The sequence below is a fragment of the Streptomyces asiaticus genome (genome assembly GCF_018138715.1).
GTDB lineage: Bacteria > Actinomycetota > Actinomycetes > Streptomycetales > Streptomycetaceae > Streptomyces > Streptomyces asiaticus.
In genome coordinates, this window is sequence record NZ_JAGSHX010000006.1 from 4,058,798 (window position 1) to 4,116,468 (window position 57,671).

The following is a 57,671-nucleotide window of genomic DNA, read 5'->3' on the forward strand; positions in this document are numbered from 1 at the left end:
CCCATGACGCGCTGCTCACCCGCTGGACGGACCTCCTCACCAGCGCCCGCGACGCCACGGCCCCGTCCCCCGTTCCCTACGGCGAAGACCTCCTGACCCGCTGGGCCGAGCCCCAGCGCCGCTACCACACCACCGATCACCTGCTCGCGGTCCTGGACCGGGTGGACGAGCTGCTCCCCCACGTCCAGGCCCCCGACCCCGCCGCGATCCGCCTCGCCGCCTGGTTCCACGACGCCGTCTACCTCCCCGACCGCTCCACCAACGAGGAACGCAGCGCCCGCCTCGCCGAACGCGCCCTCCCGGAAGCCGGCGTCCCGGACCCCCGCGTGGCCGAAACCGTCCGCCTGGTCCTCGTCACCGCCGACCACGACCCCGCCGAGGGCGACACCAACGGCGAGGTCCTCTGCGACGCCGACCTCGCCGTCCTGGCGGGCTCCCCCGAGGACTACGGCGCCTATGCGGCGGCGGTCCGCGAGGAGTACGGATTCGTCCCCGACGACACCTTCCGCGAGGGCCGGGCGAACGTCCTCCGCCATCTGCTGGGGCTGTCCCGCCTCTTCCGCACGCCCATCGGCAACGACCGCTGGGAGGCCGCCGCCCGCCACAACATGGCCACTGAGCTGGAGCTGCTCGGTGCGTAACATGTGCCGTTCGCGGCTCTAAAGTTGACGGTCCATCCGCGCTCGCCAGGGGGCAGCATGGACGACAACGCAGTACACCTCGATGACCAGGCACTCCCCTTCTGGGTCGAGGTGACCGAGGACGGCGACGACGACTCGATGGGCATCCTCGGAGGAGGCAACCCCGAACTGCGCATGGTCCCGCTCGGCCCACTGCGCAAGAACCTCGCCGCGACCGTCGACGCCCTCCAGCAGGTCTTCGCCGACGTCGCCGCCCGCGGCGGCACCCTCCCGCTCGCGGAGGCCCAGCTGTCCTTCCAGGTCAAGTCATCCCCAGAGGACAACTGGCTGCGATCGCTCAGCATCTCGACAGATCAGTACCGGATGTCGCAGATCGCCTTGCCGAGCTGGGGTTCGAGATACCTGACCCCCTGCCCGCCTCTGAACTCGTAACTCAAAAAGATGCACAGCTGTTCAAGCGCGGGTACCGAATTCCATCGGACTGGCCTGCCGAAAACAGACCAGTCGATGTTTGAGACTGAGCAGCTACTCGCTGACGTACTCAATCCGAAGACCGCGATGACGATCGAATCCGCCCGCAGCGACCACCGTATCGGCCCTATTTCCCTGCCAGCTCTCGCCTCAGTCGCGATGCGCCACCGGACAACCTTCCGCGAGGCGGCCGAGCTCGCCGCACGGCTCGGCATGTCCCACGAGGCGGAGGACTGGTTCGAGTAAGACGCCTGCGTCAGACCTCAGGGAACTCACCGCGTATGAGAGCGGACACGAACGACGACCAGCCCTCCGCGGGGAAAGTCAGCGTCGGTCCGTGCGGGTTCTTGGAGTCGCGGACCGGGATGGTGTCGTGGGTCTGGGCGAAGGTGCGGGAGAACTCGACGCACTGGCCGCCGCTGCCGTCGCTGTAAGAAGACCTGTCCCATTGGGCAGCCGTGAGATCCAAGTCGGCGCTCATTCGCGGTACTCCTTCGACACGGTCTTGATCAGGCTCAGTGATCGATCCGGGGACAGCGCATGCGCCCTGAGCAGATCATAGTCATCCAGGGCACTGGCGACCGTCCGTGCGGAGTCGTGCATCCTGCCGCCCACCCGGGTCTCGGTGTAAAGCACCGTGGGGGCATCCGTGAAGCGCAACAAGGTGAAGGGCTTCGCGTGTGCGGCGGGAGCTCCTGCCGAGAACGGCATGACCTGAAGCTTGACGTGTGGTGACTCCGCCGCCGTCAACAGGTACTCAAGCTGCCCGGTCATGACGTCGGCGCCGCCAACCACCGTTCGCAGGCACGCTTCGTGCAGGATGACCCAGAGGAGCGGCGGAGCCTCCAGCTCGAATACCGCGCGTCGGCTCAGACGTGCCGCGACCTTGCCCTCGATCACCTCGGCTTCTTCCCGCGGATGGGATGACCGGAAGATGGCCCCTGCGTAGTCCTTCGTCTGAAGGATGCCGATCACGAGGTTCGCCGAATAATCGAGCACCCGTGACGCCTTGCGTTCCAGGTTGAGATACGGGGTGAACCACGAGGGATGGTCGCCCTCATCGATCCGCCGAAGCATGCCCGCGAACAACTCTCCCGTGCCGAACGCGATATCGCAGCCCTTCGCGAACTTGTCGCTGGGTCTGGGCAGAAGCTTCCCGGCCTCCACCCTGCTGACGTACGCCTCCGAGTAGCCGGCCGCCTGGCCCAGGCGCTTCTGCGTGAGCTTGCGGGCGAGACGGACCTGTTTGACGTCACGACCGAAGCGCTGGAGCGGGTTCAAGTGAGCTGGTGGGGTGGTCTCGTCCAATGCTGTGACCTCTCGCTATGTGATCAGGGCCAGCATCGCGGCAGGTCACGGACTTGCGCGCAGCCGTTCAATGCGTCTCATTCTCTCGGCATCCGCGTTACCCGCGTGACCAATTGACTACACGCGGTGCCCATCCTGGCGTCGCCGGAAACAGCTGAGTGGAGCTGATGACATGAACGGTCTACGCCTCTTGCCATGGTCCAGCCCGGAGGGGTCGAGTAGCCGAGGGGAGTCGCACCCCTCGGCTCTCACGGAACCGTGCGTAACAGTCTCCCGTTACACGGCTCTTATCGTTCTGATCGTCAGGTCGATACGGCCACGGTGGTGCAGTGCCAGTGCGCGAACATTCGGGGGTATCGCCGGGCGATCTCCTGCATCTTCGCGATGGCTGTCCGCCGGGCCGAGAGCCGTTTGTATTTCTTGCGGATCCAGCGCACCAGGTAGGCGTTGATGCGCATCAAGAGCGGATACATCTCCCAGGGCCGGAAACGGCCGTAGTAGTTGATCCAGCCCGCGACGACGGGGTTCATCCGACGTGCGAGCTCGGCGAAGGACAGGTCGGAGCGACGATGCAGGCGCCAGGAACGGACCTCGCGGCTCATCTTCTTCAGGGCCTCTTTACTGACCGCCGGTTCGAACGACAGGAACTGACTGCCATGTCGGTCCCGGTTGCGTCTGGCGCGGAAGGTGTACCCCAGGAACGTGAACGCGGTGTCCTCGAAGGCGCGTTTGCGTTTGCCGTCCTTGCAGTACACGATCCGGGTCTTGGCCGGATGCAGTCGCAGTCCAACCTCGGCCATCCTGTCCGTGAGCGCGGCCAGCACGTGGCGGGCCTGGCGCTCGGAGACGCAGTGCAGCACCGCGTCATCCGCATACCGCTCGAACCAGACGGCCGGGAACTCCCGTGCCATCCAGGTGTCGAACGCGTAGTGCAGGAACAGGTTTGCCAGCACGGGAGATACCGGGGCTCCTTGCGGGGTTCCCCTCTCCCGCTCCAGCAGGGATCCGTCGGGCATGACGAGCGGGGCACCGAGCCACCGCCGCACGTACAACTTCACCCAGACGGCGTCGGTGTGCGCTTCCACCGCCTTGACCAGCAGGTCCCAGGGCACGCTGTCGAAGAACCTGGCGATGTCGAGTTCCACCACCCAGTCCCGCTTCCAGCAGCGTTTCCGGCACCTTTCCACTGCATCCAAGGCAGACCGTCCGGGCCGGTATCCGAAACTGTCCGGGTGGAAAACGGGCTCCACCCTACGCATCAGATGCCGGGCCACCACGGTCTGTGCCACCCGGTCGGCGACAGCGGGAATGCCGAGCATCCTCGTGCCACCGCCGTGCGGTTTGGGAATAGCCACCGCCCGCACCGGAGGCGGAAAGTACGAGCCCGACGACATCCGGTTCCAGATCTTGTACAGATTGTTCTTCAGACCCTTTTCGAAGTCATCGATTCCCTGCCCATCCACCCCCGGCGCACCCTTATTCGCTCTGACTTCCTCCCACGCCTCCTTGACTTCCCACTTCGAAATTTCAAATGGCTTGACCTGTGACTTCAACTGGCCCATCGAACTCCTCCCGGAGATCCTCCGGTTGATGCGATCAACACAGTCACGAACGACCCGGCCCCTTCGCTCCACCCCCGCTACAGGGGCTTCACCACTACTACGAGCCGGTCCGCCGGCACGCCCCGCCTCGGTACTCGACCCCTCACAGTTTCTGCTGCTTGGGGCACTCCCTCTCACCCGCCAAGGCACGGCGGGCAGTATCGAGGCGTGCCTTCTCCTGTTCCATGCGGAAGCCGCAGACCGGATTCACGTCGCCTCCATGCCGGACATCGCCTGGCCAATAGACGGGCACCCGCCAGACCCATCCCGGAGTTGGCTTTAAACCCCGGTTTTGATGTCGTCTTGTAGCATTTCGACACGTCAGCAGCGATTCACTTGCGTTCGTCTTCCCGGTCCCTACCTGACGCCTCTCGGGCGCCTTTTCCTCATCGCTCACCACAACGGTCTTCAGCCAATGCAGCATGAGGCGGTTTGAAGCCTCCCCCCGCAGGGCGACTCCGAAGGGCCAAAACCTTCATCTCCCGCACAGCACCACTTCCAGAAGCTGCCCTACAACCAACTCCCTTTCATGTTCAGGACACACAAAGCCCTGCTATCTGGCGACGGACAACGGCAACAGCCGATTGAGCCGGAAGGCAGACGAGGTCGAGGCTCTCCAACTCGCCATGGGCGTCCAACTGCTCGCCCATGCCCGCGCTCTGCTCGACGAGGACAAGGCGACAAGTGGTGGACTCCGCTTTCTGGCCCGGCGGCTGGTTGAGGCGCTGACAGACGCATTGCGCGTCGTCGAGAGCAGGGGTGGACGGCTCCTTGTCCGTGGCGAGCAGGGCGCCGACGAGCGGAACCGAGCCGATCAGCGACGGTAGTCATGGGGTCGGTTGGTGTACCTGTGGCCGGTGGGGGCGGTCCAGGTGGTGGTGCCGGTTCGGGAGTCGCGCTTCACCGCCCAGCCGGGGTGGTGGGTCTTCATCCGGTGGTGGCGTCTGCACAGAGCCCCGAGGTTCTCCGGGACCGTCTGGCCGCCCGCCGCCCGGTCGTGGTGGTTGAACGGCTCGACATGGTCCAGGTCGCAACGGTGGGCGGGCATGCGGCAGGTCGGGAAGGTGCAGTAGGCGTCGCGGGCGATGACATGCCGCTCGGTTTCGGCGGTGGGTTTGTAGGTGGTGGGGTCGGTCTTGATCAGCATCCCGGTCTTCGGCTCGATGATCAGGCGGTGCCAGACCGTGCCCTTGGCGAAGGCGATCCTTCGGGCCTGCCCTGCGGTGATCGGGCCGTAGCCCTTGAGCTGGGCCGGGTCGTCGCTGTCCCCCATCAGGACGTCCAAGGGGACGGTGACCTGGACGACTGCCGCCGAGCGGCCACCTGTGGTCGGCCCACTTGTGATCGGACCACTTGTGATCGGACCGCCCAGGCCCGACCTGCCCGGGGCCGGCCTGCTCGGGGCCGACCCGCTCGGGGTTGGCTCGCCCAGGACCGGTTCACCTGAAGCCCGCACACCTGAAGTCGCCACACCCGGGTCGGTGCGGTTGAGCACCAGGTCGACCAGGGCGTCCACCCGCTTCTGCTCCAGGGTGCGGCCCTCGTCGGGCAGGGTGGCGGCGTGGGCGTCGACGGCGGCGTTCATGGCCGCGGCCTGCTCGGCCGGGAGGGTGGCGCCCCAGAGCGCCATGCCGTCGTCCTTCGGATAGTGGACCATCTGCCGCTCGCGCTTACGGGCCTGGTGGCGCTGCTCGGCGCCGTGCGGATCGGCTCGTAGGATCTCGCGGGCCAGAGCGCGGCGGGTCTGGCCGGTGGCCATGCCTGGCATCTTCTCCACCAAGGCGGCCTCGACCTGTCCCGCCACCTCGGGGTCCAGGACTGCGCATGCCTCGGTGACGGCTACTGCCTGCATGTAGCAGATCTCTCCGCGCTCCAGCATCCCCAGCGTGGTGGGGTAGTGCCGGTCGAGCTCGCGGGCTACCTCCAGACGCTTTGCGGCCGTCGTGCCGGACAGCTTCAGCGCACAGGCCACTTCCTCGCAGGTGAAGTTCCAGGCGGCCTCCGCGTCGCGATCCCGTACGGCCGCCGGTAGCTCCGCCTCGGCGTCCGCTTCCAACGCGGCCAGGATCTGGGCCTGGTGTGCCTGGATCCACCCCGTATGACGCTCCAGGGCTTTTAGTGCGTCGATCCGGCCAGTGCGGGACAGCTTCTCCGCGTCCAGGACCGGCAGTACGGCCGCGGTCTCCGGCCCCGGAGCCGCTGTGGCCAGATACGCGGCCCATTCGTCCGGCGTGCCCGGGCCGTTCAGTTCGCTGGTCGTCTCCTCCGTCACGTCGATCACCCCCCGTGATCTCCTCAACCCGCCTCCCCCAGCGGGTTCACATCTCCATCCTTCCTCACTCAGCGTGACGACACCAGGTCACAACCGCCAGTCCACACCATCGAGTGAACGTTCGAGAAGCGCACACCCCGATGTTCCGCGCAGGAATGCCGACCTCGTTCCACGACGTTGAGCCTGGCATGCCCTCCTCCTCCCCAGCGGATTCCGCTCGCTCCCGCATGCCCCTGGCGGTCTACGTCCTCGGGCTGTCCGTGTTCGCCCTCGGTACCTCCGAGTTCATGCTGTCCGGGCTGCTGCAACCCGTCGCGCGGGACATGGGGGTGTCGATCCCCACCGCCGGGCTGCTGATATCGGCCTTTGCGATCGGGATGGTGGTCGGGGCGCCTGTACTGGCGGCGGCCACGTTGCGGTTGCCGCGGCGGACGACGCTGATGGCGCTGCTTGCGGTGTTCGGGCTCGGGCAGATCGCGGGGGCGGTGGCGCCGTCGTACGGGGTGCTGTTCGCGTCCCGGGTGGTGAGCGCGCTGGCGTGCGCCGGGTTCTGGGCCGTGGGCGCCGCGGTGGCGGTGTCGCTGGTGCCGGTGAACGCGCGGGCCAAGGCGATGGCGGTGATGGTCGGCGGGCTGAGCATCGCGAACATCGCCGGGGTACCGGCCGGGGCGTTCCTCGGGCAGCACGCGGGGTGGCGGGCCGCCTTCTGGGCGGTGGCCGGGCTGTCGGTGGTCGGGCTGGTCGGGGTCGTCGCGCTCGTACCGCGTACGGAGGTGCCGACCGGGGACGACCAGCCGCGGCTGCGGGCCGAGTTGCGCATCTACCGCGACCGGCAGGTGTGGCTGGCGCTGGCCGCCACCGCGCTGAGCGGTGGCGCGGTCTTCTGCCTGTTCTCCTACCTCGGGCCGCTGCTGACGGACGTGGCGGGGCTGGACGAGGGCTGGGTGCCGACCGTGCTGGCGCTGTTCGGGGTCGGCGCGCTGCTGGGTACGGTGATCGGCGGGCGGATCGCGGACGCGCATCTGTTCGGCACGATGTTCTGGGGCATCGTCGCCTCGACGGTCGTGCTGAGCGCGCTGGCGCTGACCGCGCACAGCGCGGTCGCGGCGGTGACCTTGGCGCTGATGCTCGGCTTCACCGCCTTCTTCACCGCGCCCGCGCTCAACGCCCGGATGTTCAACCTCGCCAACGCCGCGCCCACGCTCGCGGGCGCAACGAACACCTCAGCCTTCAACATCGGCAACACCGTGGGCCCGTGGCTCGGCGGCCTCGTCATCGACGCGGGCTGGGGCTACCCGGCCGTGGCCTGGACGGGCGCGGCCCTCGCCGGTACGGGCGCGGCGACGACGGCCGCCGCGATGCGGGTGCACCGGGCGGAGGGCGCGTCCCGCGTCATCGCCACATCGGCCTCCTCGGCGGGCAGGGAAGCGGCCCACGACCTGGCCGCTGACCCGTCGCGCACCACGCGCTGAACAGGCGCCCGCCTCGCTGCGCGGGCTGCGGCAACACCGCCCGCACACGCCCGCACACGCCCGCACACGCCTGCACACGCCCGCACACGCTCGTGGGCACGAGCGGCGGCGCGGCACCGCGCGCGGCGAGGGCGCGGACCCGCGCGCGGACCCGCGCGCGACGAGGGCGCGGCGAGGGCGCCGTGCGGCCGGTCGGAGAGCGGCAGAGCGGCGAGGCGGCAGAGCAGCGAGGCGGCAGAGCGGCAGAGCAGCCGGTCGGCAGAGCGGCAAGGCGGCAGAGCGGCAAGGCGGCAGAGCGGCAAGGCGGCAGAGCGGCAAGGCGGCAGAGCGGCAAGGCGGCCGCGGGCCCGCCCATTCCGGTCAGTCGGCGCCCGCGGCCCGCTTGGGTCGGCGGAGGCCCGCGGCCTTGAGGCGGCGGAGGAGTTCCTTGCTGCCGACCTCCTCCGCACCCGCCCGTACCGCCTTCGCGTACAGCTCGCTCGGCACGTCGTAGTGGTCGCGGTCGAAGCCTCGGCGCGGGGCGCCGATGCGGGCGGCGAAGGCGTGGAGTTCGGCGTAGGAGGCATCGCTGACGAGGTGGGACCACAGGCGGCCGTGGCCCGGCCACGCGGGCGGGTCGATCAGGACGGCCATCAGAGGGTGGTGCCCAGCGATCCCACGGGCGCCACCGCGACCGCCGTCTTGCCGCAGACCCAGTGCGGGTCGGGGCCCAACTCGGGCTCCACGTCGAGGGCGTGGAGGTCGCCGCCCGTGGTGCAGACGGGGCACAGCGGCCAGCGGCCGTACCGTTCCAGCAGGGCGTCCTGGACGTCCTGGGCGACCAGACCGGCCACGTACGCGGCGCCCTCCGGCCATTGCTCGACCCACCACCGCCGGTGCGCGATCGCGTCTTCGACCAGCGAGACGATGTCGGCGCGGGCGACCTCCCCCGCCGCGAGGTCGGCCAGGACGAGAGCGCGGGCCGCGTGCAGTGCCTGTTCGAGCTTCATGGGTCCCATTGTCACCTTTGCTTCCTCCTGTCGCCTGTTCGCTTCGCCCGCGGGCCCGGTCCGTCCCGGGCCGGTCCGTCCCGACTCGGTCCGTCCCGGCTCGGTCCGTCCCGGCTCGGCTCGGCCCGCGACCGTTCGATTCCTCCGCCTCCCGGCTGCCCCGTCCGTCTCGGCTGCCCCGTCCGTCCCGGCTACCCCGTCCGTCCCGGCTACCCCGTTCGTCCTGACTGCCCCGTCCGTCCCGGCTACCCCGCGCCCGCTCGCCGACCCGCCGCGTCGTCGTCCGGAGGGTTGACCGGCACCGTGGCCGGAAATAGTTTTCGCTGGTGAGTAGCGATCTGAAGGAAACTTTCATGCCTCCTCCGCAGCCCGACGCCACACCACCCACACCAGCACCCACACCGCCCACACCCCTCGCCCCACCCGCCCCTGCCGCCCTCGCCGCCAAGGTCCGCACGTTAGCCCCCTCCATGACCCGGTCCATGCACCGCGTCGCCGAAGCCGTGGCCGGCGATCCGGCCGGTTGCGCGGCGCTCACCGTCACCGGGCTCGCCGAGCGGACCGGTACCAGTGAGGCCACGGTCGTCCGCACCTCCCGGCTGCTCGGCTACCCCGGATACCGGGATCTGCGCCTCGCGCTCGCCGCGCTCGCCGCCCAGCAGGCCGCCGGCCGGGCCCCGGCCGTCACCGCGGACATCGCGGTGGACGATCCGATCGCCGACGTGGTCACCAAGCTGGCGCGGGAGGAGCAGCAGTGCCTCGCCGACACCGCCGCCGGGCTGGACACCAGCCAGGTCGAGGCGGCCGTCTCGGCGCTGGCCGCCGCCCGCCGGATCGATGTGTACGGGGTCGGGGCGTCCAGCCTCGTCGGCCAGGACCTGGTCCAGAAGCTGCTGCGCATCGGGCTGATAGCCCACGCCCACGCCGATCCACACCTCGCGGTCACCAACGCGGTCCAGCTGCACTCCGGCGACGTCGCCATCGCGATCACCCACTCCGGGCGTACGACCGACGTCATCGAGCCGCTGCGGGTGGCCTTCGAGCACGGGGCGACCACCGTCGCGATCACCGGACGGCCGAACGGCGAGGTCGCGCAGTACGCGGACCTGGTGCTCACCACCTCCACCGCCCGCGAGAGCGAGTTGCGCCCGGCGGCCATGTCCAGCCGGACCAGCCAGCTGCTGGTGGTGGACTGCCTGTTCATAGGGGTCGCCCAGCGGACGTACGAATCGGCGGCGCCCGCGCTCTCCGCGTCGTACGAGGCGCTCGCGCACCGCCACGATCCGCGTCCCGGGCACCGCTGAGCCCGGCCGGTCCCGCCCGACGGCCCCTCCGCCCGACGGCCCCTCCGCCCGACGGTCCCGCCGGCCGGTCCCGCCCGCGCGCTCCCACCCCCGATACCGGTCGCTGTTTCGCCCGGTGACCGCCCTTCCAAGTCACCGTCACCCCCACCCTCACGCTGACGTACCGGAAAGAGCCGCTTCGCCATGACTACCGCCGACTCCGCACAGCTCCGCGCCCAGCTCGACACCCTGACTACCGAGGCGTTCCGCCCCGAACTCGCCGAGATCGATCGGCTCGAAACCCTCGAGATCGCCCGGATCATGAACGCGGAGGACGCCGCCGTCCCCACCGCCGTCGCCGGCCAGCTCCCCCGTATCGCTGCCGCCATCGACGCCATCGCCACGCGGATGTCCCGTGGCGGCCGCCTCCTCTATACGGGCGCGGGCACCGCAGGACGGCTCGGGGTGCTCGACGCGAGCGAGTGCCCGCCCACCTTCAACACCCGGCCCGAGCAGGTCGTCGGGGTGATCGCGGGCGGCCCGGACGCCATGGTGACCTCGGTCGAGGGCGCGGAGGACAGCGCGGAGCTGGCCGCCCGGGACCTCGACCGGCTCGGGATCGGGCCCGACGACACCGTGGTCGGCGTCTCGGCCTCCGGCCGCACCCCGTACGCCGTGGGCGCGGTCGAACACGCCCGGCGGCGCGGCGCGCTCACCGTGGGGCTGTCCTGCAACGCCGGTTCGGCGCTCGCCGCCGCGGCCGACCACGGCATCGAGATCATCGTGGGGCCGGAGCTGCTCACCGGCTCGACCCGGCTGAAGGCGGGCACGGCCCAGAAGCTGGTGCTCAACATGATCTCGACCATCACCATGATCCGGCTGGGCAAGACCTTCGGGAATCTGATGGTCGATGTGCGCGCCTCCAACGACAAGTTGCGCGCCCGTTCGCGGAGGATCGTCTTCCTGGCGACCGGCGCCTCCGACGAGCGGATCGAGAGCGCGCTGGCGGCCACGGACGGCGAGGTGAAGAACGCGATCCTGACCATCCTGGGCGAGGTGGACGCCCCGACCGCCGAGAAGCTCCTCGCCGAGGCGCACGGCCATCTGCGCGCCGCCCTGGAGGCCGCCACGGGGTAAGCCCCTCATCTGAGCACGGGGCCCGGATACGCCGTCTGGGCACGGGGCCCGGATACGCCGTCGGGGCGGCACCCCTGGGAGAGGGTGCCGCCCCGACGTTCGGACGGTACGACCGACCGGCGAGCGAACGCGCCGAGTCGATCAGAAGTCCATGTCACCGCCCGGCATGCCGCCCGGAGCGCCCGCCGGGGCGGCCTTCTCCGGCTTGTCGGCGATGACGGCCTCGGTGGTGAGGAACAGCGCGGCGATCGACGCGGCGTTCTGGAGCGCGGAGCGCGTGACCTTGGCCGGGTCGATGATGCCCTCGGCGATCAGGTCCACGTACTCACCGGTCGCGGCGTTGAGGCCGTGACCCGGGGTCAGGTTGCGCACCTTCTCGACCACGACGCCGCCCTCGAGACCGGCGTTGACCGCGATCTGCTTCAGCGGGGCCTCCAGGGCCAGGCGCACGGCCTGGGCACCGGTGGCCTCGTCGCCCTCGAGCTCCAGCTTCTCGAAGACCGAGACGGTCTGGAGCAGGGCCACGCCACCACCGGCGACGATGCCCTCCTCGACGGCGGCCTTGGCGTTGCGCACCGCGTCCTCGATGCGGTGCTTGCGCTCCTTGAGCTCGACCTCGGTGGCGGCACCGGCCTTGATGACGGCCACGCCGCCGGCCAGCTTCGCCAGGCGCTCCTGGAGCTTCTCGCGGTCGTAGTCCGAGTCCGAGTTCTCGATCTCGGCGCGGATCTGGTTGACGCGGCCCTGCACCTGCTCGGTGTCGCCGGCGCCGTCCACGATCGTGGTCTCGTCCTTGGTGACCGTGATCTTGCGGGCACGGCCGAGCAGGTCGAGACCGGCGTTCTCCAGCTTGAGGCCGACCTCCTCGGAGATGACGGTGCCACCGGTAAGGATGGCGATGTCACCGAGCATGGCCTTACGGCGGTCACCGAAGCCCGGGGCCTTGACGGCGACGGACTTGAAGGTGCCACGGATCTTGTTGACGACCAGGGTCGCCAGGGCCTCGCCCTCGACGTCCTCGGCGATGATCAGCAGCGGCTTGCCCGACTGCATGACCTTCTCGAGCAGCGGGAGGAGGTCCTTCACGCTGCTGATCTTGGAGTTGACGATCAGGATGTACGGGTCGTCGAGCGACGCCTCCATACGCTCCATGTCCGTCGCGAAGTACGGGGAGATGTAGCCCTTGTCGAAGCGCATGCCCTCGGTGAGCTCGAGCTCGAGCCCGAAGGTCTGCGACTCCTCGACGGTGATGACACCTTCCTTGCCGACCTTGTCCATCGCCTCGGCGATGAGCTCACCGATCTGGGTGTCGGCGGCGGAGATGGAGGCGGTGGAGGCGATCTGCTCCTTGGTCTCCACGTCCTTGGCCTGCTCGAGGAGCTGGGCGGAGACGGCCTCGACGGCCTTCTCGATACCGCGCTTGAGCGCCATCGGGTTGGCACCCGCGGCGACGTTGCGGAGGCCCTCCTTGACCAGCGCCTGGGCGAGGACGGTCGCGGTCGTCGTGCCGTCACCGGCGACGTCGTCCGTCTTCTTCGCGACCTCCTTGACCAGCTCGGCGCCGATCTTCTCGTACGCGTCCTCGAGCTCGATCTCCTTGGCGATGGACACACCATCGTTGGTGATCGTGGGGGCGCCCCACTTCTTCTCGAGGACGACGTTGCGGCCCTTGGGGCCGAGGGTGACCTTGACGGCGTCGGCGAGCTGGTTCATCCCGCGCTCGAGGCCGCGCCGCGCCTCCTCGTCGAACGCGATGATCTTGGCCATGTGAAGTGGTCCTCCCAGAGACGGGGTGGATTGCTCCGGACCGCGCTGGCGCCCGCGACGGACGACCTGCCTGCCGCGCGGTTCCTTACCCCGCATGGCCTGGCGGGCCTCACCGACCCGGTCCTTCTGTCACTCTCAACGTCAGAGTGCTAACGCCAATGATTAGCACTCGGACCCATCGAGTGCAAGCGGCATTGCACTCATGCGCCCTTGCGCCAAGCCGCTGATGATCAGCGCGGACACGCCGAAGGGTCCGTACCCTGTTCGGGGCACGGACCCTTCAGATTTGTTCGTTTCAGCTGCGTCGCGTCGGCGCGTCAGCCTACGGCCACGCGGACCATGTCGGCCTGCGGGCCCTTCTGACCCTGCGAGATCTCGAACTCGACCCGCTGGCCTTCCTCGAGGGTGCGGTACCCGTCCATCTGGATCGCGCTGTAGTGGACGAACACGTCCGCACCACCGTCGACCGCGATGAAGCCGTACCCCTTCTCCGCGTTGAACCACTTGACGGTGCCCTGAGCCATTCCTAACTCCCCTATTGCTGGCCCTTGCGCAGGACCGCACTCCGCGGACCCGGGTCAGACCTCACCCCCCGGATGTGGGGGGTGTGCGCCGGAACGCGTCGACCGCCGCTGAATGTATCCGTCCCAACGCCCTCTGCAACAGGTCAATCGGACGAGAATTCTGGGCACGGCCGAACGGTTAAAAGTGAGAAATTATGTGAAGTTCGGGCAAGCCGGGCCGGACACAAGGAACCAACCCGACAATTCGCGCTCACACTTTACGCACAACTTGACGAGTTCTCATATGTGGCTCCGACCCCGGAGCCGTCGGGGAATCCGGGCAACTGTATCGCGATTCCACACACGGAATCGCCCCGTCCGGTTGTCCCCGGACGGGGCGATGCCAAAGGTGAGGAGGGGGGCGCGAGGTCAGCAGCCGCCCGCGACCGCCGGGATGATCGAGATCCCGGCGCCGTCCGGGGTCGCCGTGGCCAGGCCGTCGGCGAAGCGGACGTCGTCGTCGTTGACGTAGACGTTCACGAAGCGGCGGAGCTTGCCGGTGTCGTCCAGGACGCGCGCCGAGATGCCCGCGTGGTTCTTCTCCAGGTCCGCCAGGACCTCGGCGAGGGTCGCGCCCTCGGCCGGGACCTCGGCCTGACCGCCGGTGTAGGTGCGGAGGATGGTCGGGATTCGGACGTTGACGCTCATGCGAGGCCAGCCTCTCGGAACGAGTCAAGGGTGGGGCGGATGATGGCGGAGGGACCCGTGGTGGGGGCCACCGCGTCGAGGGTCTTGAGGCCGTCGCCGGTGTTGAGCACGACGGTCGTCAGGGACGGGTCGAGCAGACCGTCCTCGATCAGCTTCTTGGTCACGCCGACGGTCACACCGCCCGCGGTCTCCGCGAAGATCCCCTCGGTGCGGGCCAGCAGCTTGATGGCGTCGACGATCTGCTCGTCGTTCACGTCCTCCACCGCGCCGCCCGTACGGCGGGCGATGTCCAGGACGTACGGGCCGTCCGCGGGATTGCCGATGGCCAGCGACTTGGCGATGGTCCGCGGCTTCTGCGGCCGGACGACGTCATGGCCGGCCTTGAAGGCGGCGGAGACCGGGGAGCAGCCCTCGGCCTGGGCGCCGAAGATCTTGTAGGGCCGGTCCTCGACCAGACCGATCGCGATCAGCTCCTTCAGCCCCTTGTCGATCTTGGTGAGCTGGGAGCCGGAGGCGATCGGGACGACGATCTGGTCCGGCAGCCGCCAGCCGAGCTGCTCGCAGATCTCGTACGCCAGGGTCTTGGAGCCCTCGCCGTAGTACGGCCGCAGATTGACGTTGACGAAGCCCCAGCCCTCACCCGCAGGGTCGCCGATCAGCTCGCTGCAGAAACGGTTGACGTCGTCGTAGGTGCCCTCGATGCCGACCAGCTCACCGCCGTAGACCGCGGCCATGACTACCTTGCCCGCCTCCAGGTCGTGCGGGATGAAGACGCAGGAGCGGAAGCCCGCGCGGGCGGCCGCGGCGCCCACCGCGCCGGCGAGGTTGCCCGTGGAGGAGCAGGAGAGGGTGGTGAAGCCGAAGGTGCGGGCGGCCTGGACGGCGATGGCGACGACCCGGTCCTTGAAGGAGTGGGTCGGGTTCCCGGAGTCGTCCTTGATGTGCAGCTCACCGGTGACGCCGAGCTCACGGGCGAGGTTGTCGGCCTTGACCAGCTGGGTGAAGCCGGGGTTCAGGCTCGGCAGATCCGCCACGTCCGCGGGGACGGGCAGCAGCGGGGCATAGCGCCAGATGCTGTTCGGACCGGCCTCGATCTGCCGGCGCAGCCCCTCCGGGTCGCCGGCCGGGAGCTCGTACGCGACCTCGAGGGGCCCGAAACAGGCCTCACACGCGAAGATCGGACCCAGCTCGAAGCGCTCACCGCACTCCCGGCAGGACAATGCGACGGCGGGGCCGAAGGCACCGGAGGTGGAGGAGGTCGTTGAGCTTTCTACTGACTGCACAGCCATGGATGGCGAGGCCCTTTCTCCTCATCTTCCTCGCGACGCATTTCGCCACGAGACGGAATTGGCACCTTCCCGAGCTGGGAGCCTCGCTGCGGAATGCGAGATCAGCTGGAGGGTTGCCGGGGCTTCAACGGGCCGTTCCCTCTGCCCCTCTGGATGAGCGGTATGGCACCGGGCGGACCCGGGGCGTTTGTCAGCACCAGCGTCGTCAGTACGTCGGTAAACGTCGAGGTCGACCCCGACATACGACGGCCATGTGCGTTGTTCAAGACTGTAACCGAAGGCCCGGATGGTTGAGGTAGCCGTCCGATGCGCGAGATGGGTCACAGCGACCACAACAGGGAGACACACAGGTGCTGGATGAGGTGGAGCGCTGGCTGAAGCGCCGCTCCTGGTCTGCCGACGACCGTCCGCTGGATCGCCTGCTGGCCGCGAAGCGGTCCGCGGCGACGACGGTGAGCGTGGTCCTGCCCGCCCTGAACGAGGAGGCCACGGTCGGCGAGATCGCCGACACGATCCGGCGTGAGCTGATGGGCGAGGCGATGCCGCTGGTGGATGAGCTGGTGGTGCTGGACTCCGGTTCCACGGACCGCACCGCCGAGGTCGCCGCGGCGGCGGGCGCCACCGTCGTCCCCCGCGACTCGCTGCTGCCCCGGCTGCCCGCGCTGCCCGGCAAGGGCGAGGTGCTGTGGCGGTCCCTGCTGGCCACCAGCGGCGACATCGTCTGCTTCATCGACGCCGACCTGCGGGAATTCGAACCGCGCTTTGTCTCGGGGATCATCGGTCCGCTGCTGACCGACCCCACGCTGCACCTGGTGAAGGGCATGTACGACCGCCCGCTCGGCGAGATGGCGGGCCAGGGCGGCCGGGTCACCGAACTGGTCGCCCGCCCGCTGCTGAATCTGCACTGGCCCCAGCTGGCCGGATTCGTCCAGCCGCTGGGCGGCGAGTACGCGGCGCGCCGCTCGCTGCTGGAGCGGCTGCCCTTCCCAGTCGGCTACGGCGTCGAGCTCGGGCTATTGGTGGACGCGCTGCACACGGTGGGGCTCGACGCGCTCGGCCAGGTGGACATCGGGGTGCGCAAACACCGCCACCAGGACGGGCAGGCGCTCGGCCGGATGGCGGCCGCGATCTACCGCACCGCGCAGCTACGGCTGGCCCGGGGCCACTTGGTGCGGCCGCGGCTGACCCAGTTCGACCGGGGCGAGAACGGCTTCGAGCCGCGCACCACGGCGGTGGACACCGAGGAGCGGCCGCCGATGATCGAGGTCCCGGAGTACACGGCGCGGCGCGCGGCGTGACGCCGGGCCGCGGCTGGGCGCCCACGGAGTGACGGCGGCTGGTCGCCCACGGCTCGGCGCCCGCGGCTCGGCGTCCGCGGAGGGTGGCGCCTCGGCGTCCACGGCTCGGCGTCCGCGCGGGATGGCGCCTCGGCGCTTACGTGGCCGGAACCGGAATAGCACCTACGGGGCAAGAAACCGTACGTACGTTTGCGCGGGGCCGCGTCTGGCTAGGCTCGCGACATGGCAGTTCCGCGCACCGCCCCGATCCTGGTCGCGTCCAACCGCGGCCCGGTCTCGTACACCCTGGCCGAGGACGGCTCGCTCACCGCCCGGCGCGGCGGTGGCGGGCTGGTCTCCGGGCTCAGCGCGATCGGCCCCGAGTCGGGCGGGGTGTGGGTGTGCGCGGCGCTCGGCAAGGGCGACCGCGAGGCGGCCCGGCGGGCCGGGGACAGCCATCTGAACCCCGGTGACACCGGCGGCCAGCAGGTGCGGATGCTCGACATCGCGCCGGACGTCTTCGCCGCCGCGTACAACGGCGTCGCCAATTCGGTGCTGTGGTTCGTCCACCATCTGCTCTACCAGACCCCGGTCGAGCCGGTCTTCGACGCGGAGTTCGCCGAGCAGTGGGCGGCCTACGAGAGCTATAACGCGGCCTTCGCGGACGCGCTCGCCCAGGAGGCGGTGGACGAGGCCGTCGTCCTGGTGCAGGACTACCACCTGGCGCTGGTGCCCGCGATGCTCCGCGAGCGCCGCCCCGATCTGCGGATCGGTCACTTCTCCCACACCCCGTGGGCCCCGCCGGACTACTACCGGCTGCTGCCGGACGACGTCGCGGCGGGTGTGCTGCGCGGCATCCTCGGCGGCGACCGCGCCGCCTTCCTCACCGAGCGCTGGGCCACCGCCTTCGCCGACTGCTGCGCGGCGGTGCTGGGCGCGGAGATCGTCCGCGACGGCGACGGTAGCGGTGGCGCTAGCGGTGGCGGTGGCGGTGGCGGCAGGGTGACGGCCGTGCGCTTCGAGGGCCGGGAGACCCGGCTGGGCGTCCACGGCCTGGGCGCCGACGCGGACTTCCTGCGGGAGCGGTCGCGCCAGCCCGATGTGGACGAACGGCTGAGCACTCTGCGGGCGCAGATCGGGCCGGGCCGGAAGTCGATCGTCCGGGTGGACCGCACCGAGCTGTCCAAGAACATCGTGCGCGGGCTGCTGGCTTACCGGCGGCTGCTGGAGACCCGCCCCGAGTGGCGCGAGCGCGTGGTGCACGTCGCGTTCGCCTACCCCTCGCGCCAGGACCTCGCGGTCTACCGCGACTACACCGAGCGGGTGCGGCGGATCGCGGACGAGATCAACGAGGAGTACGGCACGGAGGGCTGGACCCCGGTCGCCCTGCATGTGAAGGACGACTTCGCCCGGTCCCTCGCGGCCTACCGGCTGGCGGACGTGGCCCTGGTCAACCCCATCCGGGACGGGATGAACCTGGTGGCCAAGGAGGTCCCGGTGGTCTCCGGGCGGGGCTGCGCGCTGGTGCTGTCCCGGGAGGCGGGCGCTTACGCCGAGCTGGGCGAGGACGCGCTGGTGGTGAACCCGTACGACGTGGAGGGCACGGCCCGCGCGCTGCATGAGGCGCTGCGCATGAGCGACGACGAGCGCGCGGACCGCACGAAGCGGCTCGCCGCCGCGGCGACCGCGCTACCGCCACAGGCATGGTTCCTGGCGCAGCTGCGGGCGCTGTGACGGCTCGGTCCGGGTGAGTAGCGTGACCCGGGCGCCAGGCGCGGCCCGGCTTACGGGCGCGGCCCGGCTTACGGGCGCGGCCCGGCTTACGGGCGCGATCCGGCTTACAGGCGCGATCCGGGCGCCTGACACGATCCGGGTGCCTGACACGATCCGGGTGCCTGACACGATCCGGATGCCGGGCGGGCGCTGTCCCGCCCAGCCCTACGCGGCTTCGTCGCTGACGGCGGCCGCCAGAGCCGACAGCAGGTCCACCACGCCCGCCGGACCGTCGACCACCAGGTCGGCCCGTTTCGCGAGCTCGGTCACCTCCGTGCTGCCGCTGCACACCAGCAGCCCCGGCACACCCTCCTCGCGCAGCCGCTCCACCGCCGCGAACGCGGCCAGGTCGCCCAGGTCGTCGCCCGCGTAGAGCACGGCTTCCGCGCCCGTCCGTCGTACGTAGTCGATGAGCGCGACGCCCTTGTCCATGCCCGGCGGCCGCAGCTCCAGCACCAGTCGGCCGGGCTCGACGATCAGCCCATGGCGCTCGGCGAGCGCGTGCAGCGGCGCGCGCAGCCGCTCGAACGTGGCCTGGGGGTCCTCGGCACGGCGGGTGTGGACGGCGACGGCGCGGCCCTTGTCCTCGATCCACGTACCGCGCGAGGCGCCGTGCTCCTCGAGGACGGCGGGGAGTTCGGCCTGGACGGCGGCGACGCCGGGGTGCGGGTCGGGCGCCTGGACCTCGCCGCTGCCCGCGTCCCAGCGCTCGGCGCCGTAGAGGCCGAGGACGACGAGCCCGTCCAGCCCCTCGGCCCCGGCGAAGCCGCCGTACCGTACGGCGATCTCGGCCGGGCGCCCGGTGATCACCGCGACCGAGCGGATCCGCGGGGCCAGCCGGGAGAGCGCGGGGACGGCGCCGGGGTGGGCGCGGGCCTGGTCGGGGTCGGGGACGATCTCGGCGAGGGTGCCGTCGAAGTCGAGTCCGACGACGGCGCGTCCGGGCCGTGCGAGGAGGGCGACGAGGCCCTCACGACCGGCGGAGGTGGTGGGTACGGGGACGGGGTGACTTCCCATAGCGCTGCCCATGGCAGCGACCCTACCGGGCCCGGCAACACGTCGGGCTCCGCCCGGCCGTCCCCCCGGTGAACGCGCCACGGACGCCCAGCCGGTGAACGACCCCCGGGCGCCCGGCCGGTGAAGGGCTTGCGCGTGCCCGGCCGGCGAACGCGCCACGGACGCCGACCGGTGAACGGCCCCACGGCCGCCCCACCGGTGACCAGCCCCCACGATCGCCCCGCCGGTGAAGGGCCCCGCCCCCGCCGGTGCAGGGCCCCGCCCCCGCCGACGCACGGTTCCGGCCGTCCCGTCAGCGACCGGTTCCCGCCGTCCCGTCAGTGCACGGGTCCGGCCGTCCCGCCCCGAGGCGCGTCAACGCCTTCCGCGGCGCTCGTCCCTGATCCGGCGCAGCCGGTTGACGGTCACCGGGTCGTGCTCCAGGGCCCTGGGGTCGTCAAGCAGCGCGTTCAGCAGCTGGTAGTAGCGGGTCGGGGAGAGGCCCAACCCCTCCCGTATCGCCCGCTCCTTGGCGCCGGGGCCCGGCCAGCCGCGCCGTTCCACGGCGAGGACGGCCAGGTCGCGCTCCGACAGCCCGGCATCCGCGCCCGGCTCCTCTTCCCCGACCTGGTCGGCGGGGTCTTCGGAAGGGCCGGGGTCGGGCGTGTCCACTGTCATGCCCCCGCATTCTCCATGGCGTCTGTCATGCCCCGGCATTCTCCATGGCGTCTTCATGCCCCCGCATTCTCCATGGCGTCGGCCTCGCGCTGGATCTGGCCCAGCACGCTCGCCGGGTCGCCGCCCTTGGCCACGGTCGAGCCGATCTTCTGCTTGATCAGCTTGCTGACCTCCGCCCAGGAGGTCTTGTCGGCCGGGTAGAACTCCGCGGTCTCCAGCTCGTCCAGGAACCGCCACAGCCGCTTGTACTCACGGTCGCCGAGCATCGTCTGCTCGACGGCGGTGGTCACCGGCAGCAGGTCGTACTCGGTGACGAAGTCCAGCACGTTGTTCTCGGTGTAGACGAAGTCGAGGAACTTCCCGATCTCCTTACGGTGGCCGTTCTGCTTGAAGGCCATCAGCCAGTCGGCGACGCCCATCGTCGACGGGGACTTGCCCCTGCGGCCGGGCAGCGGCGCGGTGCCGTAGGCGATGCCGTGGCCGGACGCCTGCTGCATCAGGGTGGGGTGGCCGTTGAGCATGCCGACCTCGCCGCGGGCGAAGGCGTCGAAGGTGTCCTGCCGGTTGGTGCGGGCGGGGGAGCCGGGGCCGGTGAGGTCCGCGCCGACGAGTTCGTCGCGCAGCCATTCGAAGGCCTCGATGTTCTGGGTGGAGTCGATGGTGTAGCTGCCGTTGGGGTCGGTGTAGCCGCCACCGCCGCTGAGCATCCACATCATGGTCTCGGCCTGGCACTCCTCGGGGCCGAGCGGCAGCCCGTACGGGATCTTCACCCCGTTGGCCTTGAGCCGGACGGCCGCCTCCTTGAGCTCGTCCCAGCTGGTGGGGGCGGAGGATATCCCGGCCCGGTCGAAGAGCTTCTTGTTGTAGAAGAGCAGCCGGGCGCTGGCCACGAACGGCACTCCGTACTGCACCCGCCGCACCTCACCCGCATGGGCGATCGAGGTGATGAAACCGGCCTGGGTGGGGATGGAGAGCATCTCGTCGGCGCGGTAGAGCTTGCCCTGCGCGGCGTAGTCGGCGTACGCGCCGATCTGTGCGATGTCCGGGGCCTGACCGTTCTTGACCATCTCGGCCACCCGCCGGTCCACCTCGGTCCAGCTGTAGACCTTGACGTCGACCTTGAGGCCGCTGTTCTTGGCCTCGAAGGCCCGGACCACCTTGTTCCAGTACTTCTGAGAGCTGTTGGCGATGCTGTCGCCGTAGTCGGCCGCGACCACCTTCAAGGTGACATCACCGCCGGAGCCGGAGCCTTCGCTGCCGCAGGCCGTGAGTCCTGGTGCCGTCGCCACCGCCGCGACACCCGCCGTTGTCAGACCCAAGAACCGTCGCCGCTGCACCGCTGTTTTCCCACCCTATGGCTTGTTTCATCCTCAAGGGTCCTCCCCCGAGGTCGAGCGAGTCTGCCTTGCAAACCTCCACAAGGTCTACACCATGGGCATATCGCTTCGGTATCGGAGCCCAAATGCCCAGGTGAGCGAGGTGCTACACGCGTAAGTGGGATGTGTCACCCAGCCACAAACGGAGGGATTGGTTCACACCAACTCCACCACGGGCGACGGCGTGAACTCCCGACGAGAAGCGGCGAGTGGACTAGACCTCTCATGGTGGATCGCGCGAGACTGTTCCATGTGAAACACGTCATCGCCCTGGATGTGGGCGGCACCGGTATGAAGGCCGCCCTGGTCGGGGCGGACACCACACTCCTCCACGAGGCCAGGAGGCCCACCGAGCGGGAGCGCGGGCCCGAGGCGGTCGTGGCCGCGATCCTCGACTTCGCCGCCGAGCTGCGCGAGATCGGCGAGCGGCGGTTCGGCGGGCCCCCGCTGGCCGCGGGGGTCGGCGTGCCCGGGGTCCTGGACGAGGACCGCGGGGTGGCCGTCTTCGCCGCCAACCTCGGCTGGAGCGACGTCCCGCTGCGTGCGCTGCTCACCGAGCGGCTGGGCGGGATCCCGGTCGCGCTCGGCCATGACGTCCGGCTGGGCGGGCTGGCCGAGGGGCGCATAGGAGCGGGCGAGGGCGCCCGGCGCTTCCTGTTCGTCTCCGTCGGCACCGGCATCGCGGGCGCCATCGGTGTCGACGGACGCATCGACCCCGGGGCCCATGGCTCCTCCGGCGAGATCGGCCACATCGTCGTCCGGCCGGGCGGCGCCGCCTGCGGCTGCGGTCAGTCCGGCTGTCTGGAGACGCTCGCCTCGGCGGCCGCGGTGGGCCGCGCCTGGGCCGCCGCAAGCGGCGATCCGGCCGCCGACGCCGCCGACTGCGCCAAGGCCGTCCGGTCCGGCGATCCCAGGGCCGTGGCCGCGTGGGGGGAGATGGTGGGCGCGCTCGCCGACGGCCTGGTCACCGGCCTCACCCTGCTGGACCCCGGTGTGCTGATCGTCGGCGGTGGGCTGGCCGAGGCCGGGGAGACGCTGTTCGCGCCGCTGCGCACCGCGGTCGAGGAGCGGCTCACCTTCCAGCAGCTCCCCCGTATCGTCCCGGCGGCCCTCGGGGACACCGCCGGCTGCCTGGGCGCGGGTCTGCTCGCCTGGGACCGACTCTCCACGGAGGTTACCGCCTGATGGTCCAGCGAACGCATCTCACCGGCGCCCGGGTGGTCCTGCCGGACGGCGTGGTCGACAACGGGCGGGTGACGGTCGAGGGCACGCGCATCACGGCGGCGGGACCGGCAGCCGGACCCGCGGGGGGACCAGCGGCCGAGCCCACGGGGGGACCAGCGGCCGGGCTCGCGACGGAGCCAGCGGCCGGGCCCGCGGGGGATTCCGCGCCCGGCCAGGCGGATTCCGGCGGCGAGCGGGCGCTCGACCTGGCAGGCGGCTGGATCGTCCCCGGCTTCGTGGATCTGCATGTGCACGGCGGCGGCGGCGCCTCGTTCTCGGCGGGCACCCCCGAGGAGGCCCTGACCGCCATTGGTACGCACCGGCGGCACGGCACCACCACGATGCTCGCCTCCACCGTCACCGGCGACCTGGACGACCTCGCCCGGCAGGCCGCCGCCCTCTCGGAGCTGGTGGAGCAGGGCGAGTTGGCGGGCATCCACTTCGAGGGGCCGTTCATCTCCCCCGACCGCTGCGGCGCCCACCAGCCCTCGCTGCTGCGCGCGCCCGATCCGGCGGATGTGCGCAAGCTGGTGGACGCGGCGCGCGGCACCGCGCGGATGATGACCCTCGCCCCCGAGCTGCCGGGCGGGCTGGAGTCCGTACGGCTGCTGGCCGACAGCGGGGTCCTCGCGGCCGTCGGCCACACCGACTCGACGTACGAGGCGACGCTGGAGGCCGTCGAGGCGGGCGCGACCGTGGCGACCCACCTGTTCAACGCGATGCCGTCGCTGCTGCACCGCTCCCCCGGCCCGGTGGCCGCGCTGCTGGAGGACGAGCGGATCACCGTGGAGCTGATCAACGACGGCACCCATCTGCACCCCGCAGTCCTGGGGCTGGCCTTCCACCGGGCGGGCGCGGACCGGGTCGCCTTCATCACCGACGCGATGGGCGCGGCGGGCATGAGCGACGGCCGCTATCCGCTCGGCCCCATGGAGGTCGAGGTCAAGGACGGTGTCGCACGGATCAGCGACGGACCGACGGCCGGTTCCATCGCCGGCTCCACCCTCACCCTGGACCGGGCCTTCCGGCGGGCCGTCACGATCGACGGGCTCGGCGTCGAGGCGGCCGTAAGGGCGCTGTCCGCGACCCCCGCCCGGGTGCTGGGCATCGCCGACCGGGTGGGTTCGCTCGAGCCCGGCAAGGACGCCGATCTCGTCGTGCTCGACGACGACTTCCGACTGCGAGGCGTGATGCGCCGAGGTGCTTGGGTGGTCCATCCCGAACTGAGCTGAAGTGCCCCGATTCCAGAGGGTGGTGACGGTGTGTTGCCACTGTCGGACGCTGTCCGGAACGACGCGGAGGTCTGGGCCGAAGCCACTCGTTTTGGCATGATCGCTCGGGCACGGGAACGGGCAGGCACAACTCGGGTACGCACGGCTCGGCACACAGTCGCATTCAGCACAGGAGTCTCCGTCCGGCGGGGGACGGGAGAGGGGATGCCAGGGTGATCCTCACGGTCACGCTCAACACCGCCCTCGACGTCACCTACCGGGTGCCGGAACTGCGCCCGCACACCACCCACCGCGTCACCGAGGTCACCGAACGGCCCGGCGGCAAGGGCCTCAACGTGGCCCGGGTGCTGTCCGCGCTGGGCCATGACACCGTCGTCACCGGCTTCGTCGGCGGGGTCACCGGGGCGGTGCTGCGGCAGCTGCTCGCCGAGTTCGCCACGCCCGGCGGCGGCCCCAAGGCCCCTCGCGGCACGATCACCGACGCGCTGGTCCCGATCGCCGGCACCACCCGGCGCACCATCGGCGTCGTGGACGCCGCCACCGGCGACACCACCCAGCTCAACGAGCCGGGCCCGATCGTCACCACCCCCGAGTGGTCCACCTTCATGGACAGTTACGGCCGGCTGCTGCGCGAGGCGTCGGCGGTCGCGCTGTGCGGCAGTCTGCCGCCCGGGGTCCCCGTCGGGACGTACGCCCAGCTCATCCGGGAGGCGCACGCGGCGGGCGTGCCCACGCTGCTGGACACCAGCGGCGAACCGCTGCGCCGGGGCGTCGCCGCCCGCCCCCATCTCGTCAAGCCCAACGCCGATGAGCTCGCCGGGCTCACCGGCTCCACCGACCCGCTGCGCGCCGCGCGCGACGCCCGGCGGCGCGGGGCACGCGCGGTGGCCGCCTCGCTGGGCCCCGACGGCATGCTCATGGTCACCGCCCACGGCGCCTGGCGCGCCACCCCACCGCGCCGGCTGACGGGCAATCCGACGGGCGCCGGGGACGCGGCGGTCGCGGGGCTGCTGTCCGGGCTGGTCGAGGAGGCGCCCTGGCCGGACCGGCTGGCCCGCGCCGTCGCCCTGTCGGCCGCCGCCGTAAGGGCCCCGGTGGCGGGCGAGTTCGACCGTGCGGTCTACGAGGAGGCGCTGGCGCGGATCGAGGTGACGGAGCACCCGGCGGCGGCCTGACCAACCACCGAGCCCCGCCCCGGCCCTACGGGGTGTCCGGCGGCTCCGCCACGCGGCAGGGGCTTCGCCACTGGACCCCGGGGGCGGAGCCCCACCCAGCCCCTCCGGCGCTTGAGGAGCGGGGCCTGGGGCAGAGCCGCACCTTCCAGCCCCTCCGGCGCTTGAGGAGCGGGGCCTGGGGCAGAGCCCCAGCTGTGGGAAGGGGCGGGGAGGGGAGCAGGCCGCCGCAGGCGTACGCGTACCGCCGGACACCACCCAGCCCTTGGCTAACCCTTGGCCTTGGCGAGCCACATCTGATCGAGGTTGGCATCGCACTTGTCGCCGGGGTCACACGACAGGGTGATCGTATTAGTACCCTTCGTGAGCTGGACGATCGACCAGGTCTCCGTCCAGCCCTTCTCGTAGTCACCCTTCGGCCCGCCCGAGAAGTTCTTCATGTTGAGCGGCCGCGTCTCCTTCTTGCCGTTGATCGTCAGCGACATGCTCTGGTCCTCGCCGGGCACGCCGTAGGTGACGTACAGCCGGTAGGACTTCGCCTTGGCCACGTCCACGTTCCAGGTCGCGGACGAACCCGGGGTGTTGAGCCCGCCCACGTAGGTGCCGCCCGCGGCCTTGGCGCCCTTGATGTCGCTCGCGGGGGCCGCGCCGCCGGTCAGCTTCATCTTCGCGGCGTCCTCGGTGGGCAGCTTCTCGTCGCCCGGGCCCTTGGAGGGCCCGGAGGGCTCGCTGGGCTGGACGCTGGAGCCTGCCGTGGGCTGGCCGGCCGGGTCGGCCTTGTCGTCCTTGTTGTCGTCACCGTTGGTGATCATGGCGACGCCGATGCCCACGAGGACCACCGCGACCACGGCGATGGCGCCGATGAGCAGCCCCTTGTTGTTGGGGCCCCGGCCGCCTCCGCCATGGCCGCCGCGCGGGGCGGCCGCACCGGGCTGGCGGGGGGCGCCGCCGGGCAGGGTCTCGGGGGCGGCGTAGTGGGCGTTCTGCCGACCGTAGCCGCCCTGCTGGCCGTAGCCCTGCGGCTGCTGGTTCGGGATCTGCTGGCCGTAGGTGCGCTCACCCACCGCGCGGACCTGGTTGTACGAGGTGCGGGGGACCCCCGGCTGAGCCGGGCCTGGGTAGCCGTAGCCACCGGTACGGGGGGCGGCACCCGGCTGGCCCGACTGACCGCCCTCGTTCCCTTGATCGCCCTCCGAGCGATACAGGTACGCGAACGGGTCGTCGTTCTCCGGTGTGCCCGAGCCGTTGTTGCCGGCCGTCATCCCTCGTCACTCCCCTATGCATATGGCCATCGGCGCGGGATCAGAACGCGCCACGACAGCTCATATCAGGGTCGAGAGGGCCTCAACAGGGCGTGTGCTGTCCGGATGGCCAATATTCATGATCGGTTCACTGTCGGCGGCAGGGCCGCATCGGCGCAGCCTACCGCGCCCGACCGGCCCCCTACCTCATCCGGCCCGGCGGCGCTCCTTGGAACGGGACCGCTTCTCGATGTACATCCGCTGGTCAGCGGAGTGCAGAACCTCTTCGGCCGACATTCCGCAGCCCGCCCACCCGATACCGAAGCTGGCGCCGACCCGGACCGCGCGGCCGTCCACCCGGATGGGCGGAATGATCGCGTTCCGCAGCCGCACCGCCAGGTCAGCCGCGTCGGCCCGGCCGAGGCCGTCGGCGAGGACGACGAACTCGTCACCACCGAGGCGGGCGACCGTGTCCCCTTCCCGCACTCCGTTGGTCAGCCGCCGGGCGACCTCGATGAGCACGGCGTCGCCCGCGTGGTGCCCGAACCGGTCGTTGATGGACTTGAAGCCGTCGAGGTCGCAGAAGAGCACCGCGAGCCCCTTGTGGCCGTCGTCGATGTCGGAGTCCTCGTTGGGCGGGACGGTGTGCACATGACCATCGAACGGGGCGGTCTCGACCGGGGGCGGGGTGCCGAAGCACTCGAACTCGTCGAAGCCGTGCAGATGCCCCGCCGCGTCCACATAGACCCCGGCGGAGCCCGCGGCACCGCCGTCCGCGGCGCCCCCGTCCTCGTACCCCCCGCCCGGCCGGGGCGGGGTGGCGCACAGCCGGGCGGCGAGCCGGGCGCGCAGCTCGGCGCTGTTGGGCAGGCCGGTCAGCGAGTCATGGCTGGCGCGGTGGGCGAGCTGGAGCTCATGGCGCTTCCGCTCCTCGATGTCCTCGACATGGGTGAGCAGGAAGCGCGGGCCGTCGGCGGCGTCGGCCACCACCGAGTTGCGCAGCGAGACCCAGACGTACGAACCGTCGCGGCGGGCCAGCCGCAGCTCGGCGCGGCCGCCCTCGGCGGAGGTGCGCAGCAGGGTGCCGATGTCCTCGGGGTGGACCAGGTCGGAGAAGGAGAAGCGGCGCATCGCGGAGGCCGGGCGGCCCAGCAGCCGGCACAGGGCGTCGTTGGTGCGCAGCAGCCGGCCGTGCTGGTCGCCGCCCATCTCGGCGATGGCCATCCCGCTGGGCGCGTACTCGAACGCCTGCCGGAAGGACTCCTCGCTGGCGCGGAGCGCCTGCTGCTCGCGCTCCAGGCGCAGCAGGGCGCGCTGCATATTGCCGCGCAGCCGGGCGTTGCCGATCGCGACGGCGGCGTGGAAGGCGTACATCTGGAGGGCCTCGCGGCCCCAGGCGCCGGGGTGGCGGCCGTTGCGCGGTTTGTCGACGGACAGGACGCCGATGAGCTCGCCGCCGGAGGCGCCCGCCGCGTAGAGCGGGGCGAACAGGCGGTCCATCGGATGCCATTCGTCGGGGAAGCGGGGGGCGGGTCCCGGGGTGTGCCACTGCGGGACGTCGTCGTCGTCGAGGACCCAGCCCTCGCTGTACGGGATGAAGCGCAGATCGCCCCAGCGCTCGCCCATGGACAGCCGACGCTCCCAGGAGGAGCGGGAGCCGACCCGCCCGGCCATCAGCGCCTCGGCCCCGGCGCTGCCGCCGACCGCGGCGACGACGAGGTCACCGTCGGGGCGGACGAGGTTGACGGCCGACAGCTCGAAGCCGAGCCCGGCGATGACGCCGTCGGCGACGGCCTGGAGCGTGTCGGCGAAGCTGCGAGCGGTGTTCAGATCGGCGACCACCTGGTGCAGCTGCCGCAGGGTCGCAAGGCGGATGTACGGCTCCGACTCGGTCTCCATCGATCGCACTCCCCCGAGACCTCGACAGCAAACTCCTGGCGTCTTGTCGTCCGATTGCCACGGCCACTGAATCACAGCGAGCTGCCCACTCGGTACACAGGGTCAACAATTACTGCCTGCTGTGACTCATGTCACAGACCGTGTTCACTTCTTCAACCGAGCGGGTGGGAGCGCTCCTAGTTTTTGTGATCGCAAATCCCGGAACGAGGGCGCCTGGCCTTGCAAGGCGGCCGCCCGGGGAGCCCGGACACCCCCGGCCCGGCGCCGGGCTTACGGCCCGCGACCTACGCCCGGAGTGGTCCCCGGGCCCGATGCGGGGACCGGCCGGGGGCGGTTAGCGTCGAAGGGTGTTCCCGACGACTCCTTCCAGCCCAGCCGAGCCCGCCGTCCCCCATGCTGGTGGGGTGAGCGAGGACGAGTTCCGCACCGCGCTGTCGCGGTTCACCGCGGGTGTGGTGCTGGTGACCGCGCACGACCCGGAGGAGGGACCGCGCGGCGAGGACGTCGGCATGACGGCCACCGCGTTCATGTCAGTGTCACTTGACCCGCCGCTGGTGATGGTGAGCGTTCGCAACGGGTCCCGGATGGACGAGCTCCTGGAGCGACAGCCCCACTGGGCGGTATCGGTCCTGTCGGAGAGTCAGCGGCACATCGCGGGACGATTCGCCATGAAGGGGCGCATCAGCGACAGATTGCTGTTCGAGGACATGTCCGTGGTGCGGGGCGAGCATACGGGCGCGCCGCTCGCGGTGGGCTCACTGGCGACGCTGGAGTGCCGCACCGAGCAGCGGGTGACGGCCGGGGACCACACGCTGGTGGTGGCCCGGGTGCTCGCCGCGGCAGCACCGGCCGCGGAGGGCGGGCCGCTGACGTACTTCAGGGGGCGCTACCGGGCGCTGGGGTGAGGGGGCGCCGAAGAAGCTGGGGCGCTGGCGGCGAGGAAGCTGGGCGCGGGACGCCGTAGAAGCTGGGGCGCGGGGCCGCGCCGAACACGTGGCGACCGGGGAACGGTGACCGCGCGGCCCGGGCAGCCCGGCCCGAGCGGCCCGGCCCGGGGCTACGTCCAGCCCGGCCCGGGGCTACGTCCAGCCCGGCCCGGGGCTACGTCCAGCCCGGCCCGGGGCTACGTCCAGCCCGGCCCGGGGCTACGTCCAGCCCCGCCCCGTACGCCCCCGCTTGGTCTCGCTCCGCTGCTTCTTCTCGCGCAGCCGCCGCTCGTTGATGCCCCGGGGGATCCGGGTGGGGCGGCGCGGCTTGGGCGGTGGCGCGGTCGCCTCCGCGAGCAGTGACGCGAGCCTTACGGCGGCCGTCTCGCGGTTACGCCATTGCGAACGGTGCTCGGAGGCCCGTACGGTCACCACCCCGTCCACCAGCCGCCCCGCCAGCCGCTCCAGGGCGCGCTCCTTCCATACGGGCGGCAGCGCCTGGGTGCGGGCGAGGTCGAAGCGCAGCTCGACCTGGCTGTCGCTGGTGTTGACGTGTTGTCCACCGGGCCCGGAGGACCGCGAGAAACGCCACATCAACTCGGCCTCCGGCAAGAAGACCGAACCTCGGATGACATAGGGCGCGGGCATGTCCCCATGGTCGCCTGCCGACCCCGGCGACGTCATCTTGTTATCTCGTCGTACCCCGACATCAGGGTTTGGCAAAGAAAGTAAAGAGAGCTGGAACCTGTCGGGCCATCCATGGCGTTGTGGAGGGTGACGACGGCTTCGCCCGTCGCCTCGGACCATCGAGACCACGAAAGGGACTCCCCATGGCTGTAAGCCTGTCCAAGGGCGGCAACGTCTCGCTCACCAAGGAGGCACCGGGCCTGACCGCCGTCACGGTCGGCCTCGGCTGGGACGTCCGCACCACCACGGGCACCGACTTCGACCTCGACGCGAGCGCCATCGCCGTGAACACGCAGGGCAAGGTCTACTCCGACCAGCACTTCGTGTTCTTCAACAACAAGTCCACGCCGGACCAGACCATCGTCCACACCGGTGACAACGTCACCGGCCAGGGCGAGGGCGACGACGAGCAGATCAACGTCAACCTGGCCGGGCTGCCGGCCGACGTGGAGAAGATCGTCTTCCCGGTCTCGATCTACGAAGCCGAGTCCCGTAGCCAGAACTTCGGCCAGGTGCGGAACGCGTTCATCCGCATCGTCAACCAGGCCGGCGGCACCGAGATCGCCCGCTACGACCTGAGCGAGGACGCCGCCACCGAGACCGCCATGGTCTTCGGCGAGCTGTACCGCAACGGCGCGGAGTGGAAGTTCCGCGCCGTGGGCCAGGGCTACGCCTCCGGCCTGGTGGGCATCGCCAAGGACTTCGGCGTCAACGTCTGAGGTTCCACCAGCGCACCACCGCCGAGGGCCGCCCCGCACCCGGGGCGGCCCTCGCCGTGTCCGTGGCCATGTCCGCGCTGAAGGGGAACGGGGTCAGAACTCGCTGGTGTCCAGGTCGAACCCGAGAGGTTCGGGCAGCGACAGCGGCTGGGAGATGTCGACCTCGACCTTGCGGGTGTACCTCTTCCCAGCGGGCAAGGAGTGCAGGACGGCCTGGTTCCGCTCCCGGTCGATCAGCAGGTAGAACGGAATGCCCGCCGCCGCGTAGCCCCGCAGCTTGGGGCCCCGGTCCCTCTCCGCCGTCACAGCCGACGTCACCTCGCAGACCAACATCACCGCTCCCGGACCGTGGAACTCCAGGGAGTTCCGGAAACTGCCCTTCGGCGCGATGACAAGATCGGGTAAGCCTCTGCCTTCCGGCGAGGTACCCGGGAGGTGGAGGCCGAGACCGGTGTAGCACCCCAGCCCTTTTCGGTGGCCCCTCACCTGACCGGACACGGACGACACGATCCCCGCGTGCCCCCCATCGCCGGGACCCGTCACATGGATCGCACTTTCGACGACCTCCACGCGCCATCCCTCGGGGGCCGCCGCGCTCAACGCCCCGAAAGCATCCTCGGCAGCAGTAGGTGTCACAGTGCCTCCCCTTCCTGGCGCGATGCTTTCAGCCGGGGCGAACGCCCCGTATGTCACCCGTTCAGGGATTGAGCACCCCGAAAGCGCCCGCGACCGCCTGGGCCAGGGCCTGCTTGCGGCGGGTGTGGGCCTCGGGCGGGTCGTCGGGGGCGGCGGTGGCGGAGAGGCCGGCCGCGGACCAGGTCAGGGCCATGGCGAGGACCAGCGCGAGGACGTCCGGGGGGTCGATCGAGGCGGTGACACGGCCGGCGCGCTGGGCCTCGGCGATCGCCTCGAGTTTGACGGTGACGGCGGATGACTTGGTCACCAGGTTGTCGGTGCCCACTCCTTCGAGCTTGGCCCAGGCGGCCAGGCGGATCAGCTCCGGCCGTTCCATGGCGGTCTCGTACAGCCGCACGGCGTACTGGGGGAGGTCGTCGGCCGTGAACGGCACGGCCTCGACGACGGCGTCGGCGTGGAGGCGGAAGACGGCGCCGAAGAGGCCGAGCTTGTCCCCGAAGTAGGCGTACAGCTGCGCCTTGTTGACGCCCGCGGCGGCCGCGATGCGGTCGACGCGGGCACCCGCGATGCCATGGGCGGCGAAGTCGGCGGTGGCCGCGTCGAGCAGGCGGCGGCGGGTGGCATCGCTTTTCCGGGGAGACACGGGTTCAGATTACCAACTGGTTAGTTGCCAACGCTGGGGGTGGGCGCGTAGCGTACAAAAATCCAACCAACTAGTTAGTTAGAAAATGAGGTGGGGACGCATGACCGTGCGCGCGTACGCGGTGGAGCAAGCCGGTGGGCCCGTACAGCCGCTCGAGTACGAGCCGGAGCCCCTGGGGCCGCTGGAGGTCGATGTCGCCGTGACGCACTGCGGCGTCTGCCAGACCGACATCGGCCTGGTCGACGACGTGTACGGCGTCTCCCGGTTCCCGGTGGTCGCGGGGCATGAGGCGGTCGGCGTGGTCGAGGCCGTGGGCAGCGCCGTCGACGGCACGCGGCTGGCCGTGGGGCAGCGCGTGGGCGTCGGCGCGGTGGCCGGGGCGTGCTTCAGCTGCGAGTGGTGCCTCACCGGCCGGCAGTTCCTGTGCCCGCACAAGGACGACACGGTGCTGCGCGGCGACCGCGGCGGGTTCGCCACCCGGGTGCGGGCGAGCGACTGGCGGTATGTCCAGCCCCTGCCCGACGCCCTCGCCTCCGAGCACGCGGCACCGCTCCTGTGCGCCGGAATCACGGTCTTCTCGGCGATCAGCCGGAACGGGGTCCGGCCCACGGACCGGGTCGCCGTGGTGGGCGTGGGCGGCCTGGGCCACCTCGCGATCCAGTTCCTCGCCAAGTGGGGCTGCCATGTGACCGCCATCTCCTCGACGGCGGCGAAGGCGGACGACGCCCGGCGGTTCGGCGCCCATGAGTTCATCGTTTCGGAGGAGGGGCTCGAGCGGGCCGCGGGCTCGTTCGACTTCATCCTCTCGACCGTCTCGGCCGATCTGCCGTGGGACGCGTATCTGGCGGCGCTGCGCCCGCAGGGGACGCTGTGCGTGGTCGGCGTTCCCCACGGGTCGTTCAGCTTCCACCCGTTGAGCCTGCTGCCGGGCGAGAAGCGGCTCGTCGGCGGCGTCGTGGGATCGGCGGAGGAGAACCGGCAGATGCTGGACTTCGCGGTGCGGCACGGTATCCGCCCGGTCGTCGAGCCGTTCCCGGTCGCGCGCATCGGCGAGGCGCTCGACCACGTCCGCCACGGACGCGCGCGCTACCGGGCGGTGCTGGAGTTCTGAGGCTGGGGCCGCGCCCCCGGGAAACACCGTCGCGCACGGCCCAGCACGCAGAACCCAACCACCTCCACCACGGACCCCGACCCCGCCAGGCGCGCCACACACACCCGCCAGGCGCCCCCGGGAAACACCGTCACGCACCGCCCAGCACGCAGAACCCGACCACACCTCCACCACGGACCCCGACCCCGCCAGGCGCGCCACACACACCCGCCAGGCGCCCCCGGGAAACACCGTCACGCACCGCCCAGCGCAGCAGATCGTCTTCTCGTCGCGTGCACAGCAACACTCGGTAACTCCGCCCGCCGCGCCCGCCCATCCCCCCGCCGCGCTCGTCACCTGGGCGATCGGCCGGGTCCCGCCCCCGCGCCCGCCGGAGGCACCGATGCGGCAGGGGCATGACGTAGTGGCATAAGTCGGCATCAACCAGCCGTTGTTGCCTCATGCCTCGCTGACCGAATTCGCCCCTACTTGAACAACGTCGAGTCAAATTCTTGTTACGCGCCTACCCCAATCGATCGTTCAATGACAATCTCTGGTCGGCCCGCCGCGCGTCTTCTGACTCCGCGGTAAGGCCCTCATGCACCTCATCTGTGCACCACTCGCACCACTCCTGCTCGACCGGACGGCCCACCCATGGCCGGCCGTACCCCCTACGCAGGGCCGCGACCCGGCGGCCCCAAGGCAAGGAGACCGAGTGAGACCCATCGCTTCCTCCCCCCGTAAGAAGACCGTCCGCGTGGCGGCGCTCGTCGCCTCCGCCGCCATGGTCGTCATCGGCGTGCAGACCGGCCAGGCCAGCGCCCAGCCGGAGCACTCCCGCGAGGCGGGCGCCACGGCGCTTCCGCTGACCGCGGGCGAGCGCGCCACCGCGATCAAGGCGGCCCAGGCCGACGCCTCCGCGCAGGCCGAGTCCCTCGGGCTCGGGGCCAAGGAGAAGCTCCTCGTCCGCGACGTCATCAAGGACGCGGACGGAACCGTTCACACCCGCTATGAGCGCACCTACGCGGGGCTGCCCGTCCTCGGCGGCGACCTGGTCGTCCACGAGAAGACCAGCGGCGCGCGCTCCGTCAACAAGGCCACCGACGCGCGCATAGCGGTCAAGAGCACCGACGCCGCCGTGGCCTCCTCGGCCGCTTCCGGCACCGCGCTGAAGGCCGCGCCGAAGGCGACCACCGGCGAGAAGGCCAAGTCGCCGCGGAAGGTGGTCTGGGCGGCCACCGGCAAGCCCGTCCTGGCCTGGGAGACCGTCGTCACCGGCACGCAGGCCGACGGCACCCCGAGCGAGCTGCACGTCGTCACCGACGCCACCACGGGCAAGAAGCTGTCCCAGTGGGAGGGCGTCGAGACGGGCACCGGCACCAGCAAGTACAGCGGCACGGTGCCCCTGGGCACCACCAAGAGCGGCTCCACGTACAGCCTCACCGACTCCACACGGGGCAACCACAAGACGTACGACCTGAACCAGGGCAGCTCGGGAACCGGCACCCTGTTCACCGACGCGGACGACGTATGGGGCGGCGGGCGCCAGACCGCCGGCGTCGACGCGCACTACGGCGCGGCCGAGACCTGGGACTTCTACAAGGAGGTCCTGAACCGCAACGGCATCAAGAACAACGGCGTGGGCTCGTACTCCCGCGTCCACTACGGCAACAACTACGTCAACGCCTTCTGGCAGGACTCCTGCTTCTGCATGACGTACGGCGACGGCTCGGGCAACGCCAACGCGCTGACCGCGATGGACGTGGCCGGCCACGAGATGAGCCACGGCGTGACCGCGGCCACCGCGAACCTCAACTACTCCGGTGAGCCCGGCGGTCTCAACGAGGCCACCTCCGACATCATGGCCACCGCGGTGGAGTTCTACTCGGGCAACTCCGCGGACGCCGGTGACTACCTCATCGGCGAGAAGATCAACATCAATGGCGACGGCACCCCGCTGCGCTACCAGGACAAGCCCAGCAAGGACGGGGTGTCCAAGGACTACTGGTCCTCGACGCTCGGCAACATCGACGTCCACTACTCCTCCGGCCCCGCCAACCACTTCTTCTACCTGCTGTCCGAGGGCAGCGGCGCGAAGGTGATCAACGGCGTGAGCTACAACAGCCCGACCTACGACGGCTCGACCGTCACCGGGATCGGCCGGGACAAGGCCATCAAGATCTGGTACCGGGCCCTGACCACGTACTGGACCTCGACGACCAAGTACGCGGGCGCCCGCACCGGCACCCTCAGCGCCGCCTCCGACCTCTACGGGGCCAACTCCACCGAATACAAGGCGGTCGCCGCCGCCTGGACCGCGATCAACGTGAAGTAAGCGGTCCGCGGAAGCGGTGACGGGCCGCACCGGGAGACCGGTGCGGCCCGTTCCGGACCGACCGGTGCGGCCCGTTCCGGACGGGCCTCGTCATCCCTGTCGTAGCCGCTGGTCGCCACTTACGCTGCTGTCATGACTCAACAGGTACGCGGCGTGGTAGCCCCCGGCAAGGGCGAGAAGGTCAGGATCGAGACGATCGTGGTGCCGGACGCCGGCCCCGGCGAGGCGGTGGTGCGGATCCAGGCGTGCGGCGTCTGCCACACCGATCTGCACTATCGGGAGGGCGGGATCAACGATGAGTTCCCCTTCCTGCTCGGCCATGAGGCGGCGGGCACCGTGGAGTCCGTGGGCGAGGGCGTCACGGAGGTGGCCCCCGGCGACTATGTGATCCTCAACTGGCGCGCGGTCTGCCACGAGTGCCGGGCCTGCCGCCGCGGCCGCCCCTGGTACTGCTTCAACACCCACAACGCGAAGCAGCCCATGACCCTGACCGACGGCACCGCGCTCAGCCCGGCGCTCGGCATCGGCGCGTTCGCCGAGAAGACGCTGGTGGCGGCAGGGCAGTGCACCAAGGTCGACCCCTCGGCCTCGCCCGCCGCGGCCGGGCTGCTCGGCTGCGGGGTGATGGCCGGTATCGGCGCCGCGCTCAACACCGGCAACGTCCAGCGCGGTGACTCCGTCGCCGTGATCGGCTGCGGCGGGGTCGGCGCCGCCTCGGTCGCCGGGGCGCGGCTGGCCGGGGCCGCGAAGATCATCGCAGTGGACCTGGACCAGCGGAAGCTGGAGTGGGCCCGCTCGCTGGGCGCCACCCACACCATCGACGCCAAGAGCTCCGACGTCGTCGAGGCCGTCCGTGAGCTGACCGACGGCAACGGCGCCGACGTCGTCATCGAGGCCGTGGGCCGCCCCGAGACCTACCAGCAGGCGTTCTACGCCCGCGACCTGGCCGGCACCGTCGTCCTGGTCGGCGTCCCCACCCCCGAGATGAAGCTGGAGCTGCCGCTCCTGGACGTCTTCGGGCGCGGCGGGTCGCTCAAGTCCTCCTGGTACGGGGACTGTCTGCCGGACCGCGACTTCCCCATGCTGATCGACCTCTACCAGCAGGGCCGCCTCGACCTGGACGCGTTCGTCAGCGAGACGATCGGGCTCGAGGACATCGAGGAGGCGTTCGCCAAGATGCACCGCGGTGAGGTGCTGCGCTCGGTGGTGATGTTCTGATGACCCCTCCGCCCGTACGCGTCGACCACCTCGTCACCTCCGGCACCTTCTCGCTGGACGGCGGCACCTGGGAGGTGGACAACAACGTGTGGCTGATCGGCGACGACCACGAGGTGTACGTGATCGACGCCGCGCATGACGCCGACGCCATCGCGGACGCCGTCGGCGGCCGCCGGCTGCTCGGCATCATCTCCACCCACGGCCACGACGACCACATCGACGCGGCCCCCGCGCTCGCCGAGCGCACCGGCGCGCCGATCCTGCTGCACCCGGAGGACGAGGTGCTGTGGCGGATGCGCCACCCGGACCGCGCCCCGGACAAGCCGCTGGCCGACGGTGACGTCCTCACCGTGGCCGGGACGCAACTGCGGGTGCTGCACACCCCCGGCCACTCCCCCGGCGCCGTCTGTCTGTACGCACCGGCGCTGGCCACGGTCTTCTCCGGGGACACCCTGTTCCAGGGCGGCCCGGGCGCCACCGGGCGCTCGTACTCGTCCTTCCCGACGATCATCGAGTCGATCCGGGAGCGGCTGCTGACGCTGCCGCCGGAGACGGTGGTCCGCACCGGCCACGGCGACTCCACGACCGTCGGGGACGAGGCCCCGCATCTGGAGGAGTGGATCGCGCGCGGGCACTGAGCCCCGGACACACCCCCGGTCCGCGGGGCCGCGCTCACCAGACCGCGGCCCCGCGGACCGTCTCGGCCACCGCCGCCGGGCGCTGGAAGGAGCGGTCGCAGTAGACGAGCGGGTCGTCCTCGCCGACGTGGGCCGCCACCACCCGGCCGATGAGGACGGAGTGGTCGCCGCCGTCCACGACGCGGTGCAGTGAACAGGCGACCCGGGCGACCGCCTCCGGTATGCCCGGCAGCCCCAGCTCCATCGGCAGGGTGTCCCCCGCCGCGAACCGGTCCGCGCCAGAGGCGGCGAACCGCCTCGCGATGTCCGCCTGTCCCTCCGCCAGGATGTTGATCATGAAACTCTCGGCGGTGGTGAACGCCTCGTGGGTGCTCGCGGTCTTGCCCAGGCAGATCAGCACCAGTGGCGGGGTCAGGGACAGCGAGCTGAACGAGCTGCCCGTGAACCCCCATCTGCGTCCGGACGCGTCGACCGTCGTGGCCACCGTCACGGGGGCGGGCACCCGGGCCATGGCCCGGGTGAACTCCTCAGAGGTGATGGTCATCGACGCTTCACCACTCGTCCTCCAGCAACTCGATCTCCTCCTGCTCCAGATTCGACAGGGCCAGGTCCGAGGGGGTGTGGCCGCCCGCGCCGGGTCCGGCCGCATGCAGCGCCATCCCGTCCAGGGCGCGCAGCCACACCTCGCCGACCTCCCGTACCTCCGCCTCGGACAGCACATCGGAGGCGTAGGTCCAGGTCACCATGAGCTCCGGGCCACCGGGGCGGTCAATAGTGACGGCGTTCAGCTCCAGTCCGTACGGGGTGCCGAGGCCGTCGCCGCCGAGGTCGAGCCCGAGCGCCTCCGAGGCCGGGCGCCAGTCGCCCCCGGGCCCGTCGTGGACCTCGACCCGGCCCAGATAGTTGAAGCCGATCCACGGCACGGCCGCCCCGGACAGCTCCGCGGCCGTCTCCCGGTCAAGATGGCGCAGCAGGCCGTAGCCGATCCCGGTGCCGGGCACCGCGCGCAGCTGTTCCTTGATCCGCTTGACCACGCGCCCGGTGGCCGGGCCGCCCGACCACAGCTCGCCCCACTGCACCTGGCCGGGGTCGAGACGCACCGGGTGGAGGCTGGTGAACCAGCCGACCGTACGGGACAGATCCGCGCCCCCGACGCTCTCGTCCCGGCCGTGCCCCTCCACGGCGACCAGCACCGAGGTGGCCGTGGAGCCCACTCGGCGGCGGCGGTCGGCGACCGCCAGCGCCAGCGCGCTGAGCAGCACGTCGTCCACACCGCAGTGGAACACCGACGGCACCTCGCCGAGCAGCGGCGCGGTCTTCGCGGCCGGCAGCGTCATGGTGACGCGGGCGACCGGTCCGGCCGGGTCGTGCCCGGGGGCCGAGGTGGCCCCGCCGAGCCGGGCGTCCGGGGCGGACAGGACGTCCGTCCACAGCGGCAGCTCCGCCCGCCGTTCCGGCCTGCGCACCTCGGCCGCCAGGAGTTCGCTCCAGCGGCGCACCGAGGTGCCCACCGGAGTGAGCTCCGGCTCCCGTCCGGCGGCGACGGCCGTCGCGATGTCGGCGAGGTCCTGGAGCAGGATCCGCCAGGACACCCCGTCGACCACCAGGTGGTGGGCGACGAGCAGCAGCCGTCCCGGCCGTCCGGGACCGGCGTCGAACCACACCGCGCGCACCATCTCGCCGTCCCGGGGCGCCAGTTCCGCACGGGCCTCGGTGAGCGCGCGGCCGACCAGCGGGGCGAGCTCCCCGGCCGCGGCGGCGGCGATGTCGATCCGGCGGACTCTGTCCGCGCAGGACACCGCCCCGGCCGGTGGCACGCTCAGCCGCCAGCCGCCCTCGACGCCCTCGTCACCCTGGCCACCTTCAACGCCCTCGTCACCCTCGACGCCCTCGACGCCCTCGTCACCCTGGCCACCTTCAACGCCCTCGACGCCCTCGGCGCCCTCGTCACCCTGGCCACCTTCAACGCCCTCGTCACCCTCGACGCCCTCGACGCCCTCGACGCCCTGGCCACCTTCAACGCCCTCGTCACCCTCGTCACCCTCGACGCCCTCGTCGTCGCGGCCGACCAGCCGGGCGCGCAGCACATCGTGCCGGTCGTGCAGCGCCTGGAGCGCGGTGGTGAGCGTCGGCAGGTCCAGGCCCGCCGGGGTCCGCACCAGCATCGGCTGGCTGAAGGAGTCGATCGCACCGCCGCGCTCCCGCAGCCAGTGCATGATCGGCGTGGCGGCGAACTCGCCGACGGGGTTGTCCGGTTCGCGGGAGGCCGCGTCGTCGAGCACCTCCGCCACCGCGGCGAGCCCGGCCACCGTCTTGTGCTCGAACACGTCGTTGACGGCGAGGACCAGACCCGCCGCCCGGGCGCGGGCGATGAGCTGCATCGTCACGATGCTGTCGCCGCCCAGTTCGAAGAAGCTGTCGTCGATGCCGACCGAGGGCAGCCGGAGCACCTCGGCGAAGACCGCGCACAGCGCCTCCTCGACCGGGGTCCGCGGGGGCCGCGAACCGGCCGCCGCGCCGAAGCTCGGCGCGGGCAGCGCCTTGCGGTCGAGCTTGCCGTTCGGGGTGAGCGGCAGCCGGTCAAGGACCACGAACGCGGACGGGATCATGTACTCCGGCAGCGACTCGCCGAGCCACGTGCGCAGCACTCCGGGATCCGGCGCCGCACCAGGGACCTTCGGCACCACATAGCCGACCAGCCGCGCCCCGGCGCCCTGGTCGGCGCGGGCGAGCGCCACGGCCTGGCCGACCGCCTCATGGGCGGTCAGCACCGTCTCGATCTCCCCGAGCTCGATCCGGAAGCCGCGCACCTTCACCTGGTGGTCGGCCCGGCCCGAGAACTCCAGCCGCCCGTCGGCGGTCCGGCGGACGATGTCGCCGGTGCGGTACATGCGCTCGCCGGGGCCGCCGAACGGACAGGCCACGAACCGCTCCGCGGTCAGCGCGGGCCGGTTGTGGTAGCCCCGCACCACGCCCGCGCCGGCGATGTAGAGCTCGCCCGGGACCCCGGGGGCGACCGGTCGCAGCCGGTCGTCCAGCACATAGACCCGGGTGTTGGCGATCGGGGTGCCGATCGAGGGCACGCCCTGGCCGTCCGTCAGGTCCGCGGCCGTCGACCAGATGGTGGTCTCGGTCGGTCCGTAGAGGTTGGTCAGCCCGGCGGCCGAGGTGCGCAGCCGGGTGGCCAGGGCCTCGGGCAGCGCCTCACCGCCGACCAGCACCCGCAGCCCGCGCACACCCTCCGGCGACGCGGTGACCATGGCCTGCCACAGCGACGGCGTCGCCTGGACGACCCCCGCCCCGGTCTCCTCGGCCATCCGCAGCAGCGCGGCCGGGTCGCGCACGGTGTCCCGGTCGGCGATCACCACGCCCGCGCCGCACAGCAGCGGCAGATAGAGCTCGAGCGCCGCGATGTCGAACGACACCGTGGTGACCGCGAGCAGCCGGTCGGCGGGGCCGAGGCCGAACCGCCCGCCCATGTCGTCCAGGAAGTTGCTCAGCGCGCCGTGCGGGACGACCACGCCCTTCGGGCGGCCGGTCGAACCGGAGGTGTAGATGACATACGCCGGGTGGTCCGGTGAGCACACCGCACCGGGCGCGGCCGTGGGCGCCGCCGCCAGCTCGGCGGCGACGGCCGGGTCGTCCAGCACCAGCGCCGGTACGCCGCCGTGCCCAGCGCCGTCCACGGCACCACCGGTCGCGGCAGCCTCCCCGCCACGGTCCGCCAGGTCCTGCCCAGCGCCCTCCACGGCACCACCGCCCACGGCAGCCTCCCCGCCACGGTCCGCCAGGTCCTGCCCAGCGCCGTCCACGGCACCACCGCCCACGGCAGCCTCCCCGCCACGGTCCGCCAGGTCCTGCCCAGCGCCGTCCCCACCGTCCCCGCCGTCCCCGCCGCCCACGGCCAGCAGCGGCGCGGTGGCGGAGGTGACCAGCGCCAGCGCGGGGCGGGCGTCCTGGAGGGTGTAGCCGATCCGGTCCCTGGGGTGCTCCGGGTCCAGCGGCAGATAGGCCGCCCCGGTCTTGAGCACGGCCAGCAGGGCGACCAGCAGGTCCGCCGAGCGCGGCAGCGCCACGGCCACCAGCCGCTCGGGGCCCGCCCCGCGGGCGGTCAGCAGCGCGGCGAGCCGGTTGGCGCGCGTCTCCAGCTGGGCGTAGGTCAGCTCGACCCCGCCGGAGACCACCGCGACGGCCGATGGGGTACGGGCGGCCTGCGCCGCGTACAGCTCGTGGACCCGGCGTGCGGGCAGCGGCCGCGCGGTGTCGTTCCACTCGACCAGCACCCGCTCGCGCTCGGCCGCCGAGAGCACCTCGACCTCGCTGATCCGCAGCCCCGGGTCACCGGTCACCGCCTCCAGCACCTGGATCAGCCGCCGGACCAGCGTCTCCACGCTGTCCGCGTCGAACAGCTCGGTGCTGTACTCGCAGACGCCGGACAGCGCGCCCGGCCGGTCCGGCCGCTCACCGAAGGCGAAGCTCAGATCGACCTTGGCGACGCCCAGGTCGACCAGCTCGGACCGCAGGGCCAGCCCGCCCAGCGCGGTCTCGGCGGCCGGCATGTTCTGGACCATCAACATGACCTGGAACAGCGGATGCCGGGCCAGGGACCGCTCCGGGTCGACCACCTCCACCAGCCGTTCGAACGGCACGTCCTGGTGGGCGTAGGCGTCCAGCGCGGTGCGCCGCACCCGCTCCAGCAGCTGGTCGAACGTCGGGTCGCCCGAGGTGTCGGTGCGCAGCACCAGCGTGTTCAGGAAGACGCCGATCAGGTCCTCCAGGGCCTGGTCGGGGCGCCCGGCGATGGGGCTGCCGACCGGGATGTCCTCTCCGGCGCCCAGCTTGGTGAGCAGCAGGGCCAGCGCCGACTGGAGCACCATGAAGGTGCTGACCCCGCGGGCCCGGGCCAGCGCGGTGAGCCGCTCGTGCAGCCCGGGGTCGATCGCGAAGTCCAGGGTGCGGCCGCGATGGCCGGCCACGGCCGGCCGGGGCCGGTCGGTGGGCAGGGTCAGCTCGTCCGGCAGCCCGGCGAGCGCCTCACGCCAGTACGCCAGCTGACGGGAGGCCAGGCTCTCCGGGTCGTCCTCGTCGCCGAGGTGGTCGCGCTGCCAGAGGGTGTAGTCGGCGTAGGCGACCGGCAGCGGCTCCCAGTCCGGGGCCCGGCCGTCCGCGCGGGCGGCGTAAGCGGCCGACAGGTCGCGCACCAGCGGCGCCGTGGACCAGCCGTCGGTGGCGATGTGATGGATCACCAGGGCCAGGACGTGCTCGCTCTCGCCGAGCGCGAAGAGGGTGGTGCGCAGCGGCAGCTGGACGGTCAGGTCGAAGCCCCGGGTGACGGTCGCCTCGAGCTGCTCCGGCAACGCCTCCTCGGTCGTCTCCACCACGGTCAGCGGTATCCGCACCGCGTCCGGGTCCCACACCTGCTGCCGGGGCGAGCCGTCGGTCTCGGGGAAGACCGTGCGCAGGCTCTCGTGCCGGCCGGTCAGATCGCCCAGCGCCTGCTCCAGGGCCGCCCGGTCCAGCTCCCCGGACAGCCGCAGCACCACCGGCACGTTGTAGGTGGCGCTCGGCCCCTCCATCCGGCCCAGGAACCACAGCCTGCGCTGGGCGAAGGACAGCGGAAGCACCTCGGGCCGCTCGCGGGCCGTCAGCGGCAGCCGGGCGGCCGCCTCCCCGTCCAGGGTCCTCGCCAGCGCCGCCACGGTCGGGGCCTCGAAGAGCGTGCGGACCGACAGCTCGACGGCCAGGACCGAACGGATCCGGTTGACGATCCTGGCCGCCAGCAGCGAATGGCCGCCCAGATCGAAGAAGTTGTCGTCCACGCCGACCGCGGGCACCCCGAGCACATCGGCGAACAGACCGCAGAGGATCTCCTCGCGGGGTGTGCCCGCCGCGCGGCCCGCCGGCGCCGGCCCGTACTCCGGGGCGGGCAGCGCCTTGCGGTCGAGCTTGCCGCTGGCGTTCAGGGGCAGGGCTTCCAGCACCACGAACGCGGACGGCAGCATGTAGTCGGGCAGCGACGCGGCGAGCGTGTCGCGCAGCAGGGCCGGCTCCGGTGCCTCACCCGGGTCCTGCGGCACCACGTAGGCCACCAGCCGCCGCTCACCGCCCCGGTCGTCCCGGGCGACCACCGCGCAGTCGGCCACGCCCCGGCAGGCGGAGAGCACGGCGGCGATCTCTCCCGTCTCGATCCGGAAGCCCCGGATCTTCACCTGGTCGTCGGCGCGGCCCAGGTACTCCAGCAGACCGTCCACGGTCCAGCGGGCCAGATCACCGGTCCGGTACATGCGCGAACCATCGCCCGCGAACGGATCGGCCACGAACCGCGACGCGCTCAGCCCCGGCCGCTTCAGATACCCCTGCGCCACGCCGCCACCGGCCACGTACATCTCCCCCGCCACCCCTGGGGGCACCGGGCGCAGCGCACCGTCCAGCACATAGATCCGCAGGTCCGGGATGGACCGGCCGATGAGGGAGCCCGCGCCCGAGGCCGCCAGCTCCGCGTTCAGCGGCAGATGGCTGACGTGGACCGTGGTCTCGGTGATGCCGTACATGTTGACCAGCAGCGGGGCGCAGGCGGCGCCCTCGCCGTGCCGCTCGTACCAGTCGGCCAGCCGCCCCAGATCGAGCGCCTCACCGCCGAACACCACATGGCGCAGCGCCAGCCGGTCGCCGGTCGCCGGATCCTCCCGGTCGGCGTGGATCAGCTGGTAGAACGCCGACGGGGTCTGGTTGAGGAAGGTCACCCGCTCATCCGCGAGCAGCCGCAGGAAGCGCTCCGGCGAACGGGACACGTCGAACGGCACCACCACGAGCCGCCCGCCGTGCAGCAGCGGCCCCCACAGCTCCCACACCGAGAAGTCGAACGCGTACGAGTGGAACAGCGTCCACACATCGTCCGGGCCGAACGCGAACCACTGCCGGGTGTGCTCGAAGAGCCGCACCACATTGCCGTGCGAGACCACCACACCCTTGGGACGCCCCGTCGAACCCGACGTGTAGATCACATACGCGGGCGCCTCCGGCACCAGCGGCGCGATCCGGTCGGCGTCCGTCAGGTCCGTAGCCGGCAGTTCGGCGAGCCGGCCCGCGACCGGCTCATCGCCCAGCACCACCCGCGCCACGCCCTCCGGCAGCGCCACCTCGACCCGGGTGTCCGTCACCACGAGCGCCAGGTCCACGTCCGCGATGGTGTAGGCGATGCGGTCCGCCGGATAGGAGGGGTCGATCGGCACATACGCGGCACCCGACTTCACCACCGCCAGCAGCGCCACCACCAGATCCACCGAGCGCGGCAGCACCAGACCCACGAACCGGCCGGGCCCCGCGCCCCCCTCGACCAGCAGCCGCGCCAGCGCGTTGGCCCGCGCGTTCAGCTCCCCGTACGTCAGCCCGTCCGCGCCCAGGGACACCGCCCGCGCGCCGGGACACTTCCGCACCCGCGCCTCGAACAGCTCCGGAAGTGTGGCCACGACCTCATCGGCCGCATCCCCGTTCCACTCCACCAGCACCCGCCGCCGCTCCGCCTCGGAGAGCAGGTCGATCTGCGTGAGGCGGACCGCCGGGTTGGCCGCCACCGTCTCCAGGAGGCGTACGAACCGGTCGGCCAGCGCCTGCGCGCCCGCCCGGTCGTACAGGTCGGTGTTGTAGACCAGCGTGCCGGTCATCCCGGCCGGGGAGCCGCCGGCGTCGAAGGTCTCGCCGATGGCGAAGTCGAGGTCGAACTTGGCCGTGCGGTTGTTGGCGGGGTGCAGCCGGGTGTCCAGGCCGGGGAAGCGCAGCGTCAGCTCGGGGATGTTCTCGAACGTCAGCATGGTTTGGAACAGCGGGTGCCGGGAGAGCGACCGGTCCGGGCTCAGGGTCTCCACCAGCAGGTCGAACGGCACCTCCTGGTGGGCGTAGGCGGCCAGGTCCGCCTCCCGGACCCGCTCGACCAGCTGCCGGAAGGTGGGATCGCCGGACAGGTCGTTGCGCAGCACCAGGGTGTTGACGAAGAAGCCGATGCCGTCCACCAGGGACTCGTCGTTGCGGCCCGCGATGGCCGTGCCTACGGGGATGTCCTCGCCCGCGCCCAGCCGGGACAGCAGCGCCGCCAGGCCCGCCTGCACCACCATGAAGAGGCTGGCGCCGCTGGAGCGGGCGATGTCGGTCAGCGCGGTCTGGAGCTCGGGGCTCAGGGACAGCGGCAGCCGGTCTCCGTCGTTGCTGAGCACCGCCGGGCGGGGCCGGTCGGTGGGCAGCTCCAGCTGCTCGGGCAGACCGGCGAGGGTCCGCTTCCAGTAGTCCAGCTGGCCGCCCAGCAGGCTGTCCGGGTCGTCCTCGGCGCCCAGCAGCTCGGCCTGCCACAGCGTGTAGTCCGCGTACTGCACCGGCAGCGGCCGCCAGGTGGGCGCGGCCCCGGTGCGCCGCGCGGTGTAGGCGGCGACCAGGTCGTCCACCAGCGGGCCGAAGGACCAGCCGTCGGCGACGATGTGGTGCACCACGATCAGGAAGACGTGCTCGGTGGGGCTCAGCACCAGCAGATCGGCGCGGATCGGGAGTTCGGAGGCGAGGTCGAAGCCGCGCCGCGCCACCTCCGACAGCGCCTCGTCCAGCCGCTCCTCGGCCACCTCGGAGACCCGGATCTCAGGCTGGGCCCGCTCGGCGTCCAGCACGACCTGGCAGGGCACGCCGCCGCGGTCGGGGAAGAGGGTGCGCAGGCTCTCGTGCCGGGCGATGACGTCGTGCAGCGCGGTGTGGAGCGCGGCGCGGTCGAGCCGTCCGGTGAAGCGCAGCGAGACACCCAGGTTGTAGGTGCCGTCCGCGTGGTCCAGCTGGTTGATGAACCACAGGCCGCGCTGCGGGTACGCCAGCGGCACCTCCTCGGGGCGCGCCCGGGGCGTCAGCGGGGTGCGCGCCCCGGTGGCCCGGTCGACCAGCCGGGCCAGCTCGGCGACGGTCGGCGCGTCGAACAGGTCGCGCACCGCCACATCGGCGCCCAGGACGGCCTGGATGCGCAGCACCAGCCGGGTGGCGAGCAGGGAGTGCCCGCCCAGGGAGAAGAAGTTGTCGTCCACCGACACCGAGGCCAGCTCGAGGATCTCGGCGAAGAGCCCGCACAGCACCTGCTCCTGCGGGGTGCGCGGAGACCTGCCCGCTCCCTCGCCGGTGAGCTCCGGCTCCGGCAGCGCCCTGCGGTCGAGCTTGCCGTTGGGGGTGAGCGGAAGGGTGTCCAGGGCCAGCACGGCGGAGGGCACCATGTAGTCGGGCAGCGCCTCGGCGAGCTCCTCGCGCAGCGCGGAGGTGTCGAGGCGGTGGCCCGGGGCGGGCACCGCGTAGGCGACCAGCCGCTTGTCCCCGGGACGGTCCTCGCGCACGACCACGGCGGCGGAGGCGACACCGGGGCGGCGGGCGACCGCGGCCTCGACCTCACCGGGCTCGATCCGGAAGCCCCGGATCTTCACCTGGTCGTCGGCGCGGCCTGCGAACTCCAGCACCCCCTCCCCGGTCCAGCGGGCGAGGTCGCCCACCCGGTACATCCGGCTGCCCGCCGGACCGTACGGGTCGGCGACGAACCGCTCCGCGCTGAGCGCGGGCGCCCGCCAGTAGCCGCGCGCCAGCCCCTCACCGGCGAGGTACAGCTCGCCGACCACGCCCGGCGGCACCCGGCGCAACTGGCCGTCCAGGACATGGGCCCGCGTGTTGTCCAGCGGGGTACCGATCGGTACGACGTCGGGCACCCGGTCGGCGGAGGTCACCCGGTGGAAGGTGGCGAAGGAGGTGGTCTCGGTCGGGCCGTAGGTGTCCTTGAACACCATGCCGGGGAACCGCTCGAGCAGGGCACGCACCGCCGTACCGGGCACGACGTCGCCACCGGCCAGCAGCTCCCGTACACCGGTCAGGCAGTCCAGGTCGTTCTCGGCCACGACGCGGAAGAGCCCGGCGGTCAGGTGCAGTCCGGTGATGCCGTGCTCGGCGATCATCCGGCGCAGCGTGCGGACGTCCATGTCCTGCGGCGGGGCGATGACGACCGTGCCGCCGGTGAGCAGCGGCACCCACAGCTCGTAGTTGGCGGCGTCGAAGGCGTGCGGCGCGTGCAGCAGCACCCGGCGGTGGGCGTCGGCCTCGAAGCAGCCGTCCAGGGTGAACGCCAGCAGATCGCGGTGGGTGACCGCGACGCCCTTGGGGCGGCCGGTCGAGCCGGAGGTGAACATCACATACGCGAGCCGCTCGGGGTGTACGGCCACCGCGGGAGGCTGATCCGGATGCCCGGTGAAGTCGTCGTCCACCACGACGGTGGCGGCCCGGTGGGTGAACTCCAGCTCCGGCTGGGCCCGGTCGAGGAGCAGCACCGACGGTTCGGTCCGCTCCATCACCTGCTCCCAGCGGGCCTGCGGGGCGCGCGAGTCCAGCGGCACATACGCGGCACCGGCCTTGACCACGGCGAGCAGGGAGACGACGAGCTCCACCGAGCGCTGCTGGAGCACGGCCACCCGCGCCTCCGGTCCTGCGCCCGCGGCGAGCAGCCGGTGCGCGAGCCGGTTGGCGCGCGCCTCCAGCTCCCGGTAGCTGATCTCGGTGCCGTCCGCGGCGACGAGCGCGGTCGCGTCCGGGGCGGCGGCCACCCGCTCGGCGAACCGGGCGGGTACGGAGCCGGTGAGCGCGGGCACCTCGCGGACCGGGCCGGCCCACTCCACGGCCAGCCTGCGGGTCTCCTCGGGTGCCAGCACGTCGATCTCGGCGATGCTGTTGCCGGGCCGCGCCACGGCCGACTCCAGCACCGTCAGGAACCGCGCCACCATCCGGCGCACGGTCTCGGCGTCGTACAGATCCGTGGCGTACAGCACCTGACCACCGATCCCGGCCGGCGCCCCCGCCGCGTCCCGGCGCTCCTGGAAGTCGAACTGGAGGTCGAACTTGGCGATGGTGAGGTCGCCCGGGGCCACCGAGGCGGTCAGACCGGGCAGCTCCAGCGAGCGGTCCGGGTGGTCCTGCATGCTCAGCAGGATCTGGAACAGCGGGTGCCGGGACCGCGAGCGGTCCGGGTTGAGCACCTCGACCAGCCGCTCGAACGGCACGTCCTGATGCGCGTAGGCCGTCAGGTCGGCCCGGCGGACCCGGTCGACCAGCTCGGTGAAGGACGGCCGCCCGGAGGTGTCGGTGCGCAGCACCAGCGTGTTGACGAAGAACCCGACCAGGTCGTCCAGGGCCTCGTCGGTCCGTCCGGCGATCGGGCTGCCGACCGGGATGTCGTCGCCCGCGCCGAGCTTGGACAGCAGCACGGCCAGCGCCGCCTGGAGCACCATGAACACGCTGGCGCCGCCGGCGTGGGCGACGGCGAGCAGCTCACGGTGGAGTTCGGGGCCGATCTCGCAGTCCAGTACCGCACCCCGGTGGCTCGCCACGGCGGGCCGGGGCCGGTCGGTGGGCAGGGCCAGCTCCTCGGGGAGACCGGCCAGCGCGGTCTTCCAGTACGCCAGCTGACGGGCCAGCGGACTGGTCTCGTCGGAGTCCTCGCCCAGCAGCGACCGCTGCCAGAGGGTGTAGTCGGCGTAGGCGACCGGCAGCGGCTCCCAGCCGGGGGCCCGGCCGTCGCAGCGGGCGGTGTAGGCGACCGACAGATCGCGCACCAGCGGCGCCAGGGACCAGCCGTCCCCGGCGATGTGGTGGACCACGACGGACAGCACGTGCTCATCGCCGCCGAGGCGGAACAGCTCGGCGCGCAGCGGGAGTTCGGTGGCGAGCCGGAAGCTGTGGCCCGCGGCGGCCGCCAGGGCGGCGGGCAGGTCCGCGGCGGCGACCTCGGACGCGTACGGCAGCGGCGGCAGCTCCTCGGCGGGCACCAGGTGCTGCCGGGGCTCGCCCGCGGTGTCGGGGAAGACGGTGCGCAGGCTCTCGTGCCGCAGCAGGACGTCGCGCAGCGCCGCCCGCAGCGCCGGGACGTCCAGGTCGCCGGACATCCGCAGCACGAAGGGGATGTTGTACGTGGGGTTGGGGCCGTCGAGCCGGTCGAGGAACCACAGCCGGGCCTGGGCGAACGACAGCGGCATGGGCACCGGCCGGTCCACCGGGACCAGCGCGGGCCGCGCCGCCCCCGCGGTGTCCAGCAGCTCGGCGAGCGCGGCCACGGTGGGCCGGTCGAACACCTCGTGCACGGCGAGTTCCACGCCGAGCACGGAGCGGACCCGGCCGGCGAGCCGGGTGGCGGCCAGCGAATGGCCGCCGAGCGCGAAGAAGTTGTCGTCCACACCGACCCCGGGCACGCCGAGCACCTCGGCGAACAGCCCGGCGAGCACCTGCTCGCCCGGGGTGCGGGCGTCCCGTCCGGCCGCCCCGCCGGTCACCTCCGGCTCCGGCAGCGCCCGTGCGTCGAGCTTGCCGCTGGGGGTCAGGGGCAGCGCGGGCAGGGTGACGAACGCGGCGGGCAGCATGTAGTCCGGCAGCGACTCGCCGAGCTTCTTGCGCAGCAGTCCGGGATCCAGCGCCTCGCCGAGGGCCTGTGGCGCCGACCCAACAGCCCAGGTGCCAAAAGAAGACGCCGGATCCAGCGCCTCGCCGGGGGCCTGCGGCACCGACCCAACAGCCCAAGTGCCAAAAGAAGACGCCGGATCCAGCGCCTCACCGGGGGCCTGCGGCACCACATAGGCCACCAGCCGCCGCTCACCGCCCCGGTCGTCCCGGGCGACCACCGCGCAGTCGGCCACGCCCTGGCAGGCCGACAGCGCGGCCGCGATCTCGCCGGTCTCGATCCGGAAACCCCGGATCTTCACCTGGTCGTCGGCGCGGCCCAGGTACTCCAGCAGCCCGTCGGCGTTCCAGCGGGCCAGGTCGCCGGTGCGGTACATCCGGCTGCCGTCGCCCGCGAACGGGTCGGCCACGAACCGGGAGGCGCTCAGGCCGGGCCGCTTCAGATAGCCCTGCGCGACACCGGCGCCCGCCACGTACATCTCCCCGGCCACGCCGGGGGGAGCCGGGCGCAGCGCGCCGTCCAGCACCCGCACCCGCAGATCGGGGATGGACCCGCCGATCAGCGAACCGGCGCCGGAGGCGGCCAGTTCGGGGTCCAGGGCCAGATGGCTGACGTGCACCGTGGTCTCGGTGATGCCGTACATGTTGACCAGCAGCGGGGCGCAGGCGGCGCCCTCGCCGTGCCGTTCGTACCAGTCGGCCAGCCGCCCCAGGTCCAGCGCCTCACCGCCGAAGACCACATGGCGCAGCGCCAGCCGGTCGCCGGTCGCCGGGTCCTCCCGGTCGGCGCCCGCGAGCTGGTAGAAGGCCGACGGGGTCTGGTTGAGGAAGGTCACCCGCTCGTCCGCCAGCAGCCGCAGGAAGCGCTCCGGGGACCGCGACACCTCGAACGGGACGACGACGAGCCGCCCGCCGTGCAGCAGCGGCCCCCACAGCTCCCACACCGAGAAGTCGAAGGCGTAGGAGTGGAACAGGGTCCACACCTCGTCGGCGCCGAAGGGGAACCACCGGCGGGTGGCGGTGAACAGCCGGACCACGTTGTGGTGGGAGACCACGACGCCCTTGGGGCGCCCGGTGGAACCGGAGGTGTAGATGACGTACGCGGGGGCCACCGGCAGCAGGGGCGAGGGCCGGTCGGCGTCGGTCAGATCGGTGCCGGGCAGGGCGGCGAGCCGCTCCCGCACCTCCTCCTCGCCCAGCACCACCCGCGCCACGCCCTCCGGGAGCGCCACCTCGACCCGGGTGTCCGTCACCAGCAGGGCCAGGTCCACATCGGAGATGGTGTACGCGATGCGGTCCGCCGGATACGCGGGGTCGATGGGCACATAGGCGGCGCCCGACTTCACCACCGCCAGCAGCGCCACCACCAGGTCGATGCCGCGGGGCAGCACCAGGCCCACGAACCGGCCGGGACCGGCGCCCCGCGCGACCAGCAGCCGGGCCAGCGCGTTGGCCCGCGCGTTCAGCTCGGCGTAGGTCAGCGTGTCCGCGCCCAGGGACACCGCCCGCGCGTCGGGGCACTGCCGCACCCGCGCCTCGAACAGCTCGGTGAGGGTGGCGGTGGCCCCGTCGCCCTCCGGCTTCGCGGAAAGCCCGGCGGTGGCGGCCTGGGCCTCGTCGCCGGCGAAGTCCACCAGCACCTGCTGGCGCTCGGCCTCGGTGGCGATGTCCAGCGCTCCGAGCCGCCGGTCCGGCGCGCCGGCGCCCAGGGCGCGCAGCAGCCCGGTCAGGCGCTCGCCGTGGCGCTCCACCTCGGCGGCGGAGTACAGCTCGGGGCTGGCGTTGAGCTCCACCCGCAGCCCGCCGTCGCCCGCCCGGTTGTCGACGACGACGGTCAGATCGTCGTCGTGACCGATGGTCAGGTTGTGCACCACGCCCGGGTGGCCGCCGAAGTCCAGGTCGTAGTCGAACATGATGATGTTGACGCGCGGGCCGACCAGACGCCTGCCGTCGGCCAGCGTGCCGGCGTCGCGGCGCAGCTCCTCGTAGCGGTAGCGCTGGTGGCGCAGGGCGCCGCGCATCCGCCGGGAGACCTGGCCCAGCAGCTCGGCGACGGTGTCCCCCGGCCGGACGGACAGCCGCAGCGGCACGAGGTTGGACACCATGCCGGGCACGTTCGCGGCGTCGCCGCCGGGCCGGGCCGCGACCGGGAGGGCGAGGACGACATCGGTGCGGCCGGTGATCCGGTGCAGATACAGCGCCTGGGCGGCGACGGCCACCGTCGGCCAGGCGGTGCCCGCCTCGCGGGCCAGCGACCGGATCGACTCGACGGCGGCCGGCTCCAGCGTGGCGACCACCCGCAGCAGCGGGCCGTCCGGATAGCGGGTGGGCTGTGCGGTGAGGCCCTGGGCCTCGGGGCGGTCGGCCAGCTGCTCGGCCCAGTACCGCCGGTCGCGGACGATCTCCTCGGACCCGCCGTACGCGGCGTCGGCCTCGATGAGCTCCCGCAGACCGCCGTGGCCGGACTCCGGGCACGGCTCCCCCGCCACGGCGGCCGAGTACACGGCGGCGACCCGGCGCGCGATCATGCCCACGCTCTGGCCGTCCAGTGCGATGTGGTGATGGCGCTGGTACCAGACGTGCCGGTCCTCGGCGAGCCGGAACAGCGCGAAGGTGAACAGCGGTCCGGTGAAGAGGTCCACCGGGCGCTTCTGGTCGGCCGAGGCCCATGCGCGCACGGCGGCCTCCGGATCGTCCTGTCCGGACACGTCCACGAAGTGGAACGGCCAGTCGAGTCCGGGCGCCACCACCTGGTACGGGCCGTCGGCGTCCGCGCCGAAGGACACCCGCAGGGCCTCGGTCTCATCCACCACCCGCCGCAGGGCGGCCTCGAACAGACCGGGGTCGACGGGGCCCTGGATGTCCACCCGCTCCGCCAGGCCGAAGAGCGGATTGGCGGGATCGCCCTGGACGGCGTACCAGATTCCCCGCTGGCCGTCGGTCAAGCGGAATCGAACACCCTGCGGGACAGACATGCACTCACTCCACACTCGATGGGAGAAAGGAGACGGTCGGCTGAACAGCCTTCACTCGTCGCAGCCTGTCCGACGCCCGTGAGGTGCGACAACGACAGTGCAAAGAATTGAGTACGCCCGGAGCCCGGACCGGTGCGGCCCGGTTCGCGGGCCTACTCCTCGAGCAGGTCGGGCTGTTCGGCGACGATCTCGTTCCACAGCAACTGGAAGCTGAACCAACCGAGTTGGGCGTCCCCGAACCCTGCGGCGGCGGCCAGGGCCTGCTCATGGGTGAACGCCTTCGGGGTACCGGCCGCGTGGGCCAGCAGTTGCACCTGGGCGCAGCTGTCGTAGGTGAAGAACCAGTGCACGGCCTCGTCCAGCGAGCCGCCGACCGTGATCAGCCCGTGGTGGCGCAGCAGGATGGCACGGTTGTCGCCGAGCCGCTCGGCGATGTCACGGCCCTGCTCCAGGGAGACCGAGGGGCCCTGGTACTCGTCGTAGAGGACCTGGCGCCCGTAGAACGCCGCGGACTCCTGGTCGATGGGGTCCAGCAGCCTGCCGAGCGCGCCGAGTGCACGGGAGTGCGCCGTGTGGCCGTGGGCCGCGGCAGTGGCGCCGGGGTGGCGCTCATGGATCTCGGAGTGGATCACGAAGGCGCTGGGGTTGACCCGGTGTCTGCCCTGGACGACCCGGCCGGTGGAGTCCACACGGATCAGGTCGGCGACCTTCACCTGTTTGAAGGAGACCCCGAAGGGGTTGACCCAGAACTGGTCGGGGTGCTCGGGGTCGCGGACCGAGATATGGCCCGAGATGCCCTCGCCGAAGCCGTACTTGCCGAACAGCCGCAGGGCCGCGGCGAGTCGCTGCTTGCGGTGGCGCCGGGCCTCTTCCGGGCTGGTGAAGACCGGTTCACCCGGGATGGGGAGTCCGGTGGCGGTGTCGGCCAGGTATGCGGCGTCCGGTGCGGCGGCCGTAGTGGTCATGACGGTTCGTTTCCTCTCTGGACGGAACGGGGTGGACATCTCAGGTGGCGACGAGGACGTCCGCGGGCCGGGCGGCGGTCAGCCCTTCGGCGTGGCCGAGGATCGCGGCGACGATGTCGGTGCTCCGGTCCACCAGCGACGGGATGCCCCAGGTGAAGAAGAGCGTTCCGGCCCCGATGTCGCCGAGTCCGTACAGCCGCGGGTCCGGTCTGCCGTCGACGGTGAGCCGACTGGTGGCACGAGCCAGGTGCAGTCCGCCGTACGGATGGCGGCTGGCGGCCCGGCCCCGCGTCAGCGACGAGACCAGGGGCCGGGCGGCGGCGGGGATCCTGCTGCCGGCGGCGTTGACCGCGCTGATCACCCTGTCGGTGGTGAAACCGGTACCGGGCGCGGCGACGACGTCGAAGCCCCCGCCGGGGCTCGGGGTGATGCTCCGCAGCCCGGAGTGATTCGCCAGCTGTCCCGCCGCGAACAGCTCCAGCAGCCCGGCGGCGCTGTCCGGCGGCATCGGGCAGCACAGGCTCATGACGGTGCGGTGGTGGGCACGCAGTATCCGGGCCCTGTCGCGCGCCCGCAGCAGGGGCCATACGTCCGGACCGGCCTCCGGTACGGCATGCCGCAGGATGCGCAGCCCCATCCGGGGCGAGTCGACCTCGGCGAGCTCACACCGCAGGCGGTCCACCGGGTCCTCCCGGTCGGCCCGCAGGATGCCGGAGACCACCGCATCGAGGTCGGCACCGGCGTCCCGGAACTCCGCCCGCATGATCGCGCCGAGTTCGCAGAGGGAGAGCTCCCGCCCGCGCCGGGCCAGTGACCGCATCCGCTCCCGGGTGAAGTGCCGCGGGGTGAACGGGACCGGCTGTTGCCGCACCCCGGGGAGCAGACCGCGCCGGGAGACCAGGGCGATCCGGCCTCGGTGTCCCCGGACAGCGAGCGAGAGGACGATGTCGACGGCGGTCAGACCGCTGCCGACGACGGTGATGTGGTCCTGGTCTCCGATCTCCTGGAGCGCGCCCAGGACTGGATAGGGGTCGGCCACGAAACCCGGCGCGGCGGCGAGGCCGTAGACGTCCTTGGGGCCGTCGCCGCCGACGCAGAGGACCACATAGCCGAAGGAGCGGACGTTCCCCCGGCCGGAGCGCAGTTTCACCCCGTCGGCGGTCCGGCTGGCGGCCTCGACCGACTCCCCGATGAGATTCACCTGCCAGCCCTGGCGGCGCAGATCGGCGAGTGCCGTGTAGGCGCTCTGCTCCAGGTACTCGCCGTAAACGGCGCGCGGCGCGAAGCGGACGCCGGACCGGCTGTCGATGCCCTCCTGGACTCCGACGACGCGGTCCCGGGTCTCCAGCCATCGTTCGAAATGGCCGGGGTCACCGGCGCGCACCGACATGTCGTCCGGTGCCGCGTTCACCTTCAGGGTCTCGGTGTCGACCTGGTACGCGCGTCCGCGCCACAGATGGGGCGATGGCTCGAACACCGTAATGCTTCCCGGCCCGCCCCGGGCCCGGGCCAGGGCGTCGATCAGGCAGACCGCCGCCGCGCCGCCCCCGACGACGCCGATCGAGAATCCATGCGACATTTCTCAGTCACCATCGATCCGCCGGAGGGCATGGGGTACTGCGTTGATATTTCCGTCAGCGGCCACTGAAGCCCTTCCTCAGCTGTTACAGGAATTCCAAATTCCGTGAAAATGCCGCTCTCGACGGCGCCCGGCGCGGCCTCGGCCATGCGGAACACGGAGTTCAGACCTATCAGTTCCGAGGAGTATTCCGAGCCCCCGGGAAAGTGACCACCGAGATGGCAGCTTGCTGCCATCAATGACCCGACGATATTCGAATTGTTCGAATAGTTAATAGGAGCCGGACACTCCGAATCCGGTACTCCGAATACGGTATTCCGAATTATGAATTCCGAGGGAAGGCAAAGAGCCAATATTTCGATGTGCCGTGGAGCGATTCCGGAGATGACTGATAAACGTAGCGGCGAACACCTTTCGTAACGGAGTCACAGCCAGGATGGGAAAGGTATGAGATGACACAATCCACTGTTGAGGTGCTGGAGGAACTGGGGCCGGAGTTCTACCGCGACCCGTATCCGTTCTACGCACGGCTGCGCGAGCGGGGCCCGGTGGTCCGGGTCGGCCTGGGCCCGACACCGGTGTGGCTGGTCGTCGGGTACACCGCGGCGCGGGCGGCGCTGTCCGATCCGCGCCTGGTGAAGGACCAGGGCCGGATGCTGCGGGCCGCAGCGGCGACCGCCGGTGTCGAGCACCTGCCGGTGCCGGAGGAGAAGACCTTCGGCGAGCAGGTGCTCACCAGCCACCTGCTGACGATGGACCCGCCGGACCACACCCGGCTGCGCACACTCGTCGGCAAGGCGTTCACCATGCGCCGGATCCAGGCGCTGCGACCGCGGATCGAGCAGGTGATCGGCGAGCTCCTCGACGCGGTCGCCGGGCGGACCGAGCTGGACCTGCTGGAGGCCCTGGCGTACCCGCTACCGGTCGCCGTGCTCGGCGAGTTGCTGGGCGTCCCCGCGGCGGCGCAGCCACGGTTCAAGGAGCTGTGCAACGCGCTGAACTTCGTGGGGCCCGAGGAGATGCGGCAGGTCGGGGAAGACCTGGCGGAGCTGGTGCTGACCTGGGTGGAGCTGCGCCGCACGGAACCGGCGGACGATCTGCTCACCGAACTGGTGCGGGCCCATGACCTGGAGGACCGGCTCACCCTGGCGGAGCTCGCCTCCATGGTGTTCCAGGTCATGAGCGCGGGCTTCGGCCCGACCAGCCATCTGATCGGCAACGGCGTCTCGGCGCTGGTGCGCCACCCCGAGCAGCTGGAGATGGTGCGCGCGGACCGTTCCCTGGTACCCGCCGCCGTCGACGAGGTCGCCCGGTACGACACGACGGTGCATATCGCCATGCCGTCCGTCGCCGCGGAGCCGTTCGAACTCGGGGGCGCGCCGATCGCGGAGAACGACTTCGTCGTCGTCTCGCCCGGCGCGGCCAACCGGGACCCGGCCTACCGGGCGGATCCCGACGTCTTCGACATCCGCGGCAACACCGCCGGCCACCTCGGCTTCGGCCACGGCATCCACCACTGCCTGGGCACCTCGCTCGGCAAGATCCAGGCCGAGGCGGCCTTCACGGCCCTGCTCGACCGGTACGAGCGGATCGAGCTGGCGGTGCCTGCGGAGGAGCTCCAGCACAAGGTGTTCCCCGCGCGACTGCTCGAAGCGCTTCCGCTGCGCGTCGGCTGAGCCCGGCGCCCGCTCGGGGCGCGGGCCGGGTGGCCCTCCTGCGTGCGGCGCAGACCGCCTCCCCCGTCCGGCTGAGTTGCGCCCTTCCTGCGGTGGATGTGCGGGGCAGCGGTCGCTGCGATCTTTGAAGAGCCACAGGCAGGCAGCGCCGGCCGGGTCGGCGGACGCACTCGGTCCTCCGCACCGACCCGGCATCCGGACGAGGAGGACGCCCCATGACCGCCCGCACCATCCTGACGAAGCTGCACGGCCGGGTGGCGGCGGACGTGCCCCGCTGGGCTGTGCGCACCGCTTACGCCATCACCCTCACCACGCTGCCCTCCTGCGTCTGGCGGATCGTGGGCATCAACCTGGGCGCGCCGCTGCTGGAGCACAACTCATCAGGCCCCGGCTCCTCGGACGCCCCGCATGCCTTCGACGGCGGCTGGTGGTACGTCATCGGACTCAGCGTCTTCAGCGAGGCGCTGGCGTTCCTGTCGTTCGGGCTGGTCGCCCGGTGGGGCGAGGTGTGGCCGAACTGGATACCTGGTCTGCGCGGGCGCCGGGTGCCGGTCCTGGCGGCCGTCATCCCGGCCGGCCTCGGTTCGGCGGCGCTGCTGATCTTCCCGTACGCGCTGGTCATGATCGCCTTCGATATGAAGATCACCGGGGAGCCGCTCGGGCTGGTCATCCACGGCTGGCAGTCCGTGGCCTTCTGGATCGCGTACGCGCCGCTGGTCGCCTGGGGACCGCTGCTCGCCGTCCTGACCGTGCACTACTACCGGCGGCGGCGCTCCGCCCGGCCCCCGGCCGTCGATTCCCGGCAGACCGGGGCCGCCCTGACGGGCTGAC

The 57,671-nt window shown here is 71.7% G+C and carries 42 protein-coding genes and 1 riboswitch (1 of these 43 cut by a window edge); of the genes, 20 read left to right on the plus strand and 22 right to left on the minus strand.

The window, feature by feature from the left end; translation table 11 throughout:
- The 3 genes from KHP12_RS24475 to KHP12_RS24485 all read left to right on the plus strand — a co-directional run.
- Positions 1-641: the 3' portion of an HD domain-containing protein gene (locus KHP12_RS24475; protein WP_210609445.1), read on the plus strand. The gene continues 37 nt to the left of window position 1, outside the view; 641 of the gene's 678 nt are visible here — the last part of the coding sequence; its start codon lies beyond the left edge, outside the window; the stop codon is at positions 639-641.
- A gap of 332 nt (positions 642-973) precedes the next feature.
- The gene (locus KHP12_RS53825; RefSeq protein ID WP_425573807.1) at positions 974-1,156 is read left to right on the plus strand and encodes a wHTH domain-containing protein; all 183 of its coding nucleotides are present in this window, start codon (positions 974-976) and stop codon (positions 1,154-1,156) included.
- A 43-nt stretch (positions 1,157-1,199) separates the two neighbouring features.
- Positions 1,200-1,358, plus strand: a complete 159-nt coding sequence (locus tag KHP12_RS24485; RefSeq protein WP_167442599.1) for a hypothetical protein — start codon at positions 1,200-1,202, stop codon at positions 1,356-1,358.
- Between the two features lie 10 nt (positions 1,359-1,368).
- Here the strand turns inward: KHP12_RS24485 and KHP12_RS24490 are convergent, their stop codons facing one another.
- The 3 genes from KHP12_RS24490 to ltrA form a co-directional block, all read right to left on the minus strand.
- The gene (locus KHP12_RS24490; protein WP_086883254.1) at positions 1,369-1,593 is read right to left on the minus strand and encodes a DUF397 domain-containing protein; all 225 of its coding nucleotides are present in this window, start codon (positions 1,591-1,593) and stop codon (positions 1,369-1,371) included.
- The gene (locus tag KHP12_RS24495) at positions 1,590-2,420 is read right to left on the minus strand and encodes a helix-turn-helix domain-containing protein (RefSeq protein WP_086883253.1); all 831 of its coding nucleotides are present in this window, start codon (positions 2,418-2,420) and stop codon (positions 1,590-1,592) included. Before KHP12_RS24495 ends, KHP12_RS24490 begins: the two co-directional genes overlap by 4 nt.
- Positions 2,421-2,722: 302 nt before the next feature.
- Entirely contained in the window at positions 2,723-3,982 is a 1,260-nt protein-coding gene (gene ltrA / locus KHP12_RS24500; RefSeq protein ID WP_086883252.1) for a group II intron reverse transcriptase/maturase, read from the minus strand.
- A 623-nt stretch (positions 3,983-4,605) separates the two neighbouring features.
- Between ltrA and KHP12_RS24505 the strand changes: the two genes are divergently transcribed.
- A complete protein-coding gene (locus KHP12_RS24505) occupies positions 4,606-4,848 on the plus strand; it encodes a hypothetical protein (RefSeq protein ID WP_372455225.1) in 243 nt (80 codons plus the stop codon).
- On the opposite strand, the gene KHP12_RS51265 is transcribed toward KHP12_RS24505, so the two are convergent.
- Positions 4,836-6,302 (minus strand): HNH endonuclease signature motif containing protein, encoded by a 1,467-nt coding sequence (locus tag KHP12_RS51265; RefSeq protein WP_308036124.1) that lies wholly within the window; start codon positions 6,300-6,302, stop codon positions 4,836-4,838. The genes KHP12_RS24505 and KHP12_RS51265 overlap by 13 nt on opposite strands.
- Positions 6,303-6,520: 218 nt before the next feature.
- Between KHP12_RS51265 and KHP12_RS24520 the strand changes: the two genes are divergently transcribed.
- A complete protein-coding gene (locus KHP12_RS24520) occupies positions 6,521-7,765 on the plus strand; it encodes a Cmx/CmrA family chloramphenicol efflux MFS transporter (protein WP_086883251.1) in 1,245 nt (414 codons plus the stop codon).
- Between the two features lie 360 nt (positions 7,766-8,125).
- On the opposite strand, the gene KHP12_RS24525 is transcribed toward KHP12_RS24520, so the two are convergent.
- Together KHP12_RS24525 and KHP12_RS24530 are read right to left on the minus strand one after the other, a co-directional pair.
- A complete protein-coding gene (locus KHP12_RS24525; RefSeq protein ID WP_086883250.1) occupies positions 8,126-8,398 on the minus strand; it encodes a DUF4031 domain-containing protein in 273 nt (90 codons plus the stop codon).
- The gene (locus KHP12_RS24530; protein WP_086883249.1) at positions 8,398-8,754 is read right to left on the minus strand and encodes a DUF8819 family protein; all 357 of its coding nucleotides are present in this window, start codon (positions 8,752-8,754) and stop codon (positions 8,398-8,400) included. The genes KHP12_RS24525 and KHP12_RS24530 overlap by 1 nt, the downstream gene beginning before the upstream one ends.
- Positions 8,755-9,080: 326 nt before the next feature.
- On the opposite strand from KHP12_RS24530, the gene KHP12_RS24535 reads away from it, so the two are divergent.
- Positions 9,081-10,058: a MurR/RpiR family transcriptional regulator gene (locus tag KHP12_RS24535; protein WP_372455226.1), complete on the plus strand. Its 978-nt coding sequence runs from the start codon at positions 9,081-9,083 to the stop codon at positions 10,056-10,058.
- A gap of 183 nt (positions 10,059-10,241) precedes the next feature.
- Entirely contained in the window at positions 10,242-11,174 is a 933-nt protein-coding gene (gene murQ, locus KHP12_RS24540) for an N-acetylmuramic acid 6-phosphate etherase (RefSeq protein WP_210609447.1), read from the plus strand.
- 141 nt (positions 11,175-11,315) lie between these two features.
- Here murQ and groL read toward each other — a convergent pair whose 3' ends face one another.
- The 4 genes from groL to thrC form a co-directional block, all read right to left on the minus strand.
- On the minus strand, positions 11,316-12,941 hold the full coding sequence (gene groL / locus KHP12_RS24545) for a chaperonin GroEL (RefSeq protein WP_086885898.1): 1,626 nt from the start codon (positions 12,939-12,941) through the stop codon (positions 11,316-11,318).
- Between the two features lie 317 nt (positions 12,942-13,258).
- Complete coding sequence (locus KHP12_RS24550; protein ID WP_009716982.1) at positions 13,259-13,465, minus strand: cold-shock protein; 207 nt, start codon at positions 13,463-13,465, stop codon at positions 13,259-13,261.
- Positions 13,466-13,873: 408 nt separating this feature from the next.
- Positions 13,874-14,152, minus strand: a complete 279-nt coding sequence (locus KHP12_RS24555) for a MoaD/ThiS family protein (protein WP_037960442.1) — start codon at positions 14,150-14,152, stop codon at positions 13,874-13,876.
- Entirely contained in the window at positions 14,149-15,441 is a 1,293-nt protein-coding gene (gene thrC / locus KHP12_RS24560) for a threonine synthase (protein ID WP_086885899.1), read from the minus strand. Before thrC ends, KHP12_RS24555 begins: the two co-directional genes overlap by 4 nt.
- Positions 15,442-15,459: 18 nt before the next feature.
- Positions 15,460-15,601, minus strand: a riboswitch (SAM riboswitch).
- A gap of 190 nt (positions 15,602-15,791) precedes the next feature.
- Between thrC and KHP12_RS24565 the strand changes: the two genes are divergently transcribed.
- Positions 15,792-16,739: a glucosyl-3-phosphoglycerate synthase gene (locus KHP12_RS24565; RefSeq protein WP_086885900.1), complete on the plus strand. Its 948-nt coding sequence runs from the start codon at positions 15,792-15,794 to the stop codon at positions 16,737-16,739.
- Between the two features lie 222 nt (positions 16,740-16,961).
- Positions 16,962-18,452: an alpha,alpha-trehalose-phosphate synthase (UDP-forming) gene (locus KHP12_RS24570; protein WP_211833741.1), complete on the plus strand. Its 1,491-nt coding sequence runs from the start codon at positions 16,962-16,964 to the stop codon at positions 18,450-18,452.
- 204 nt (positions 18,453-18,656) lie between these two features.
- Here the strand turns inward: KHP12_RS24570 and otsB are convergent, their stop codons facing one another.
- The 3 genes from otsB to KHP12_RS24585 form a co-directional block, all read right to left on the minus strand.
- Positions 18,657-19,508 (minus strand): trehalose-phosphatase, encoded by an 852-nt coding sequence (otsB, locus tag KHP12_RS24575; RefSeq protein WP_106969203.1) that lies wholly within the window; start codon positions 19,506-19,508, stop codon positions 18,657-18,659.
- A 354-nt stretch (positions 19,509-19,862) separates the two neighbouring features.
- Positions 19,863-20,165, minus strand: coding sequence for a DUF3263 domain-containing protein (locus KHP12_RS24580; RefSeq protein WP_086879912.1), 303 nt, complete (start codon positions 20,163-20,165; stop codon positions 19,863-19,865).
- 53 nt (positions 20,166-20,218) lie between these two features.
- A complete protein-coding gene (locus tag KHP12_RS24585; protein ID WP_086879911.1) occupies positions 20,219-21,502 on the minus strand; it encodes an extracellular solute-binding protein in 1,284 nt (427 codons plus the stop codon).
- Between the two features lie 291 nt (positions 21,503-21,793).
- Here KHP12_RS24585 and KHP12_RS24590 point away from each other — a divergent pair, with 291 nt between their 5' ends.
- The 3 genes from KHP12_RS24590 (at position 21,794) to KHP12_RS24600 (ending at position 25,172) form a co-directional block, all read left to right on the plus strand.
- Positions 21,794-22,726, plus strand: a complete 933-nt coding sequence (locus KHP12_RS24590) for an ROK family protein (RefSeq protein WP_211833744.1) — start codon at positions 21,794-21,796, stop codon at positions 22,724-22,726.
- Positions 22,726-23,997 carry an N-acetylglucosamine-6-phosphate deacetylase gene (gene nagA, locus KHP12_RS24595; protein ID WP_086879910.1) on the plus strand — a complete coding sequence of 424 codons (1,272 nt, stop codon included), beginning with the start codon at positions 22,726-22,728 and terminating at the stop codon, positions 23,995-23,997. The genes KHP12_RS24590 and nagA overlap by 1 nt, the downstream gene beginning before the upstream one ends.
- A gap of 212 nt (positions 23,998-24,209) precedes the next feature.
- Positions 24,210-25,172 carry a 1-phosphofructokinase family hexose kinase gene (locus KHP12_RS24600; protein WP_211833746.1) on the plus strand — a complete coding sequence of 321 codons (963 nt, stop codon included), beginning with the start codon at positions 24,210-24,212 and terminating at the stop codon, positions 25,170-25,172.
- A 266-nt stretch (positions 25,173-25,438) separates the two neighbouring features.
- Here the strand turns inward: KHP12_RS24600 and KHP12_RS24605 are convergent, their stop codons facing one another.
- Entirely contained in the window at positions 25,439-26,431 is a 993-nt protein-coding gene (locus tag KHP12_RS24605; RefSeq protein ID WP_086886532.1) for a CBM35 domain-containing protein, read from the minus strand.
- Positions 26,432-26,617: 186 nt separating this feature from the next.
- Complete coding sequence (cdgB, locus tag KHP12_RS24610; RefSeq protein ID WP_210609449.1) at positions 26,618-28,309, minus strand: diguanylate cyclase CdgB; 1,692 nt, start codon at positions 28,307-28,309, stop codon at positions 26,618-26,620.
- A 404-nt stretch (positions 28,310-28,713) separates the two neighbouring features.
- On the opposite strand from cdgB, the gene KHP12_RS24615 reads away from it, so the two are divergent.
- On the plus strand, positions 28,714-29,214 hold the full coding sequence (locus KHP12_RS24615) for a flavin reductase family protein (RefSeq protein WP_372455227.1): 501 nt from the start codon (positions 28,714-28,716) through the stop codon (positions 29,212-29,214).
- A 240-nt stretch (positions 29,215-29,454) separates the two neighbouring features.
- Here KHP12_RS24615 and arfB read toward each other — a convergent pair whose 3' ends face one another.
- The gene (gene arfB, locus KHP12_RS24620) at positions 29,455-29,883 is read right to left on the minus strand and encodes an alternative ribosome rescue aminoacyl-tRNA hydrolase ArfB (protein ID WP_037956319.1); all 429 of its coding nucleotides are present in this window, start codon (positions 29,881-29,883) and stop codon (positions 29,455-29,457) included.
- Between the two features lie 182 nt (positions 29,884-30,065).
- Between arfB and KHP12_RS24625 the strand changes: the two genes are divergently transcribed.
- Positions 30,066-30,641, plus strand: coding sequence for a TerD family protein (locus tag KHP12_RS24625; protein WP_037956321.1), 576 nt, complete (start codon positions 30,066-30,068; stop codon positions 30,639-30,641).
- 93 nt (positions 30,642-30,734) lie between these two features.
- On the opposite strand, the gene KHP12_RS24630 is transcribed toward KHP12_RS24625, so the two are convergent.
- Entirely contained in the window at positions 30,735-31,334 is a 600-nt protein-coding gene (locus KHP12_RS24630) for a Uma2 family endonuclease (RefSeq protein WP_308289505.1), read from the minus strand.
- Positions 31,335-31,338: 4 nt separating this feature from the next.
- A complete protein-coding gene (locus KHP12_RS24635) occupies positions 31,339-31,920 on the minus strand; it encodes a TetR/AcrR family transcriptional regulator (RefSeq protein WP_086886544.1) in 582 nt (193 codons plus the stop codon).
- Positions 31,921-32,020: 100 nt separating this feature from the next.
- On the opposite strand from KHP12_RS24635, the gene KHP12_RS24640 reads away from it, so the two are divergent.
- The 4 genes from KHP12_RS24640 (at position 32,021) to KHP12_RS24655 (ending at position 37,201) form a co-directional block, all read left to right on the plus strand.
- Positions 32,021-33,031 carry an NAD(P)-dependent alcohol dehydrogenase gene (locus tag KHP12_RS24640; RefSeq protein WP_211833747.1) on the plus strand — a complete coding sequence of 337 codons (1,011 nt, stop codon included), beginning with the start codon at positions 32,021-32,023 and terminating at the stop codon, positions 33,029-33,031.
- 694 nt (positions 33,032-33,725) lie between these two features.
- Positions 33,726-35,345 carry a M4 family metallopeptidase gene (locus KHP12_RS24645; protein ID WP_210609451.1) on the plus strand — a complete coding sequence of 540 codons (1,620 nt, stop codon included), beginning with the start codon at positions 33,726-33,728 and terminating at the stop codon, positions 35,343-35,345.
- A gap of 132 nt (positions 35,346-35,477) precedes the next feature.
- Positions 35,478-36,563, plus strand: a complete 1,086-nt coding sequence (locus KHP12_RS24650) for an S-(hydroxymethyl)mycothiol dehydrogenase (RefSeq protein WP_086880977.1) — start codon at positions 35,478-35,480, stop codon at positions 36,561-36,563.
- A complete protein-coding gene (locus KHP12_RS24655; protein ID WP_086880978.1) occupies positions 36,563-37,201 on the plus strand; it encodes an MBL fold metallo-hydrolase in 639 nt (212 codons plus the stop codon). Before KHP12_RS24650 ends, KHP12_RS24655 begins: the two co-directional genes overlap by 1 nt.
- 34 nt (positions 37,202-37,235) lie before the next feature.
- On the opposite strand, the gene KHP12_RS24660 is transcribed toward KHP12_RS24655, so the two are convergent.
- From KHP12_RS24660 to KHP12_RS24675, 4 genes are all read right to left on the minus strand, one after another.
- Complete coding sequence (locus KHP12_RS24660; RefSeq protein ID WP_086880979.1) at positions 37,236-37,745, minus strand: flavin reductase family protein; 510 nt, start codon at positions 37,743-37,745, stop codon at positions 37,236-37,238.
- A gap of 7 nt (positions 37,746-37,752) precedes the next feature.
- On the minus strand, positions 37,753-52,590 hold the full coding sequence (locus tag KHP12_RS24665; RefSeq protein WP_211833756.1) for a non-ribosomal peptide synthetase: 14,838 nt from the start codon (positions 52,588-52,590) through the stop codon (positions 37,753-37,755).
- Positions 52,591-52,772: 182 nt separating this feature from the next.
- A complete protein-coding gene (locus KHP12_RS24670; RefSeq protein ID WP_086880412.1) occupies positions 52,773-53,585 on the minus strand; it encodes a class II aldolase/adducin family protein in 813 nt (270 codons plus the stop codon).
- 40 nt (positions 53,586-53,625) lie between these two features.
- Positions 53,626-55,164 (minus strand): FAD/NAD(P)-binding protein, encoded by a 1,539-nt coding sequence (locus KHP12_RS24675; protein ID WP_086880411.1) that lies wholly within the window; start codon positions 55,162-55,164, stop codon positions 53,626-53,628.
- A 452-nt stretch (positions 55,165-55,616) separates the two neighbouring features.
- Here KHP12_RS24675 and KHP12_RS24680 point away from each other — a divergent pair, with 452 nt between their 5' ends.
- Positions 55,617-56,840 carry a cytochrome P450 family protein gene (locus KHP12_RS24680; RefSeq protein WP_086880410.1) on the plus strand — a complete coding sequence of 408 codons (1,224 nt, stop codon included), beginning with the start codon at positions 55,617-55,619 and terminating at the stop codon, positions 56,838-56,840.
- Between the two features lie 215 nt (positions 56,841-57,055).
- Entirely contained in the window at positions 57,056-57,670 is a 615-nt protein-coding gene (locus KHP12_RS24685) for a hypothetical protein (protein WP_086880409.1), read from the plus strand.
- Position 57,671: the final 1 nt, after the last annotated feature.

What these genes read in the sequence shown, in the direction of transcription:
- KHP12_RS24605 (WP_086886532.1), bottom strand. Translation starts at nt 26,431, where the DNA reads ATGACGGCCGGCAACAACGGCTCGGGCACACCGGAGAACGACGACCCG.
- KHP12_RS24655 (WP_086880978.1), top strand. Translation starts at nt 36,563, where the DNA reads ATGACCCCTCCGCCCGTACGCGTCGACCACCTCGTCACCTCCGGCACC.
- nagA (WP_086879910.1), top strand. Translation starts at nt 22,726, where the DNA reads ATGGTCCAGCGAACGCATCTCACCGGCGCCCGGGTGGTCCTGCCGGAC.
- KHP12_RS24570 (WP_211833741.1), top strand. Translation starts at nt 16,962, where the DNA reads ATGGCAGTTCCGCGCACCGCCCCGATCCTGGTCGCGTCCAACCGCGGC.
- cdgB (WP_210609449.1), bottom strand. Translation starts at nt 28,309, where the DNA reads ATGGAGACCGAGTCGGAGCCGTACATCCGCCTTGCGACCCTGCGGCAG.
- groL (WP_086885898.1), bottom strand. Translation starts at nt 12,941, where the DNA reads ATGGCCAAGATCATCGCGTTCGACGAGGAGGCGCGGCGCGGCCTCGAG.
- KHP12_RS24640 (WP_211833747.1), top strand. Translation starts at nt 32,021, where the DNA reads ATGACCGTGCGCGCGTACGCGGTGGAGCAAGCCGGTGGGCCCGTACAG.
- arfB (WP_037956319.1), bottom strand. Translation starts at nt 29,883, where the DNA reads ATGCCCGCGCCCTATGTCATCCGAGGTTCGGTCTTCTTGCCGGAGGCC.
- KHP12_RS24580 (WP_086879912.1), bottom strand. Translation starts at nt 20,165, where the DNA reads ATGACAGTGGACACGCCCGACCCCGGCCCTTCCGAAGACCCCGCCGAC.
- KHP12_RS24530 (WP_086883249.1), bottom strand. Translation starts at nt 8,754, where the DNA reads ATGAAGCTCGAACAGGCACTGCACGCGGCCCGCGCTCTCGTCCTGGCC.
- KHP12_RS24520 (WP_086883251.1), top strand. Translation starts at nt 6,521, where the DNA reads ATGCCCCTGGCGGTCTACGTCCTCGGGCTGTCCGTGTTCGCCCTCGGT.
- KHP12_RS24675 (WP_086880411.1), bottom strand. Translation starts at nt 55,164, where the DNA reads ATGTCGCATGGATTCTCGATCGGCGTCGTCGGGGGCGGCGCGGCGGCG.
- otsB (WP_106969203.1), bottom strand. Translation starts at nt 19,508, where the DNA reads ATGGGAAGTCACCCCGTCCCCGTACCCACCACCTCCGCCGGTCGTGAG.
- murQ (WP_210609447.1), top strand. Translation starts at nt 10,242, where the DNA reads ATGACTACCGCCGACTCCGCACAGCTCCGCGCCCAGCTCGACACCCTG.
- KHP12_RS24555 (WP_037960442.1), bottom strand. Translation starts at nt 14,152, where the DNA reads ATGAGCGTCAACGTCCGAATCCCGACCATCCTCCGCACCTACACCGGC.
- KHP12_RS24650 (WP_086880977.1), top strand. Translation starts at nt 35,478, where the DNA reads ATGACTCAACAGGTACGCGGCGTGGTAGCCCCCGGCAAGGGCGAGAAG.
- KHP12_RS24525 (WP_086883250.1), bottom strand. Translation starts at nt 8,398, where the DNA reads ATGGCCGTCCTGATCGACCCGCCCGCGTGGCCGGGCCACGGCCGCCTG.
- thrC (WP_086885899.1), bottom strand. Translation starts at nt 15,441, where the DNA reads ATGGCTGTGCAGTCAGTAGAAAGCTCAACGACCTCCTCCACCTCCGGT.
- KHP12_RS24680 (WP_086880410.1), top strand. Translation starts at nt 55,617, where the DNA reads ATGACACAATCCACTGTTGAGGTGCTGGAGGAACTGGGGCCGGAGTTC.
- KHP12_RS24550 (WP_009716982.1), bottom strand. Translation starts at nt 13,465, where the DNA reads ATGGCTCAGGGCACCGTCAAGTGGTTCAACGCGGAGAAGGGGTACGGC.
- ltrA (WP_086883252.1), bottom strand. Translation starts at nt 3,982, where the DNA reads ATGGGCCAGTTGAAGTCACAGGTCAAGCCATTTGAAATTTCGAAGTGG.
- KHP12_RS24625 (WP_037956321.1), top strand. Translation starts at nt 30,066, where the DNA reads ATGGCTGTAAGCCTGTCCAAGGGCGGCAACGTCTCGCTCACCAAGGAG.
- KHP12_RS24660 (WP_086880979.1), bottom strand. Translation starts at nt 37,745, where the DNA reads ATGACCATCACCTCTGAGGAGTTCACCCGGGCCATGGCCCGGGTGCCC.
- KHP12_RS24485 (WP_167442599.1), top strand. Translation starts at nt 1,200, where the DNA reads ATGACGATCGAATCCGCCCGCAGCGACCACCGTATCGGCCCTATTTCC.
- KHP12_RS24490 (WP_086883254.1), bottom strand. Translation starts at nt 1,593, where the DNA reads ATGAGCGCCGACTTGGATCTCACGGCTGCCCAATGGGACAGGTCTTCT.
- KHP12_RS24670 (WP_086880412.1), bottom strand. Translation starts at nt 53,585, where the DNA reads ATGACCACTACGGCCGCCGCACCGGACGCCGCATACCTGGCCGACACC.
- KHP12_RS24685 (WP_086880409.1), top strand. Translation starts at nt 57,056, where the DNA reads ATGACCGCCCGCACCATCCTGACGAAGCTGCACGGCCGGGTGGCGGCG.